This window comes from Chromobacterium piscinae (assembly GCF_021129175.1).
GTDB lineage: Bacteria > Pseudomonadota > Gammaproteobacteria > Burkholderiales > Chromobacteriaceae > Chromobacterium > Chromobacterium piscinae.
On sequence record NZ_JAJOHV010000058.1, the window covers coordinates 53721 to 109992 of the forward strand.

Sequence of the window (56272 nt, forward strand, 5' to 3'; positions counted from 1 at the left end):
GAGGTGTCCAAGGCCCAATCGGACAAGGTGCCGGACGACTATCGCCGCCGCCAGACGCTGAAGAACGCCGAGCGCTACATCACGCCGGAGCTGAAGGAATTCGAAGACAAGGCGCTGACCGCGCAAGACCGGGCGCTGGCGCTGGAAAAGCAGCTGTACGAGGCGCTGCTGGACGAGTTGGCGCCGCACATCGCCGAACTGAAGCTGATCTCCCAGGCCGTCGCAGCCCTGGACGTGCTGGCTGCGTTTGCCCAGCGTGCCGCCATCGGCAATTACGCCGAGCCGCAATTCGTGCCCGAGCCCCGGCTGGACATCGTCGCCGGCCGCCACCCGGTGGTGGAGGCCGAGGTGGAACGCTTCATCGCCAACGACACCAAGCTGTCCGCCGAACGCAAGCTGCTGTTGATCACCGGCCCGAACATGGGCGGTAAATCGACCTATATGCGGCAGAACGCGCTGATCACGCTCTTGGCTCATGTCGGCAGCTTCGTGCCGGCCGACAGCGCCGTGATCGGTCCGATCGACCGCATCTTCACCCGCATCGGCGCGTCGGATGACTTGGCGGGCGGCCGCTCCACCTTCATGGTGGAAATGACCGAGACCGCCAACATTCTCAACAACTCGAGCGAGCACTCGCTAGTGTTGATGGACGAGGTGGGCCGCGGGACATCCACTTTCGACGGCCTGGCGCTGGCCTGGGCCATCGCCCGCGCGCTGATCGAGAAAAACCGCGCCTACACGCTGTTCGCCACCCACTATTTCGAGCTGACCACGCTGGCCGGCGAATACCCGGCGGTGGCCAACGTGCACCTGTCCGCCGTGGAACACAAGGACCGCATCGTATTCCTGCACCACGTGGAAGACGGCCCGGCCAGCCAGAGCTACGGCCTGGCGGTGGCGCAGCTGGCCGGCGTGCCGGGCAAGGTGATCCGCGATGCCCGCCGCCATCTGGCCGACCTGGAAAACCAGTCCGCCGCCCGCGTGCAGCCGGATCTGTTCGCCGCGCCGGCGCCGGCTCCCGAGCCGGAACTTAATCCGGCAGTGGACCGTCTACACGAGATTGATCCCAATGAGTTGAGCCCGCGCCAGGCGCTGGATCTGCTGTTCGAACTCAAAAAACTGGCCAATTGACCAGCTCACTCGAGGAATCGTTTCCTATTATTACTAGATGGTAACGTTCAGAAGAGGAGCAAGTGATGTCGTTTGAAACCACCTCCGCCATTCCCAGCTTGAGCCAGCTGCTTGGCCACATCGGGGACGACGGGTCCATTGCCCTTTCCGATATCCGGGAAAAGGCCAACCTCGAACTGTCCAGCTTCGCGGAGCTGGCGCAAAAGGAATTGAGCCAGTTCGACATCAGCATGCCGCCGGCCATCAGCTTGATCAGCGGTGAAGGCTTCCAGCTCTCGCTGGAAAACCAGCACCCGCATTCGGACGAGATTCACAATTGGCTGGATGGAAATCTGATCTTGGCGCGCAAGTTCAAGGAAGTTGAAGTGCTGTTCGAATTCGTACGGGCTGCCGAAAGCGCCGGCGAGGTGTTCTCGGAAAGCTCGAACTTCCATATCGGCCTAACCAGCGCGGGTCCGATCGCTTATTTCGAGGATCATCATAACCACTAGCTGTTTGGTCCGTGACCCAATAGATCGGCGCGCGGCATCGGCGCCGCAACACCCCAGCGGGAAAGCGAAAGCTTTCCCGCTCCGCATTTCAGCCCGGCAAATACGGCAATCTCGGTCCGCGCCTCCCTGCGCCAATCGCCATTCCCGCCAAAACACCGCCCCGGCGGCTTAGGGTTTCTTGCCGCGCGCGAAACGGAAGGCAGGTTTTTTCCCCGTTTTGGCCGGACTCGGCGCCTGAGGCGCGTTGGTCCGCGGCTTGCCGACACGGCCGGCTGACTGCGCCCGCGGCAAATCCTGAAGCGAAACCTCGATCGCGCGCGCCTCTCCGGGCTGCAATCCATCCAGCTTCCAGGGACCGATCGCCACCCGTACTAGGCGCAGCGTCGGCAGGCCCGCCTTGGCCGTCATCCTTCTCACCTGGCGGTTCTTGCCTTCGCTGATGATGATTTCCAGCCAGCAGTCGGGCACCGTCTTGCGAAAACGCACCGGCGGATTGCGCGGCCACAGCTCCGGACTGTCGATGCGCCTCACCTGGGCCGGCTGCGTGACGAAATCGCCCAGGTCCACGCCCCGGCGCAGTATCTCCAGCTGCTCGTCCTTGGGCTCGCCCTCCACCTGCACCCAATAAGTCTTGGGCAGCTTCCAGCGCGGATCCGCGATGCGGTGCTGCAGCGCGCCATCCCCGGTCAACAGCAGCAAGCCCTCGCTGTCGGTATCGAGCCGGCCGGCCGGATAGACGCCGGACTGCGCCACGCAGGATTTCAGCGTGGAGTGAGTAGGATGTTCAGAGAACTGGCAAATCACGCCGTAAGGCTTGTTGAGCAGGATGAGCTGGGGCATGCGGACAACGCGAGGAAACATAAGGTAGGCGAATGATAGCAAGCCCGCGCTGCGCCGTGATCGATATCGTGCGCCGAACGCCGCCATTCGGCGGTTCGAACAAGCGTTTTATTCGCATCCGAACGTCCATCCGCCAGTTATCAGGCATAAAAGTTTCAGTTGCGCCGCCAACCAAGCCTGTGAGAAGAGGTATAATTCGCTTTTGAAAATTGCCCAAGAGCCGCCAGACGCCCGCGTCAGGCCGGCCGCCCGCTCCGATGTTCCCCGGGACGTCGTCCGAGCGTTGAACTCTTCGCGCAATCGTTCTGTCGTCACAAGATCAACATGGAGATAGAGTAATGCCAGCAGAACAATCGAAAATCATCTACACCCTCACCGACGAAGCGCCGGCGCTGGCCACCAGTTCTTTCCTGCCCATCGTCCAGGCCTTCGCGGGCTCGGCCGGCGTCCAGGTGGATACCGCCGACATCTCCGTGGCCGCGCGCGTGCTGGCCGAATTCCCCGATTATCTGACCGACGAACAGAAGGTTCCGAACACCCTGGCCGAACTGGGCAAGCTGACGCTGCAGCCGGAAGCCAACATCATCAAGCTGCCGAATATCAGCGCCTCGGTGGCCCAGCTGGCCGCCTGCGTCAAGGAGCTGCAATCCAAGGGCTACAAGCTGCCCGACTACCCGGAAAATCCGGCCAACGACGAAGAAAAGGCGATCAAGGACCGCTACGCCAAGTGTCTGGGCTCGGCAGTCAACCCAGTGCTGCGCGAAGGCAACTCCGACCGCCGCGCGCCGCTGGCGGTGAAGAACTATGCCAAGAAGCACCCGCACTCGATGGGCGAATGGAAGCAGTGGTCGCAGACCCACGTCTCCCACATGCACCACGGCGATTTCTACCACGGCGAAAAGTCCATCACACTGGACAAGGCGCGCGACGTCAAGATGGAGCTGGTGACCAAGAGCGGCCAGACCATCGTGCTGAAGCCCAAGGTGGCGCTGCAGAACGGCGAAATCATCGACTCGATGTTCATGAGCAAGAAAGCGCTGTGCGAATTCTACGAACGCGAGATGGAAGACTGCCGCGAGGCCGGCATCCTGTTCTCGCTGCACGTGAAGGCCACCATGATGAAGGTGTCCCACCCCATCGTGTTCGGCCACTGCGTCAAGATCTACTACAAGGACGCATTCGAGAAACACGGCAAGCTGTTCGACGAGCTGGGCGTCAACGTCAACAACGGCATGGCCACGCTGTACGAGAAGATCGAAACCCTGCCGGCCTCCAAGCGCGAAGAAATCATCCGCGACCTGCACGCCTGCCAGGAACACCGTCCGCGCCTGGCAATGGTTGACTCCGCCAAGGGCATCACCAACTTCCACTCGCCGAACGACGTGATCGTGGACGCTTCGATGCCGGCGATGATCCGCACCGGCGGCAAGATGTGGGGCGCCGACGGCAAGCCTTACGACTGCAAGGCAGTGATGCCGGAATCGACTTTCGCCCGCATCTACCAGGAGATGATCAACTTCTGCAAATGGCACGGCAATTTCGACCCGCGCACCATGGGCACCGTGCCCAACGTCGGCCTGATGGCGCAGAAAGCCGAAGAATACGGCTCGCACGACAAGACCTATGAAATCCAGGCCGACGGCGTCGCCAACATCGTCGACCTCGCCACCGGCGAAGTGCTGCTGAGCCAAAACGTGGAAGCCGGCGACATCTGGCGCATGTGCCAGGTCAAGGACGCGCCGATCCGCGACTGGGTCAAGCTGGCCGTGACCCGCGCCCGCAACTCCGGCATGCCGGCGGTGTTCTGGCTGGACCCGTATCGCCCGCACGAGAACGAACTGATCAAGAAGGTGCAAACCTACCTGAAGGATTACGACACCAACGGCCTGGACATCCACATCATGTCCCAGGTGCGCGCGATGCGCTTCACGCTGGAGCGCGTGGCGCGCGGCCTGGACACCATCTCGGTCACTGGCAACATCCTGCGCGACTACCTGACCGACCTGTTCCCGATCATGGAGCTGGGCACCTCGGCCAAGATGCTGTCCATCGTGCCGCTGATGGCTGGCGGCGGCATGTACGAAACCGGCGCCGGCGGCTCTGCGCCTAAGCACGTGCAACAGTTGCTGGAAGAGAACCACCTGCGCTGGGACTCGCTCGGCGAATTCCTGGCGCTGGCGGTGTCGCTGGAAGATCTGGGCATCAAGACCGGCAACGCCAAAGCCAAAGTACTGGCCAAGACGCTGGACCTGGCCACCGGCAAGCTGCTAGACGAGAACAAGTCCCCGTCCCGCCGCACCGGCGAGCTGGACAACCGCGGCAGCCAGTTCTACCTGTCGATGTACTGGGCCCAGGCGCTGGCCGCGCAGACTGACGACAAGGAGCTGCAAGCCCGCTTCGCGCCTGTCGCCAAGCAACTGGCCGACAACGAGCAGAAGATCCTGGCCGAACTGAAGGCCGTGCAGGGCAAAGCGGCCGATATCGGCGGCTACTACCTGCCGGACGCCGCCAAGTGCAGCGCGGTGATGCGCCCCAGCGCCACCTTCAACGCGGCGATCTCCTCCGTGCAGGCCTAAAACCTGGCCAGCAGACCACAAGCCCCCGGTTCCCGGGGGCTTTTTCATGCCCGCGCCCTCTCCGCGCGTGGCTCCGCCAATCAACGCCAATCGTCGGCCAGCGTCCGCGCCGCCTCCAGCATCATCGTCTTCGCCGCATCCGGCCGCTTGCCCCCGCGCCAAGCCATCATCAGCCGCCAACGGCCCAGCTCCGGCTCCTGCAACGGCAATTCCCGCAGCGCGCCCCACTCCAGCTCCTGCCGCACCGCCAAGCGCGGCACGAAGGCAACATAACCGTGCCAGAGGGCCAGATCGCGCGCGGCCGAGGCCGGTTGCGGCAGATGGATGGGCCTGCCTGGCGCGCGCAGCCGCCTCAGACGGCGAACCAATTCCTCGGCGCCGTCTCCCCAGTTCTGGGGCGCCAGCGGATATTCCGCCAATCGGCCGAGTGGCAGCTCCCGCCCATCGCCCGCCAGCGGATGAGAAGGAGCCGCCACCGCCACAATCGGCGAATCGCACAAGGCCTCCATTTCCAGTCCTGAGACAGCGGGCCTTTGCAACACAAAACCGATATCCAACTCGCCGCCCAGCAACTGCTGCAGTATTTGGGGCGAATGATCGGTATCGCAGCGGATTTCCAGCGGCGCCTCGGCCAGCTTCGCCAGCAAGGGACCAAACACCACGCCCGCCAAAGAAGGCAGGCAAGCCACCCGCACCCTCGGCAACCCCTCCGCCCCCGCCAAACGCTCCCGCCCCTCGGCCAGCGCGTCCAGTGCCGCTCGCGCCGCGGGCAAAAACGCCATGCAGGCCGCGGTAGGCTCCGCGCCCCGGCGGTGCCGGCTGAACAATTTCACCCCCAGCCGCGTCTCCAGCAGGGCGACGCGCTGGCTGGCCTGCGGCTGCGACCAGCCTCTTCGCGCCGCCGCCTGGCTGAAACTGCCCAATGCGGCCACGTCCAACAGCAACTCAAGATCATCCAGACTCACAGACATAATAAAAATCCATGGCAAATATTTCAGCCAACGCGTTACATCATAGCTCTTCGCCTCCGACAATGGACTCACTTCCAATCGACGGAAACAGATGAGAAACACATGCGGCATATCCAGACCGAACGCCTGCTGCTGCGCGCCATCAGCGCCGGCGATGCCGAAGCGCTGTACGCGATCTTCGGCGACCCCGAAACCAACCGTTACAATCCACACGGCCCCCATTCCTCCATCGAGCATGCCCGCATGGCGCTGGCTGGATGGACGGAGGAATGGAAACGCCATGGCTTCGGCCGCTGGTCAGTGGCCTGTCGGGAGGAGCCTGGCCGGATCATCGGTTTCGGCGGCCTCAGCTACGGCGACTACGGCGGCCAAGACAGGCTGAATTTGGGCTATCGCTTCGCGCCTTCGGCCTGGGGAAAGGGATTGGCCAGCGAAATGGCCCGGCAAGCGCTGCAATGCGCGTTCGAAGCCCTGGCCGCGCCTGCCGTGTTCGCCAAGGTCCGCCCAGCCAATCTGCCTTCGATCCGAGTGCTGCTTCGATCCGGCTTCAGCCATCACGGCAGCCTGCGCGACATCCCAGCCGCGCCGGCGTCATTGGTCTATATTTCGCGTGCACCGGCCAAGTAGGCCGCCATGAAAATGAAAAGCCCGCCTGAGGCGGGCTTTGAAATATGCCTTGCAGCCCACCACGCGGCGGGACTGAGTCCAGAACAGACTTACGCGTTCTGGATATTGGACGCTTGCTTACCTTTCGGGCCGGACACCACTTCAAAGCTTACACGCTGACCCTCTTTCAGGGTCTTGAAGCCTTGCATGTTGATGGCCGAGAAATGGGCGAACAGATCCTCGCCACCTTCGTCCGGGGTAATAAAGCCGAAGCCTTTTGCGTCATTGAACCACTTCACGGTACCAAATGCCATTTAACTTCCTTGCGAAAAAAAGGCTGGTGAAGCCGACCAACTTAGAGCTTAATAGAGTTTGACAAAATGCTGTGCCGCAAAATGCCAAACAGTTAAGCCAAGCACCAGCTGCATTTCTACGCAAGCGCGGCGACGGCGTCAAGTGATTGCGGTCTTGAGAGCCCCCTTGAAAAAAAGTCTGGGGGAACCAAAATTGAAGTGAGGCACCGTTTCAGTGAAAGTCGACATGTCCACCTCGGTCAAAGACGATGCCCAGCTTGAGGCGTCACGGGTTAGGGAAAACCCACCCCCGATGTATAAGGTGTTGTTATTGAACGATGATTTTACCCCAATGGACTTCGTGGTGCAGGTTCTCCAGCAGTTCTTCTACATGAACAGAGAGAAGGCCACCCAGATCATGCTGCAAGTCCACACGCAAGGTCACGGCGTGTGTGGCGTTTATACCAAAGACGTGGCTGCAACGAAGGTCGAGCAGGTGTTGCAATATGCGAAAGCGCATCAGCATCCGCTTCAGTGCGTAATGGAGGAAAACTGATGATTGCCCAGGAGCTTGAAGTAAGCCTGCACATGGCGTTCATGGACGCACGGCGCAAGCGCCACGAGTTCATCAGCGTGGAGCATCTGCTGCTCGCGATGACCGACAACCCGTCGGCCGCAGAAGTCTTGCGGGCCTGCGGCGCCAATATCGACCAACTCAAGAAGCAGCTGACCGACTTCATCGATGAGCACACTCCCACCGTGCCCGGCGAGGCGGAAGTCGAAACCCAGCCAACGCTTGGATTCCAACGCGTGATCCAGCGCGCGATCCTGCACGTGCAGTCGTCGGGCAAGAAGGAAGTGTCCGGCGCGAACATCCTGGTCGCCATCTTCGGCGAGAAGGATTCGCACGCGGTGTACTATCTGCACCAGCAAGGCATCTCGCGGCTGGACGTCGTCAACTTCATCTCGCACGGCATCACCAAGCAGCGGTCGCAGCAGCCGCCGCAGGAGCCGCGCGACAGCGGCAACAACGACGCGGACGGCGAAGAGCAGGCCACCGGACCGGGAGGGGCGCTGGAAAACTACACCCAGAACCTCAACCAGATGGCCCGCGACGGCAAAATCGACCCCTTGATCGGCCGCGAGCATGAGCTTGAGCGCACGGTGCAGATCCTGTGCCGCCGCCGCAAGAACAACCCGCTGCTGGTCGGCGAGGCTGGCGTCGGCAAGACCGCCATCGCCGAAGGCCTTGCTCGCCGCATCGTCGGCGGCGAGGTGCCGGAGATCCTGTCCAAGTCCACCGTCTACGCGCTGGACATGGGCGCCCTGCTGGCCGGCACCAAGTATCGCGGCGATTTCGAGCAGCGCTTGAAGGCGGTGATCAAACAGCTGACCGAGGACACCAACGCCATCCTGTTCATCGACGAAATCCACACGCTGATCGGCGCCGGCGCGGCCTCGGGCGGCACGCTGGACGCGTCCAACCTGCTCAAGCCGGCGCTGTCCAACGGCAGCCTGCGCTGCATAGGCGCGACGACGTACAACGAGTACCGCGGCATCTTCGAGAAGGACAACGCGCTGTCCCGCCGTTTCCAGAAGATAGACGTCACCGAGCCGACGGTGCAGCAAACGGTGGAAATCCTGAAGGGTCTGAAGTCTCGCTTCGAAGCCCACCACGGCGTCAAGTACACGCAATCGGCGCTGTCCACCGCGGCGGAGCTGTCGGCGCGCTACATCAACGACCGCCACCTTCCGGACAAGGCCATCGACGTGATCGACGAGGCCGGCGCCGCGCAAAAGATCCTGCCCAAGTCGCGGCAGAAGAAGGTGATCAACAAGTCGGAGATCGAAGAGATCGTCGCCAAGATCGCCCGCATTCCGCCGAAGACGGTCTCCAGCGACGACAAGAACGTGCTGAAGAACCTGGAGCGCGATCTGAAAAACGTGGTGTTCGGCCAGGAGAAGGCGATCGAAGGCCTAGCCAGCGCGATCAAGATGACCCGCTCCGGCCTGGGCAATCCGCAGAAGCCGATCGGATCGTTCCTGTTCTCCGGCCCCACCGGCGTCGGCAAGACCGAACTGGCGCGCCAGCTGGCCTACATCCTCGGCGTCGAGCTGATCCGCTTCGACATGTCCGAGTACATGGAGCGCCACGCGGTGTCGCGGCTGATCGGCGCGCCTCCCGGCTACGTCGGCTTCGAGCAGGGCGGCCAGCTGACCGAGGCCATCAACAAGCATCCGTACGCGGTGGTGCTGCTGGACGAGATCGAAAAAGCGCATCCGGACATCTACAACGTGCTGCTGCAGGTGATGGACCACGGAACGCTGACCGACAACAATGGCCGCAAGGCGGACTTCCGCAACGTGGTGCTGATCATGACCACCAACGCCGGCGCCGAATCGTTGTCCAAGCCTTCGCTGGGCTTCACCCAGACCAAGGCCGCCGGCGACGAGATGGGCGACATCAAGCGGATGTTCAGCCCCGAGTTCCGCAACCGCCTGGATGCCATCATCCCCTTCGGCATGCTGGACGAGCAGATCATTCTGCAAGTGGTGGACAAGTTCCTGATGCAGCTGGAACAGCAGTTGTCGGAGAAGCATGTCGACATCCACTTCACCGACGAGTTGCGCCGCTACCTGGCGAAGAACGGCTTCGACCCGCTAATGGGCGCCCGCCCGATGGCCCGTCTGATCCAGGACACGCTGCGCAAGGCGCTGGCCGACGAGCTGCTGTTCGGCCGGCTGGTCGCCGGCGGCGAAGTCACCGTCACGGTCGCCGACGACAAGGTGGAACTGTTGTTCGACCAGAGCGCGCTGGCGGCGGAACCCGTCTAACCTCGTAATGCTCAGCAAAAGACCCGGCCATGCCGGGTCTTTTTATTTTCAGCCTGCCCGGCTCCGCCTCAACCGCGTGGATGATGGCGGGCATGCAGCTGCTTCAGACGCTCGCGCGCCACATGGGTGTAGATCTGGGTGGTGGAGATGTCGGAATGGCCCAGCAGCAGCTGCACCACCCGCAAGTCGGCGCCGTGGTTGACCAGATGGGTGGCGAAGGCGTGGCGCAGCACATGCGGGCTGACCTTGGACAGGCCCTGGCGGCTGGCGTATTGCGAAATCAGGTGCCAAGCCATCTGCCGTGTCATCCCGGCCTTGCGCTGGGTGACGAAAACCGCGTCGCACGGCAGGCCGGCCAGCAGCAGCGGCCGCGCCTCCTTCAGGTAGCGCAGCAGCCAGTCCTGGGCGATTTCGCCGAGCGGCACCAGCCGCTCCTTGCTGCCCTTGCCTATCGTCTTCACCACGCCATCCAGCAGGTTCAGCTGGTTCAGCGTCATGCCCACCAGTTCCGACACCCGCAGGCCGCTGGCGTACAGCACCTCCAGCATGGCCCGATCCCGCAGGCCAAGCGGCGTCTCCACATCCGGCGCGGCCAGCAGCGCTTCGACGTCGACCTCGGACAGCGATTTGGGCAGACGCTGCCCGCGCTTGGGCGACGCCAGCCTGGCGCTGGGATCGTCGGAGCGGATGCCGCTGCGCAGCAGATACTGGCAATAGCGGCGCAGGGCCGAAATCAGTCGCGCGCGGGTGGCCGGCTTCTCACTGGCCACGCCGGCCAGCAGCGCTCGCTCCAGATCCGCCTGCCCGGCCGCTTCCAGCGTCGCCCCCTGCTCGGCCAGCCTGCCGGCCAGCTTGGACAAGTCGCGGCGGTAGGCGGCCAGCGTGTTCTGCGACAGTCCGTCCTCCAGCCACAGCTGATCGAGGAAGGCGTCGATGCTGTCCTTATCCGAGCTCATGCAGCAGCAGCCATTTCTTGATGTCCAGCGTCTCGTCGCCGGTAGACTGGTTGAAGCCGCCTAGGCCGGCGCTCGCCACCACCCGGTGGCAGGGCACGATGATGGGAATGGGGTTGCGGCCGCAAGCGCCGCCGACGGCGCGCGGCGACGACGCCAACTCCCGGGAAAGGTCCAGGTAGCGGCGAGTGTCGCCGCAGGGTATCGCCGCAATCCGCTCCCACACCCGCAGCTGGTACGGCGTGCCGGCCAGCCGCCGCGGCACGGTGAAGACATGGCGCGGATCGGCATAGTAGGCATCCAGCTGCCTCGCCACCTCGGCCTCCAGGCTGCACGGCTCGGGCGGCCGCAAGGCCGCGCCCGCCGGCAGGAAACGCAGCTCGCGCAACGCTCCGGCTTCGCAGCGCACGCCCAAGCGCCCGAACGGCGCGGCGATCACCACCTGATAGTCCATTCCCCTTCCCCCAATAAAAAAAGCGCAAGGCCAGGCCTTGCGCTTTGATGATAGCGGCTGTCGCCGGCAGGATTAACCCTGCTTGCGGGCCGGCAGCTTTTCTTTGATGCGTGCGGACTTGCCGGTACGACCACGCAGGTAGTACAGCTTGGCGCGACGCACGTCGCCGCGGCGCTTCACTTCAACGGAAGCCACCAGCGGGGAGTAGGTCTGGAAGGTACGCTCAACGCCTTCGCCGGCGGACATCTTGCGCACGGTGAACGCGCTGTTCAGGCCGCGGTTACGCTTGGCGATCACAACGCCTTCGTAAGCCTGCAGACGCTCGCGGTTGCCTTCCTTTACCTTGACTTGAACCACGACGGTATCGCCCGGGGCGAATGCCGGCAGGGTCTTGCCCAGGCGTGCGATTTCTTCTTGCTCGAGTTTCTGGATCAGATCCATGTTTTACTCCGGTTTTTTGCGGATATCTTGTTCCTGCTGGTACTCCGCCAGCAGCCGAGATTCCTGTTTTGTCAAAACGCGGTCTTGCAGCAGCTCGGGCCGACGCTTCCACGTCCGCCCCAGCGACTGCTTGAGCCGCCATTTGGCGATCAGGGCATGATTACCGGACAACAGCACGTCCGGCACCCGCATGCCTCGATACTCTTCGGGTCGGGTGTAATGCGGGCAGTCCAAGAGACCGTCCACAAATGAGTCTTCGTAAGCCGATTGAGCGTCGTTCAATACGCCCGGCAGCAACCGGACCACCGCGTCGGCCAGCACCATCGCCGGCAATTCGCCGCCCGACAGCACGTAATCGCCGATCGAGATTTCCTCATCGACCTGAGTGGCGATCAGACGTTCGTCTATGCCTTCGTAGCGGCCGCACAGCAGGATCAGGCCTTGCCGCTGCGACAGCTCCGCCGCCTTGGCGTGGCTGAGCCTGACGCCTTGCGGCGACAGGTAGACCACGTGGCTGGCCTCGACGCCGGCTTCGCGCTGGCGCGCGCGCGCGGCGTCTATCGCCTGCTCCAGCGGCTCGATCTGCATCACCATGCCGGGACCGCCGCCATAAGGCCGGTCGTCCACCCGACGATAGTTATCGTGGGTGAAATCGCGCGGATTCCAGGCTTTGAAATGCCAGAGACCCAAGTCAAGCGCCCGCTGGCTGACGCCAAAGCGGGCAATTGAATCGAACATCTCCGGGAACAGCGTCACCGCGTCGATCTGCATCAGTAATCCAGACCCCAGTCCACCAGGATGCGGCCTTCGGCCGGCACCACGTCCAGCACATACTGTTCCACGAACGGAATCAGCCGCTGCTGGCCATCGTCGCCCTTCACCACCAGCACGTCGTTGGCGCCGGTTTCGAGCAGATTATCCACCTTGCCAAGCGTTTCGCCCTGCTGATTGACCACGGTCAGACCCATCAGGTCGTTCCAGTAGTACTCGTCATCGGCGGGAGCCGGCAGTTCGCTGCGCGGAACCGCGATCTGCGAACCGCGCAACAACTCGGCTGCATCTCTGCCTTCGACGCCTTCCAGCTTGGCGGCGAGCGCCTTGGGCTGGACTGCGCCGTTCTCAAATGTATACGGCTTCCAGCTGCCGTTCTTGCCCAGCCACCAGACCGGGTAATCGAACAGGCCGTCAGCGTATTCGGTATCGGCGTGGATTTTCACCCAGCCTTTGATACCGAAGGCGCCGCGCACAAAGCCCATTACTACGAGATCTTCGTCGCGCATGCGCCCAATTCCGTCTTGATGTCGGATAGCCGGATTAAGCGGCTACGACTTTCTGCTCTTTCAGCAGCTTGGCAACGGAGTCGGACAGCTGTGCGCCAACGCCGACCCAGTAGTTCAGACGGTCCATGGTGAAACGGACGCGCTCTTGCTTCTCGTTGGCTACCGGGTTGTAGAAGCCAACGCGCTCGATGAAGCGACCGTCACGACGGTTGCGGGAATCGGTCACCACGATGTTGTAGAACGGACGGTTCTTGGCGCCGCCGCGGGCCAGACGAATCACTACCATTGTCGATTGTCCTTGAAAAAAACGGGATATAGAAAAGCCCACGATTTTATGGCAGATTTCCCTTATCTTGCAAGCGCTTAATGCAAGACCGTCCCGAAGCGTCCGCTTACAGCGTCTTCAGCACCAGCGTCAGCGCCCTGTCCTCTGGGTGCGGCTCGACGCTAAATCCCAGTTTATGCATCAGTTTCAGCATGCCCTTGTTGCCGGCCAGGACTTCGCCGCGCATCAGTTTCAACCCCTGCTCGCGCGCCGCGTCGAACAAGGCCTGCAACAGCAAGGTGCCGATGCCGCGCCCCTGCCAGTCGTCGGCCACCTCCAGCGCGAACTCGCAGGCCTCGTTGTCCGGATCGGTGATGAAGCGCGCCACCGCCAGCATCTCCTCGCCGCCATCGCCTTCGCGCGTCATCGCCAGCGCCATCTCGCGGTCGTAGTCGAGCTGGGTGAAGCGGACCAGCATGCTTTGCGACAGCTGCTTGATGCTGGAAAGGTAGCGGTTGTAGCGGCTCTCTTCGGACAGATTGCGGACGAAGGCCTGTTGCATGTCCGCGTCCTCGGGCCGGATCGGCCGGGTCATCACCGGCGTGCCGTCGCGCAGCTTGGCGCACACCACCATATGAGTGGGATAAGGCATGATGGCCATGTGGCCGTAGCGTTTCTGGTCCGCGCGCGCGGGGCCGACGAAGATGCGCGCGTCCAGCGCGATCACGCCCTGCTCGTCCGCCACCAGCGGATTGATGTCCATCTCCCGCAGCTGCGGCAGCTCGCACACCATCTCCGACACCTGCAGCAAGACGTGGCGCAACTCGTCCACATCCACCGGCGGCAGATTCTTGAATGGACCCAGCAATTGGCCGATGCGGGTCTGGCCTATCATGCTGTCCACCAGATAATCGTTCAGCGGCGGCAAAGACAGCGCCAGGTCGCGCATCACCTCCACCGCGATGCCGCCGGCGCCGAAGGCGATCACCGGGCCGAGGCCGGCGTCGCGCGCCACGCCCACCATCAGCTCGCGCGCAAAGCGGCGCTTGCGCATCGGCTGCACCGACACGCCGTCGACTCGCGCATCCGGCCGCGCCTGGCGGGTGCGGGCGATGATGGCGTCGAAGGCGGCGCGCAGCGTTTCCTCATTGCTGATGTTGAGCTCCACCCCGCCGACGTCTGACTTGTAGATGATGTCCGGCGAGTCGATCTTCAGCACCACTGGATAGCCGATCTTGGCCGCCTGCTTGACCGCCTGGTCGGCGGTGCGGGCCAGCGTGGTCGGATTGACCGGAATATGGAAGGCCGCCAGCACCTGCTTGGATTCGCGCTCCGACAGCACTGTGCGGCCTTCGGCCAGCGCCGCGTCCATCACCTTGCGCGCGGTGTTGACGTCCGGATCGTTGCGCAGCCCCTCCAGCGGCCCCGGCGTCTGCAACAACAGTTGCTGGTTGCGCTGGTAGTCGGCCAGATGGCGGAACACCTCGATGCCGTATTCCGGCGCCCGGAAGTGGGCGCACTTGGCCTTGGAGAACAGTTCGCGGCTTTCCGACACCTTGGCGTCGCCCAGCCAGGACAGGAATAGCGGCTTGGTGGTCTCGCGCTGCAGGCCTATCATCAGCTGCGCGGTGGTCAGATGGTCGGTGCCAGCCTGCGGGGTGAAGATCACCATCACGCCGTCCACGCCGGGATCGTCGACGCAGGCCTTGACCGCGGTGCGGAAGCGCATCGGACTGGCGTCGCCGATGATGTCCAGCGGATTGCCGTGCGACCAGTTGCGCGGCAGCACGCTGTCCAGCAGCTTGACCGTGCCCTCGCTCAGCTTGGCCAGCTCCACGCCGTAGTCGACGGCGCTGTCGGCGGCCAGCATGCCCGGACCGAAGCCGTTGGTGACGATGGCCAGCCGGCGGCCGCCGACGCGGTAATTGGCGGCCAGCACCTTGGCGGCGGTGAACAGCTGGGCGATGGACGACACCCGCAGCACGCCGGCGCGCGCCAGCGCGGCGTCGAAGGCGTCGCCGCTGGCCACCAGATTGCTGGCGTGGGTCAGGCCGCTGGCGTCGTTTTCGAAGCGGCCGGACTTGATCACCACCACCGGCTTGGTGCGGGCGGCGGCGCGCAGCGCCGACATGAAGCGGCGGGCGTCGTGGATGTGGTGAACATGCAACAGAATGCCCTGGGTGGCGTTGTCGGCCACCAGGTAATCGAGAATTTCGCCGAAGCCGACGTCCAGCGCCCCGCCCAGCGGCACCACGCTGGAGAAGCCGATCTCCTTGCTGTCGGCCCAGTCCAGCATCGCCGCGCACAGCGCTGACGACTCCGACACCAGCGCCAGATTGCCCGGCCGCACCTTGCCGTTGTAATTGCTGGCGTTGAAGCCTGCCACCGGGCGCATCAGGCCCAGCACGTTGGGGCCGAGGATGCGGATGCCGAAATGGCGGGCGATGGACTGGGCCTCGTTGATCAGCTCCTGCTCCAGCTGCTCGCTGTCGGAAAACTCCTTGGCCAGCAGCACCGCCTTCACGCCCTTCTTGCCGCAATCCTTGATCACGGCTGGCAGCGAGCGGATCGCCGTCACCACAACCGCCAGGTCCACCGGCTCCTCGATCTGCCGCACTGAGGCCACCGCCGGCATGCCGCCCACCACCTTGTGATTGAGATTGACCGGGAACAGCTTGCCCTGGAAGGAACTGGCCAGCAGATTGGCGAACACCGCTTGGCCGATCGAACCCGGCCGGTCGCTGGCGCCGACCACGGCCACGGTGCGCGGGGAAAACAGCGGGGTCAGGTAATGCGGCCTCATGAATGCTTGTCCTCGGAGATGATATCTATCGGTACCGGCTTGCCGGCGGGCGCGGACGCCGGCCATTCCGCCTGCAAGGTTACGTGATCTATGCAAAATTCGCGCGACAGCATCAGCTGGCAGGCGGCCAGGATGCGCGGCCAGTCCTGCGGCGCGGCGATGCGCACGTGGGCCGACAGCGCCGCCCGCTCGGCCGACATCGTCCACACGTGCAGATCATGGACCGAGCGGACGCCGGCGATGCCTGACAGCGCCTCGCCGACGCGGTTGTAGTCCAGATGCGCCGGCACGCCCTCCATCAGCACGATCACCGCCTGGCGGATCAATCGCCAGGCCGCCGCCAGCAGCAGCAGCGCCACCAGGATGGACAGCAGCGGGTCCGCCGGCGTCCAGCCGGTGAGGTAGATGATCGCACCGGACGCGATGGCGGCCACCGAGCCGAACAGGTCGCCCAGCACATGCAACAGCGCCGCCCTGCTGTTGAGCGAATGCGCGCCGCGGCTGAGCACCCAGGCCGCCAGCACATTGACCGCCAGGCCGATCGCGGCGATCAGCATCACACCCATTCCGTTCACCGCATGCGGCCGCAGCAGCCGCTCCGCCGCCTCCGCGACGATAAAGACCGACAGCCCGAACAGCAGCAGGCTGTTCAGCAGCGCGCCCAGCACCTCGGCCCGGCCATGGCCGAACGACAGCCGGTCTGTGGCCGGCCGGCTGCCGATGCGTGCCGCCCACAGCGCCAGCAGCAGCGACAGCGAATCGGTCAGCATGTGGCCGGCGTCGGACAGCAGCGCCAGCGAGCCGCTCCACCAGCCGCCCAGCGCCTCCACCAGCGCGAAACCGCAAGTCAACGCCAACACCTTGGCCAGCGCGCGGCTGCTCAGCCGCCTGCCGTCTCCGCCCTCCGGACCGCCGTGGCGGTGCAGATGCGAGTGGTTGGCGTCGTGATCGTCGTCGTGGGCGTGATCCACGCCGTCCTCATCATGCAGATGGAAACCAGGCGTCATTTTGACCTCCGACAAACCACTGACAGATGCATTTCAGCCACGGCGCCCGGTGAAATTAACCCGGTGCGATACCCAGCCAGTGGCGCAAGCTTTACAATATTGCTAACCTTTACAGTTTCGCAACAAACGTTTATTGCGCCGCAGCATTCAACCGGCCGGGTCCCTTCCCCGGTCTGGCAGGAGCCGAAACACCATGACGAAACGCGTCGTCACCCTCGCTCATTATTACACCCAGCCGGAAATCCAGCAGATGGCCGACAAGGTGGGAGACAGCCTGGAACTGTCCTTGTACGCCAAGGAGGCCCAGGCCGACATCATCGTGTTCGCCGGGGTGCGCTTCATGGCCGAGACCGCGAAGATCCTCAACCCGGACGCCACCGTGATCCTGCCCGACGCAGGCTCTACCTGCTCGCTGGTGACCCAGACCGACGTCGCCGAGCTGACCCTGTGGCGCAAGCGCTATCCTGACCACGTGCACGTGTCCTACATCAATTCCAGCGCCGAACACAAAGCGGTGTCGGACTGGATCGTCACCAGCCGCAACGTCGACGACATCATCGCCCACCTGTACGCCGAGGGTAAGCAGGTGATCTTCTCGCCTGACCGCAATATGGGCGGCTACCTCAACGACCAGTACGGCTACGACATGCCGCTGTGGTCGGCGGTGTGCGAGGTGCACGACAAGTTCAACGAGGCGGCGCTGAACGAGGCGTTCGAGGCAGTGCCCGGCGAGAAATACCTGATCGCCCACCCGGAAAGCCCGCTGCCGGTGCTGAAGAAAGCCGATTACGTCGGCTCCACCTCCGGCATGCTGAACTGGGTGAAGGCCTACCAGGGCGACGCCAAAGCGGTGATCTTCGTCGCTACCGAGGACGGCATCCTGTACAACATGGGCCTGGCCCGTCCCGATCTCGACCTGCGCCAGGCGCCGATCTACGCCGGCTGCCAGTGCAACTCCTGTCCTTACATGAAGATGAACACCATTGAGGCGGTGAAGCGCGCGCAACAGGGCGAAGGCTTGGCCATCGACTACCTGAGCCCAGAGCAGATGGACGCCGCGCGCGTGCCCATCGAACGGATGCTGGAATTCAGCAAACGCTACTACGCCTGAACAGGCTAGACAAACCCGCCCTCCGCGGGTTTTTTTACGGTCCCCGCGCCCACGCCGCGCTATCCGCCGTCATGCTGGCGGCGCTACAATCGGGCGATACACACGGAAAGACAGTATGAAGTTTCTGCTCAGCAACGACGACGGTTATTTCGCGCCTGGACTGGCCATGCTAGCCCAGACGCTGCAGCGCTACGGCGAAGTGGCGGTGGTGGCGCCTGAGCGCGACCGCAGCGGTGCCAGCAACTCGCTGACGCTGGACCGCCCGCTGACGGTGCGCAAGGCCGCCAACGGCTTCCATTATGTCAACGGCACCCCGACCGACTGCGTCCACCTAGCAGTCACCGGCTTCCTCGACTTCAAGCCGGACATGATCTTCACCGGCATCAACCACGGCCCGAACATGGGCGACGACACGCTGTATTCCGGCACCGTCGCCGCCGCCACCGAGGGCTTCATGCTGGGCATCCCCTCCATCGCCGTCTCGATGGCCGGCCACAGCGGCAAGCATTTCGTCAGCGCCGGCAAAGTGGTGGAGCAGTTGGTTGAGCGCTGCCAGGCAGATCCGTTCCAACAGCCGGTTCTGCTCAACGTCAACGTTCCCGACTTGCCGCCGGAGGAGCTGGGCTCCATCCAGGTCACCCGCCTGGGCCGCCGCCATGCCGCCCAGCCGGTCATCAAATCACAGAATCCCCGCGGCGAGACGATATACTGGGTAGGACCGGTCGGCGCGGTGCAGGATGCCGGCGCCGGCACCGACTTCGGCTGCGTCGCGTCCAAACAGGTGTCCGTCACGCCGCTGATGCTGGATCTGACCGCCTATGGGCAACTGGACAGGATTTCCACATGGCTGCACCGCTGACCCCGAACGCCCAGGCCTACGGCATGCTGTCCGAACGCACGCGCCGCCGCATGAGCGACCGCCTGCGCCAGCACGGCATCAACGATGAGCGGGTGTTGTCGGCGATGCACGAGGTGCCGCGCCATCTGTTCGTCGACCAGGCGCTGGCGACCCGCGCCTACGACGACGTGTCGCTGCCGATCGGCCACGGCCAGACCATCTCCCAGCCGCTGACCGTGGCGCGGATGACCGAGCTGCTGATCCAGGGCCGGCAGCCCGGCAAGATACTGGAGGTCGGCACCGGCTGCGGCTACCAGACAGCAGTACTGCTGAAGACGGGCGCCGAGGTCTATTCGATTGAACGACTGGGCGCGATTCTTGACCAAGCAAGACGCAATCTGCGCGCCGCCAAGCTGGTCCACGCCAGGCTGGTGCACGGCGACGGCAACGTCGGCCTGCCCGAAGCCGCGCCCTTCGACGGCATCATCATCACCGCGGCCGCGCGGGCGCTGCCGGCGCCGCTGGTGGACCAGCTGGCCGACGGCGGCCGCATGGTGCTGCCGCTGGGCGAGGCCGAGCAGCACCTGTGGCTGCTGGAGAAGACGGCTCAAGGCCTGCAAAAGACCCGGCTGGACCCGGTCAAATTCGTTCCGCTGCTGAACGGACGCAGTTAAGACTGCAAAAACGCAACACTTGATCTGTCAGACAATCAATCAAAACACTTATTCAACATTTGAACAAAAAAAACATGCTAAAAATGCATTGCAGGTATGCGCATATAGTAGTCGCCGCAATAGCGGCCGGTTTGGCCGGTTGCAGCAGCATGGTGCAACAGGCCGCTCCGGTGGAAAGCGCCGCGCCGGCGCGGGTCGCCCAGGCGGCTCCGGCCAAGGTCGACACGCCATCCGCCCCGCATGACGCCACCGTGGCCGCCCCCTATCGGGACCAGGGCAGTCTGAAAGTCCAGCCGGTGGCGGATGACGCGGCCGCTGAAAACGGCAACACTTACGTAGTGAAACCCGGCGACAACCTGTTCCGGATTTCCCTGAACCACGGGCTGAAGTACAAGGACGTGGCAGCCTGGAACAATCTGCCCGACAACAGCATCAAGGTCGGCCAGGTTCTGCGCTTGTCTCCTCCGGGCGGAGGCGCGGCAAACCCGGCAGCCCCCGCGGCGGACAAGCCATCAGCCGCACCGATCGTGGCGGCGGGCGAGACGGCGAAGAATGCCGGCGGCTCCAGCGTCAAGGCTTATCCGAAGGCGTTGAAGCTGCCATACAGCAGCGAAGCGGTGAAGAATCTGCCGGCCCAGAGCGAGGGACGCGCAGCCAACAACAACAACGCTCAAACATCCGCTCCCGCGGTTGTCACGCCGCCGGCGAAGAAGCCGGAAGCCAGCGCGGTCACGCAGGCCCCGGCCAAGGAAGCCAGCGCACCCAGCGCCAAGCAGGAAGAAGACGCGGTGCCCTGGGCATGGCCTACCGAAGGCAAGATGACCAAGGGATATTCGGATAGCAACAAAGGCATCGAGATTACTGGCCGGATGGGCCAGCCGGTGCTGGCGGCCGGCGACGGCAAAGTGGTGTACAGCGGCGCCGGACTGAGGGGTTACGGCAAGCTGATCATCATCAAACATAACAAGACCTTCCTGTCCGCATACGCGCACAACAGCCAGTTGCTGGTCAAGGAAGGACAGTCTGTCAAGAAAGGGCAGAAGATTGCCGAAATGGGCAATTCCGATGCCGACCAAGTCAAGCTGCATTTCGAGATCCGCCGCTTCGGCAAGCCGGTGGACCCGATGCAGTATCTTGAACACAAGTCCTGATCGGGCGTGGCCACCCACCCCCGTCGGGACAAGACAGCGACGGGGGTAGAGAGATGAGCAACGAAATAGACATCCTCGACGAGGATGACATTCTTGACGAAGACAATGGCGAAGAAAACGCAGCCGAAGCCGAGGCCGAGGAAAGCGCCGAAAGCCCAGCAGTCTTCGAGGACGTGGTCGCCGACGTCACCCAGATTTATCTGAACGACATCGGCAACAACGCGCTGCTGACGCCGCAGGAAGAACTGGCGCTGGCCAGGCGGGTGGTGGCTGGCGAGTTCGAAGCCCGGCAGAAGATGATCGAGCACAATCTTCGGCTGGTGGTGAACATCGCCAAGCACTACATCAACCGCGGGCTGGCCCTGCTCGACCTGATCGAGGAAGGCAATATCGGCCTGATGCACGCGCTGGAGAAGTTCGATCCCGAGCGCGGCTTCCGCTTCTCCACCTATGCCACCTGGTGGATACGCCAGAGCATAGAGCGGGCGATCATGAACCAGTCCCGCACCATCCGCCTGCCGGTGCACGTGATCAAGGAGCTGAACGTCTACCTGCGCGCCTCGCGCCACCTGGAAAGCCAGATCGGCCGCGAACCCAGCGTGGAGGAGATCGCCCACTTGGTAGGCAAGCCGGTGGAGGACGTGCGCAAGGTGCTGAACCTTAACGAGCGCATGGCCTCGCTGGACGCGCCGCTGGACATCGATCCGATGCTGTCGATCGGCGAATCCATCCCCGACGAGCAACACGAGGAGCCTGAGCTGCAGCTGCACAACAGCCAGCTGGAAATGTTCGTCCATGACTGGCTGAGCCAGCTGAACGAGAAGCAGCGGCTGGTGATCGAGCGCCGCTACGGCCTCAACGGCTACGAGATCTGCACGCTGGAGGAGCTGGCCGCCTCGCTGAACCTGACCCGCGAACGCGTGCGCCAGATCCAGATCGAGGGCTTGGAGCAGCTGCGCCGCATCTTGCGCCGCAAAGGCATCTCCCGCGACTTCCTGCTCTGAAGTCCGCCAGACGCAGCCATCGGCCCGGCCTCCCGCCGGGCTTTGTCATTTCCAGCGCCGCGCCCGCCTCAGCCACCGTTTTTCGCGCGCGCCGTCGGCAGCGGTTAGCCGATAACGCAGTTCGATGTATTCATCGACCAGCGCTTTCAGGCGGTTGAAATCGTCGCGCGGCAGCCCGCGCGCCGCCTTCAGCCGCTCCAGCGGCCCCTGCGCGCGCGGCGCCTCGACGCCCCTCTTCTCCAGCCGCCTGCGCAATGCCTCCCAACCTGCGGGCAGCGGCTCCTCCACCGGTCTCCCGCGCCACCACAGGGCCAGCGGCATCATCGCCAGCGCCATCCCGGCCGCCAGCGCGCGCAACACGCTGGCGGAATCCACCCGTTCGCCCAGTCCCAGCCATCGGAACAGCCCCTGCTGGCGTTCCGCGTCATAGCCGACCACCCACTGCTGCCAGACGAAGTTGGCCGCAAACCACTGCTGGCGGACCCGCCTCAGCCACTGGGACGGCAGTGCCGCCGCCATGCCGCTTTCCGTCCTCAGCGCGGGCAGCGTCTGCTCCGCGCCGAGCGCCAGCCGTCCCGGCGATACCGCTGCCGTCGGATCCACCCGCTGCCACGCGCCGTCCAGCCAGACCTCCACCCAGGCGTGCGCGTCCGATGAGCGCAGCTGCCAGAAACGGCCGACCGGGTTGTATTCCCCCCCCTGATAGCCGACCACCACCCGCGCAGGAAACCCCGCCGCACGGGCCAGAAAAGCGAACGAGGACGCGTAGTGCTCGCAGAAGCCCTGGCGGCTGGCGAACAGAAAATGATCCACCGCCTGATCGCCCAGCAGCGGTTGCTGCAGGGTGTAGCGGAAGCCGCCGCGCTTCAGGAAGTCCAGCGCCGCGCGCAGGAATCCGCGGCCATCCCCGCCCGCCGCTGCCAATTGGACGGCCAAGGCGCGGCTTTGTGAATTCCCCGGCGGCAGGCGCAGGTAGAAGGCCCGCCGGGCCGGACTCAGAACCACCCGGCGGCGCTCTCCCTGCCGGCTTTCCTGCGCATAGCCGAGCAGCTCGTCGCTGCGCGGCTCCTGGCGCAACAGTCCGCCACCTTCCAGGCGGCTGCCCGGTCCGGCTCCGAATGCCTGCTCCAGCGCCGGCAAGCGCCCGCGGTCAGCCCGCAGCGTCAGGCGATAGCGCAGAACGCGCCCCGCCGCCGGCTCATCCCGCTCATCCCGCTCGCCTCCCAATCCTTGCCAACGGCGGCCGTCGAAATCGTCCAACAGCGCCACCCGCCAGTACAATTGATCCTGCCTTGGCGCGGCGCCGTCGAACACCGCGGAAAACGCCGGCTCCCGGTTCAGGATCAGCCGGCTGATGCTGCCCGGCTCCATATCGTCGCCCAGGCCGCTGGAGGCGGTTTGCGGCGGCGTATTCAGGCTCCACAACGGCTGCGGCAGCCGCGGCATCGCCACGAACAGAGCCAGCATCAGCGGCAGCGACAGCGCCAAGGCCTGCCAGGCGTGGCGCCAGCTGCCGCGCGGCAACGCGCCGGCCAGCCTCGCGGCGGCCCAGGTCAGCAACAGCATGGCCAGCGCCAGCCAGGCCGCCATCAACGGCGACTGGTCGAACAGCAGCGGCGTCGCCGCCAGGAAAAAGCCCAAGGCCGTCAGCACGCGCCAATCGCGCAGCGTGCGGGTCTCGAAGGCTTTGAAAGCGATCAGCATGGTCAACAAGGCGACGCCGCCCTCCCGCCCCACCAGCGTGCCCAGGCTCATCCATAGCGCCGCGGCCGCCATCGGCAGCGCCGGCAGCAGCAGCCAGCGCGGCGGCAACGCCGGCCGCCAGCCGCACCACAGCAGGGCCAGCGCGCAGCCTGCCGGCAGCCAGAACGGCAGATGCCAGGCCAGCGGCGACACGATCCACAGCAAGGCCAACAGCACCGGCCAGCGGTTCGGCTCCGAAACGACCGCCGCCGTCACCGCGCGCTCCCGAACAGCGCCAGCGCGCCCAGCGCCAACTCCCGCTGGCGCGGCTGCGGACCGATCTCGCCATCAGGCAGGCACAGCCGGTAGCGCTGGCGGCGGCGCTCGCACTGTTCCACCCGCCAGGCTAGGCGGGACAACCGGCGCTCCGGATCGGACTCGCCGACGTAGTCGTCCCAGCCCAAGCGCTGCAGCCCGGCGCCGGCCTCGGCGGAAAAACGCTTGCTGGCCAGCAGATCGCGCCGCGCCATCACCTTCCAGGCGATCTGCCGCGGCGTATCGCCATAGCGATAGGCGTCAAGATGGGAAAAATCCTCATCCCCGATGCCCTCGCCTCCCCCCTTGCCGGCTTCCGCCTCCCGGCGTCCCCTGGCCGCGTCCGGCAGCGGGGCCGGATAGGCCAGCACCCGCGCGCGCAGTCTCAGCACCGCCCACGCCCGCACCAGGCCGAACGGAGCGTCGCTTTCCACCACGCAGGCCGGCAAAGGCAGCCAGCCGCGCCTGGACGCGAGCAGCTCCAGCGCCATCCGGGCATCGGCCATGCCCTCCAGCTCGCACGCCTGCGGCTCGCCTCCCTCGGCGGATACGCGCAAACGTCTGGCGGCGGGCGTCCGGTTCTCCAGCAACAGGGAAAAACGCGCGGCCTCGCCGACGAACACGGCCGGGCCGCCGTCGGCGCTCAGCCTCAGCCCGGCCAGCTGACGGTAGGCCATCAACACCGCCACCAGCAGCAGGCCGGCGATCCAGAACGCCAGCGCGTAAGCCAGGCTGACCTGGTAATTGAGCGCGCCCAGCCAAACCGCCAGCGCTACCGTCATCAACAGCAGGCCGAAACGGGTGGGCAACAGATAGATGCGGCGCTGCGACAACTCGCAGCGGTCTTCCTGCGGCAGGCGCGACCACCACCAGCGCCGCAGACGCTCACGGAATAGCGACATGGGCGAGCAGCTTGTCCAGTTCCGGCTCCACCGGCGCGCCGGACGCCGACTGCAGCCGGTGAGCGGCCACCGGCGTGAAAATCGCCTTCACATCCTCAGGCAGCAAATGGTCCCGCCCCGCCAGCAGCGCCCAACCGCGTGCGGCGGCGGCCAGCGCTTGCCCGGCGCGCGGGCTCAGCCCGGTGGCGAACAAGCCCGGCCTGCGCGTCGCCTCCAGCAGCGCCAGCAGGTAATCGGCCAGCGCCGGCGACACTGTGACCGCGGCCGCCTTCTGCTGCAGCGCCAGCAGCTCGCCAGGCACCATCGTCGCCTGGAAACGCTCCAGCAGCGCGCGGCGGTCCTCGCCCATCAACAGCGCACGCTCGGCCTCGCGCGGCGGATAGCCGAGCGAGATCCGCATCAGAAAACGGTCCAGTTGAGATTCCGGCAAGGGGAAGGTGCCCATCTGCTCGCCGGGGTTCTGGGTGGCGATCACGAAGAATGGCGCCGGCAACGGGTGGGTGTCCCCGTCTATCGAGGCCTGGCGCTCCTCCATCGCCTCCAGCAGCGCCGACTGCACCTTGGGCGACGCGCGGTTGATCTCGTCGGCCAACAGCAGCTGGGTGAACACCGGCCCCTTGTGCAACTCGAAGCGGCCGCTGTCGCGCTGGTAGATGCTGACGCCCAGGATGTCCGCCGGCAGCAGGTCGCTGGTGAACTGCACCCGCCGGTATTCCAGCCCCAGCACGGCGGCCAGCCCGTGCGCCAGCGTGGTCTTGCCCACGCCGGGCACATCCTCAATCAATAGATGTCCCCGCGCGATCAGGCAGGCGAAAGCCAGCCGGATCGCCTGCGGCTTACCCAATATCAGCGTGTTCAGTTGCCGGTAGGCCTGGGAGAGTGATTGCATTTGACCCCGCTTGCGCGCAGTATTTATCAAATTCACATATCGCAATCCCATTGTAAGCACGCGGGGAGCATTCGTGTTCACTTGGCTGAAAAACCGCCTGCAGCGGAACGGGTTGACCGCCTACGTCACCCATCCCGACTGTCTGCAACACAATATGGGGGTGGGCCACCCAGAGTGCCCGGAACGATTGACCGCCATCCGCGACCAGCTGATGGCCTCGCAGATTTTCGACTCGCTGCAAGAGGTGGAAGCGCCCGAAGTCGGCTACGAGCAGTTGGCTCGCGTGCATCCGCCGCGCTACGTCGAATACCTGGAAGCCTGCGCGCCCAGCGTGGGCACCTTCCGCATGGACCCCGACACCGCGATGTCGCCCGGCACGCTGCAGGCGGCCCGCCGCGCGGCCGGCGCAGTGGTGAAGGCGGTGGAACTGGTGGCCGAGGACAAGGCGCCCAACGCCTTCTGCGCGATCCGTCCGCCCGGACATCACGCCGAAAGCGACAAGGCGATGGGTTTCTGCTTCTTCAACAACATCGCCGTCGGCGTCGCCCACGCGCTGGCCCACTACAAGTTCGAGCGGGTGGCGGTGGTGGATTTCGACGTCCACCACGGCAACGGCACCGAAGAAATCCTGCGAGACGATCCACGGGTATTGATGGTGTCCATCTTCCAGCATCCGTTCTATCCGTACAGCGGCGACGAGCCTATGGGGCCGAACATGCACAATGTGCCGCTGAAGGCAGGCAGCGGCGGACGCGAATTCCGCGAAGCGGTGGAAAACGTCTGGCTGCCGCTGCTGCATGAGTTCCAGCCGCAGATGCTGTTCATCTCGGCCGGCTTCGACGCCCACCGCGAGGACGACATGGGTTCGCTTGGATTGATCGAGTCAGACTACGAGTGGGTGACCCGCCATATGGTGGGAATCGCCGACCAATACTGCGCCGGCCGCATCGTATCGGTGCTGGAGGGCGGCTACGACCTGTCGGCGCTGGGCCGCAGCGTCGCCGCCCATATCCGCGTGTTGTCCGACGGCTGAGCGTTCCTGTCGCCGCCAAGTCCCAACCGAGCTCCTGCGCGGAAGCCCGCAGTTTTTGGCCTGTGCCGCCCTCGGCCGGGACATTATTTCAAACATCGACATGATTGGAAAAAAGCATGAGCCGTTGGCTGCGCAATAACCGCGGATTCCTGGTTTTCCTTTTGGTGTTTGGCCTGTTCCGCACCGCCATCGCGGACTGGAACCCCATTCCGTCAGGCTCGATGCGCCCCACAGTCCTGGAAGGAGACGTGGTGCTGGTCAACCGGCTGGCTTACGACCTGAAGCTGCCGCTGACCCACGTCATCCTGCATCGCACCGGCGAGCCCCTGCGCAGCGACATCGTCACCTTCTCGTCGCCCAAAGACGGCACGCGGCTGATCAAGCGCCTGATCGGCCTGCCGGGCGACACGGTGGAAATGCGCGATGAGCGGCTGATCCTCAATGGCCAAGCCGCACGCTACCAGCCGCTGGAGCGGCTGACCGAGGCCGTGGCGGACAATGTGGCGCTGCCCGCGCTGCGCCTGCGGGAAAGCGGCGCGCTGCCGCCTCACCGCGTGCAGTGGCTATCCGGCGTCAACGCCCGCAGCGACTTCGGCCCCATCGTCATTCCGGCCGGTCAGTACCTGATGCTGGGCGATAACCGGGACGACAGCGCCGACTCACGTTACTTCGGCCTGGTGCCGCGCGAGTTGCTGATCGGCCGCGCCGTCGGCGTGATCGCCTCCGCCGACATCACCGCCAACTGGATGCCGCGCTGGAGCCGTTTCGCCAGCGGCTTTCATTGACAGAGGCGCCGGACAAACAAAAAGCCGTCCAGAAGGACGGCTTTTTTCATTCCCGACGCGCGGCTCAACCGGCGTCGCCCTTATTGCCTATCTTGTCTTCCTTGCCGGTCATCAGCTTGATCAGGTTGGACTTGTGCCGATGAACCACCACGATGGCGATGATGATGCAAGTGCCGAAATACACGCTCTGCGGCCCCAGGATGAAAAAAGCGTACACCGGCACCAATACGCAGGCGATGATGGCCGACAGCGAAGAAATCTTCACCACAAAGGCCATGAACAGCCAGGTGGCCAACGCGGCCAGCGCCAGCCATGGATTGATGCCGAACAGGATGCCCACCGCGGTGGCCACACCCTTGCCGCCCTTGAAGCCGAAGAACACCGGCCACATGTGGCCGAACAGCACGGCCAGAGCGCATAAAGCGATGCCTTGCTCGCCCAGGCCGTAGCGCGGCCCCAGCCAGGAGGCCAGCGCCACCGCCACCCAGCCCTTGACGCCGTCGCCCAGCAGCGTCAGCGCGGCGGCGAGCTTCTTGCCGGTGCGCAGCACATTGGTGGCGCCGGGGTTGCCGGAGCCGTAGCTGCGCGGATCGGCCATGCCCATCGCCTTGCTGACGATCACGGCGAAAGACAGCGATCCGATCAAATAGGCCGCCAGAACAAAAGCGAATGCGGTCGTGGTCATGGTGGAGCGGTATCCGTTGCATTAGAATAGAGAGCTTCGGATTTTACGGTATCGGGCGCCAAAGCCCAACCACCTGACTGACAGATGGACATCATATTCCTGCGCGAAGTGCGCGCCGACACCGTGATCGGCGTGTACGACTGGGAGCGCACAGCCGCCCAGACCATTGAAATCGACCTGGAAATCGGCATTCCCAGCGACACGCCCTGCCATAGCGACGACATCGGCGACACCATACACTACGGCGTGGTGGTGGAGCGGCTGCGCCAGTCTCTGGAGGAGCAGCACTTCCTGCTGCTTGAGGCGTTGGCCGAGCATATCGCGAAGATGGTGCGCGAGGAGTTCGGCGCGCCGTGGGTGAGAGTGGCGGTCACCAAGCTGGGGATATTGCCCGGCGTGAAACGCGTGGGCGTGCAGATCGAGCGCGGCCATCGGCCAAGCTGAGCCCGGCGTCTAATCGGTATTGAATTTCAGCCTCAGACCAACGTCTTTGTGATGCATGCGCACCGACAGGTGGGTGCGCTTTCCCATATCCAGCGCCGGCGTCAGCCTGAGGCTCTGGCTGCCGGGCTCGCGCTCCAGCCTCAAGGGCCCCAGTTGCAAGCCCTGCTCGGCCAGCTCCGGCCGCTTCACCTCCGGATCGCGCGGCGACGCGCACATCATGGCCTGCGGCAAACACCCGGCCAGAGCGGATTCGCCGCCCAATCCGATGACAAGCAGCAGCAGAAGGCGGCCCATGTCCAGACTCCAGGTGTGGATACTCTAATCATGGACAAAGCGATTACAACTTCAAGCGCCTCTTTCAAGCGCAGCCAAAGACTGCTGGATGCATCGTCTGAAACGCCAGCCATTTCAGCCAGCGCGTGCTCAACTCAACGGTTGCGCATGAAATCCGCGGTGTTGTAAAACGCCTCCAGCAGCTTGTCCTTCAACCAATCCTCCGCCACCAGCTCGCCCACCGCCTTGCGCATGCAGAACATCCACTGGTCGCGCGCGGCCTCGTCCACAGCGAACGGCATGTGGCGCATGCGCAACCGAGGGTGGCCGAAGGCTTCCATATACAGCGAAGGGCCGCCCAGCCAGCCGGACAGAAACATGAACAGTTTCTGGCTCGAGCCGGCGAGATCGGCCGGATGCATGTCGCGCAGCGGCTTCACCGAAGGCTCGCTATCCATGATGTCGTAGAACCGGTCGCACAGCCAGCGGACCACTCCCTCGCCGCCCAATAGCTGGTACGGCGTCATTTCCTGCACTTCGCTCATTCACGCTCCAAGCGCCGGCGCAAAACGCGCCGGCCAAAACCATTCATCAATCGCTTCGCGGCCTCAGTGCCCGCAAAACGCGAAATCCAGCTGCGGCGTCCTGCCGCTGATGATCTCCGCCAGCGCCTTCCCCGAACCCGCGCCCTCGGTCCAGCCCAAGGTGCCGTGGCCGGTGTTCAGGAACAGCCTGCCGATTCGGCTCCTGCCTATCAAGGGCACATTGCCCGGCGTCGCCGGCCGCAACCCGCTCCAGAAGCGAGCGGCCTCCCAGTCGCAGGCCAAGGGAAACAGCGTCCTGGCCCGCCGCAGCAAGGCCTCGCAGCGCAGCGGATCGAGGCTGGACGAATAACCGGACAGTTCAGCGGTGCCGGCGATGCGCAGCTCATCGCCCAAGCGGCTGAACACCAGTTTATGGGATTCGTCGGTCAGGCTGACCATGGGCGCGGCGATCAGGCTCTTCACCGGCGCCGTCGCCGAATAACCTTTGGCCGGATAAACCGGCAGCCGCAAGCCCAGCGGCGCGGCCAGCAGCGGCGAGTGGCTGCCCAGCGCCAGCACGTAGGCGTCCGCCGTCACCCGCTGGTAGCCGCCGTCCGGTCCCGTCACCGATACTGCCGACACGCCGCCGTCCGCCGTTTCCAGCGCGTTGATCCGGGTATTGTAACGAAACTCCACTCCCAGGCCCGCGGCGGCCTCGGCCAGTCCACGGGTGAACAGATGCACGTCGCCGGACTCGTCGTCCGGGCACCAGCTGGCGCCGGTCAAGCCAGGCAACGTCGGCTCCAGCGCCGGTTCCAGCGCCAGCGCCTGCATCGGGCTGAGCACCCGCTTGTCCACCCCCAGCGCCTGCAGCCGCTCGGCCGAACGCCGGGCATGGCGCAGCTGACAGGCATCATAATGCAGGCTGAGAATGCCGCGCGACAGGCGGCGGTAGGAAATGCCGGTTTCCTCGCGCAGCTGGCGCATCGCGTCGCGGCTGTACAGCCCCAGCGCCACCATCTGCCGCATATTGCGCTGATGGCGGCCTGGCAGGCACTCAGCCAGGAATCCGGCTATCCAGCGCCATTGCGACGGGTCCATCCTCGGCCGGAACAGCAGCGGCGCATCATCGCGCCACAGCCAGCGCAGCACCTGCCACGGCGCGCCCGGGCTCGCCCAGGGCTCGGACTGGCTGACCGACAGCTGGCCGCCATTGGCGAAACTGGTCTCCCTAGCCGCGCCGCAGGCGCGCTCCAGCACCACCACCTCATGTCCCATCCTGGCCAGGAACCAGGCAGTGGACACGCCCACCACCCCGGCCCCGAGAACCGCCACTCGCATACCGCCTCCCCGCGCAAAGACAACGGGCAAGACTCGCTTGCCCGTTAGAGACGAAATGGTAATGGCAATCGCGCGGCGCGGCGACTGTTTTGTCGGACAAATGCCTACTTTTTCGCGTGCTCGTACACGGTCTTGCCGCGCAGATGGAAGTAATCGGACGCGAAATAGAAGTTTTCCGAGTGGCCGACAAACAGCAATCCATCCGGCTTCAGCAATGGCGCGAAGCGCTTGAGCACGGCGAACTGGGTGTCGCGGTCGAAGTAGATCATCACGTTGCGGCAGAAGATCGCGTCGTACTGCTTGCGCACGCTCCAGTTGCTTTCGACCAGGTTCAAGCGCTGGAAAGTGATCATATTGCGCAGCGCCTGCTTGGCCTGGTAGCTGCCGTCGGGCTGCTTGTCGAAATACTTGACCGCATGGCCGGCCGGCAGGCGGGCGATCTTGTCAGCCGGATAAATGCCCTTGCGGCCGGTCTCCAGCACGCTGGTGTCCAGATCGGTGGCGAGCACCGAAATATTCGGCCGCGACGCGCCCGGGAAGGATTCCAGCGCCGTAATCGCCAGCGAGTAAGGCTCTTCGCCAGTGGACGCCGCCGCGCACCAGATCGCCAGCTCTCCGCTGGCCGCCGCCTTCTTCTTCAGATGCTCCGACAGAATGGGAAAGTGGTGCTCCTCGCGGAAGAAGAAAGTCAGATTGGTGGTCAACGCGTTGACGAACTGCTCGAATTCGCGTTTGCCGCCAATCGACTCCAGGAAATCGACATAGGCGGCGAAGCCGGGTAGCTTGAGCTCGCGGATGCGCCGCACCAGCCGGCCGTATACCATGTCCTTCTTGGACGGATTCAGGGAAATCCCCGCCTCCTTGTAGATCAGCTTGCGGATGCGCTCGAAGTCGGCATCCGTGAAAGAGAATTCACGATTGAATTCGATCTTGGGCAATACCACCGGCGGCAGCTTGTTCATGTTCTGGATTCCACAGCAAAAAGGCCCGGGGCAAGGGCCCGGGCCTGGTTCTTACCTGCGTTCAGTATCACACCGAGAACGAAGAACCACAACCGCAAGTGGTGGTGGCGTTCGGATTGCGGATCACGAACTGCGAGCCTTCCAGGCTTTCCTGGTAATCGATCTCGGCGCCGACCAGGTACTGGTAGCTCATCGGATCCACCAGGAAGGTCACACCCTGGCGCTCGATCGCGGTATCGTCCTCGTTGGCGATTTCATCGAACGTGAAACCGTACTGGAAGCCGGAACAGCCGCCGCCGGTGACGAACACGCGCAGCTTCAGGTCGGGATTGCCCTCTTCAGCGATCAGATCCTGCACCTTGGCGCAGGCGCTTTCGGTGAAGTTGATCGGGCACGGCATTTCGGTAGCAGCTTCTGTCATGTGTAACCTCGCAATTCAATCGGGCCGGTCGCGGCCATTCACCCACTATTTTAGTCGGATATCGGGGCGAATGGCGAGCGTTCAAGCCCCAGCCCCGCGATCACGGCAACAGCGGCACCACATCGAGACCATCCGTCTCCGGCAGGCCGAACATCAGGTTCATGTTCTGCACCGCCTGGCCCGCCGCGCCCTTGACCAGGTTGTCTATCACCGACAGCACCACCACCGTGTCGCCGCCCTGCGGCCTGTGCACCGCGATGCGGCACAGATTGGCGCCGCGCACCGAGCGCGTTTCGGGATGGCTGCCCGCCGGCAGCACATCGACGAAGGCCTCCCCGGCATAACGGGCCTCGAACAGCTGCTGCAGATCGACATCCTTGGACAGCCTAGCGTACAGCGTCGCGTGGATGCCCCGGATCATCGGCGTCAGGTGCGGAACGAAAGTCAGCCCCACCGGCTTGCCGCTGGCGCGCGCCAAACCCTGACGGATTTCCGGCAAGTGGCGATGGCCAGCCACGCCGTAAGCCTTGAACGAGTCGCCGGCCTCGGCCAGCAGCGCGCCGATCTCGCCCTTGCGGCCGGCGCCGGACACGCCGGACTTGCAGTCGGCGATCAGGCTGGAGGCGTCGATCGCGCCCGACTCGATCAACGGCAGGAAGCCCAGTTGCACGGCGGTCGGATAACAACCCGGATTGGCCACCAGCCGGGCGCCGCGAATGGCCTCGCGACTCACCTCGGGCAGGCCGTAAACCGCGTCGGCCACCAGCTGCGGCGCGGCGTGCGGCATGCCGTACCACTTCTCCCACTCGAACACGTCCTTGATGCGGAAGTCCGCCGCCAGGTCCACCACCCGCACGCCGGCGTCCAGCAGCGCGGCGGCCTCCTGCATCGCAATGCCGTTGGGCGTGGCGAAGAACACCACGTCGCAGTCCTGCAGCTTGGCTTCGTCGGGCGTGCTGAACGCCAGATCGATGCGGCCGCGCAAGCTGGGAAACATCTCGTCGACGCGGATGCCGGCATCCTTGCGCGAAGTCACCGCCGTCACGCGCGCCTGCGGATGCTTGGCCAGCAAACGCAACAACTCGACTCCGGTGTAACCGGTGCCCCCGACGATCCCAACCTTGATCATGTGGACTGCCCTTTATGTAAAAAAATGTCGCAAAAGCGACAGTTTAGGCAGTAGACGCTGTGGCGGCAAGTGCACAGCAAAAGAAAAAACCGCCGGGCCGAAGCCGGGCGGTTTTTCGAGCAGCAATCCGCGATTAACGCTTGGAGAACTGCTTGGCGCGGCGAGCTTTGCGCAGGCCGACCTTCTTACGTTCAACTTCGCGAGCGTCGCGAGTCACGTAGCCAGCTGCCGACAGAGCGGACTTCAGAGCAGCGTCGAAGTCGATCAGGGCGCGGGTGATGCCGTGGCGGATCGCGCCGGCTTGGCCGGTTTCGCCGCCGCCGACAACGTTCACCTTGATGTCGAAGGATTCGACGTTTTCGGTCAGAACCAGCGGCTGGCGGATAACCATGCGACCGGTTTCACGGGCGAAATACTCGTCAACAGGCTTGCCGTTAACGATGATCTGGCCGGAACCCTTCTGCATGAACACGCGAGCGACGGAGCTCTTGCGACGGCCAGTGCCGTAGTAGTATTTACCGTTCATTGTTAAGCCTTAAAATCAGATTTCCAGCACTTTGGGCTGTTGGGCGACGTGCGGGTGCTCAGCGCCGGCGTATACCTTGAGCTTCTTGATCATGGCGTAGCCCAGCGGACCCTTCGGCAGCATGCCTTTCACGGCCTTTTCCAGAACGCGCTCCGGGAACTGGTTTTGCAGTTCGGTGAAGGTGCGTTCGTAGATGCCGCCCGGGTAACCAGAGTGACGGTAGTACTTCTTGTCTTGTGCCTTGGTACCGGTCACGCGCAGCTTGTCGACGTTCACTACGACGATGAAATCGCCAGTGTCAACGTGCGGGGTGAATTCCGGCTTGTGTTTGCCACGCAGACGGCGGGCGATTTCGGCAGCCAGGCGACCCAGCACCTTATCGGCGGCGTCGACCACGTACCATTCGCGCTTTACCTCATGCGCCTTGGCAGAAAAGGTCTTCATGGAACTCTTCCATCGTAATTCTTGAAAGTTACGGATTCTAGTGCAGTGGCCGGGTAGCTGTCAAACCCTTGTGACACAACAGATTTCCAGCAGGCGGGAAACGGTGGAATCCGGGCGAAAAACGGCGGCAAAAAAAAAGCGCAACGCTCAAGCGTGTTGCGCCAAGTTCCACCTAAAGAAGGAGGATGGAGGAGACAACACCAGGAACGCCACAGTGCGCAACGCCCTGATGCAATACCGATTATCGGTATCCCATCTGGATTAGGCAAGCATTTTTTGTGCACTGCACGATAAACGATGTGCGCGCATGCCACACTCCGTTCCGCAATGCGAAAACGGACGCCATCCGGCGCCCGTTTAATCATGGATATCAGTGGCTTACAGCTTGATCGCTGCGTCCAGCGCCACTTCCATCATGTCGCGGAACGAGGTCTGGCGCTCTTCGGCGCTGGTGGCCTCGCCGGTCGGGATAATGTCGGACACGGTCAGGATACCGACAGCGCGCGCGCCGTACTGCGCGGCCACGCTGTAGATGCCTGCCAGCTCCATCTCGATCACGTTGACCTGCATCTTGGACAGCACGTCCAGCATGTTCGGCTGCACGCCGTAGAACAGATCGGCGGAGAACACGTTGCCGACGGTGATCGACTTGCCCTGCTCGGCGGCGGTGTCCACCACGGTGCGCAGCAGCGTGTAATCGGCGATGGCGGCGTAATCATGGTCGTTGAAGCGCATGCGGTTGACCTTGCTGTCGGTGGACGCGCCCATGGCGACGAACAGCTCGCGCAGCTTGATGTCAGGCGTCACCGCGCCGCAGGAGCCGATGCGGATGATGTTCTTGACGCCGTAGTCCTTGACCAGCTCGGTGGTGTAGATGCTGGCGGACGGAATGCCCATGCCGTGGGCCATCACCGACAGGCGCTTGCCCTTGTAGGTGCCAGTGTAGCCGAGCACGTTGCGCACGTTGGTGACCAGCTCCGCGCCTTCCAGGAAGGTCTCGGCGATCAGCTGGGCGCGCAGCGGGTCGCCAGGCATCAGTACGGTTTCGGCGAAGGCGCCGTCTTTGGCGTTGATATGCGGGGTTGCCATTCAAGGTCTCCTCTAAATGATTCTGCTCCCGTCGCGCTTGCGCGGATGGGGAAAAATGGCGCCGGGCCGCGCGCGGCGGCCCGGGTGGCGGCGTCAGTCCAGGAAGGACGTGCCGTAATCCATATCGGGCAGGCCCAGATGGCTGGCCACGCTCTGGCCGATGTCGGCAAAAGTGGCGCGCTCGCCTATCGGACCGGCCTTCACCTTCTTGCCATAGCACAGCACCGGGATGTGCTCACGGGTGTGGTCTGTGCCGGGCCAGGTGGGGTCGCAGCCGTGATCGGCGGACAGGATCAGGATGTCGTCGTCGCCCATCGCGGCCATCACCTCGGGCAGACGCGCGTCAAACTCCTCCAGCGCCGCGGCGTAGCCGGCGGTGTTGCGGCGATGGCCGTAGCTAGAGTCGAAATCGACGAAGTTGGCCATGATGATGGCCGGCTTGTCCTGATGCTGGTCCATCGCCGTCAGCGTGGCGTCCCACAATTGGTCGAAGCCGGTGGCCTTGTGCTTGTGGGTGATGCCGACGTGGGCGTAGATGTCGGCAATCTTGCCGATCGACACCACGTCGCCGCCGGCGTCGGCCAGTTTCTTCAGCACGGTGGCCGCCGGCGGCTCCACCGCCAGGTCCTTGCGGTTGCCGGTGCGGGCGAACTTGCCCTTGCCTTCGCCCACGAAAGGCCGGGCGATCACGCGGCCGATATTGTACGGCTCCAGCAGCTCGCGGGTGATCTTGCACAGCTCGTACAGCTTGTCGAGGCCATAGGTCTCTTCATGGCAGGCGATCTGGAACACCGAGTCGGCCGAAGTATAGAAGATCGGCTTGCCGGTCTTCATGTGCTCCTCGCCCAGACGGTCCAGAATCTCGGTGCCGGAAGCATGGCAGTTGCCCAGGAAGCCCGGCAGGCCGGCCTTCTCGACGATGGCGTCCAGCAGCTCCTGCGGGAAGCTGTTGTCGTGGTCGCTGAAATAGCCCCAGTCGAACAGCACCGGCACGCCGGCGATCTCCCAGTGGCCGGACGGGGTGTCCTTGCCGCTGGAGATTTCGCGGGCGTAGCCGTAGGCGGCTACCGGATCGGCCGGGTCCATGCCTTCCGGGAAATAGCCGGACGACAGCCGGCAGGCGTGGCCCAGGCCCATCTTGGACAGATTGGGCAGCTTAAGCGGGCCGCTGCGGCCGACGTTGGCGCGGCCGGCGGCCGCCTCCATCGCGATGTGGCCCAGCGTGTTGCTGCCGGCGTCGCCGAACGCCGGCGCATCGGCCGCCGCGCCGATGCCCAGCGAGTCCAGTATCAGAATGATTGCGCGTTTCATGATGCCTCCCCGGCCTTATTCGCCGCGGATGATCTGATAAACCAGCGGCAGCTCGGACGGCGCGGCTTCGTCAACGCGGATGGCGGCCTTGACGCGGCGCGCCGCGTCTTCGAAGCTCGCCTCGTCGGCGGCGTGGATCATCATCAGCGGTGTGTCTTTGCCGATATTCTGGCCCAGTTCGACGAACTGCGACAGTCCTACGCGGAAATCCAGCACGTCGGTGGCCAGACGGCGTCCGCCGCCCAACGCGCACACCGCCATGCCGATGCCGCGGGTGTCCATCGCGCCGACGTAGCCTGAGCGGTCGGCGTACACCGGGCGCACGATGGGCGCCGGCACCAGATGGCGGTCGTAGTTTTCCATGAAGTCGGCCGGACCGCCCAGCGCGGTCACCATGCGCCCGAAAATCTCTGCGGCGCGGCCGGAATCCAGACCTGCCTGCAGCTTGGCGCGGGCGTCGGCCTCGTCGCTGGCCAGCTTGCCGCCGATCAGCATCTGCGCGCATAGCGCCATCGTCACTTCGTGCAGGCGCGGATTGCGCTCGTCGCCCTTCAGGTAGCGCACCGCCTCGCGGGTTTCGATGCTGTTGCCGGCGGTGGAGGCCAGCGGCTGGCTCATTTCTGTGATCAGCGCGGTGGTGGCCACGCCGGCGCCGTTGCCCACCTTGACGATGCGCTCAGCCAACTCGATGGACTTCTGCATCGTCGGCATGAAGGCGCCGCTGCCGGCCTTCACGTCCATCACCAGCACGTCGAGCCCCGCCGCCAGCTTCTTGGACAAGATGGACGCGGTGATCAATGCGATCGACTCAACCGTGGCGGTGACGTCGCGGGTGGCGTAGAAGCGGCGGTCGGCCGGCGCCAGGTCGGACGTCTGGCCGATGATGGCCACGCCGACGTCCTTCACCACCTTGCGGAACAGCTCCGGCTCCGGAAACGGGTTATAGCCGGGCACCGCGGACAGCTTGTCCAGCGTGCCGCCGGTGTGGCCCAGGCCACGGCCGGAAATCATCGGCACGAAGCCGCCGCAAGCGGCGACCATCGGCCCGAGCATCAGCGACACCACGTCGCCGACGCCGCCGGTGGAATGCTTGTCCACGATGGGGCCCGGCAGGTTCAGATCTTTCCAGTGCATGCGGCGGCCGGAATCGCGCATCGCCAGCGCCAGGTGGACGTTCTCGTCCAGCTCCATGCCGTTGAAGTAGATGGCCATCGCCAAGGCGGCGATCTGGCTGTCGGCGACGCTGTTGTCGGTGATGCCGGCGACGAATTGCTGGATGTCCTGTTGCGACAAAGTCAGGTTGTCGCGTTTCTTGCGGATGATTTCCTGCGGCAAAAACATGGCATTCTCCTGCCTGAAACCCATTGCGCTGAAACACGGAACGGCAATGGGCGGTGCGGCCGGGAAATCGCCCGGCCAGAGTGCGGTAACCCCGCGAATTCTTGAATGGATCAGTAGCCGGAAGTCGGCTTGGCGACGCCGCCGGCGATCTCGATCTGCAGATTGGCCAACAGGCTAGACGCGCCGAAGCGGAAATGGCGGGCGCTTACCCAGCCCTCGCCCAGCAGGCGCGCGGCCAGAGCCAGATATTCGGCTGCCTCGGTGGCGCTCTTCACGCCGCCGGCGGCCTTGAAGCCGCATTCGCCGCCCAGCTCCTTGATCACGGCCAGCATGGTTTCGGCCGCCGCCAGCGTGGCGTTGACCGGCACCTTGCCGGTGGAGGTCTTGATGAAGTCCGCCCCGGCGCGGATGGAAATCTCGCTGGCGGCGCGGATCAGCGCCGCATCCCTCAGCTCGCCGCTCTCGATGATCACCTTCAGCAGCTTGCCGCCGCAGGCTTCCTTGCAGGCCTTGACCAGCTCGAAGCCGATGTCGCGGTTGCCGGCCATCAGCGCGCGGTACGGGAACACAACGTCCACTTCGTCGGCGCCGTAGGCGATGGCGGCGCGGGTTTCAGCCACCGCGATCGAGATGTCGTCATTGCCGTGAGGGAAGTTGGTGACGGTGGCCACCTGCACTTCCGGACAACCCGCTTCGCGCAGCGTCTTCTTGGCGATGGGCACGAAGCGCGGGTACACGCATACCGCCGCCACGGTGCCGTCCGGGCTCTTGGCCTTGCGGCACAGCGCGGCCACCTTCTCGTCGGTGTCGTCATCGTTGAGGGTGGTCAGGTCCATCAAGGACAGCGCGCGGCGCGCGGCTTCAATCAGTGCAGACATATCGATCTCTCTCGTATGCGTCCAAAAGGCGCAAACCGCATGACGGCGGTTTACCCAGGGCAATGCCCACGATTATGAAAATTTCTTCACATGAAAGCAAATTGCGAATCGATGCGACTTGCTTAAACGCAAACCGTCCGGCGCCGGCCACGCGCCCGCGCCAAAAGCGAAACCGGCCGCAACGCCCGTCCCGCGGGCATTCCAGCCGGCTTCTCCGTTACCGCTCAGACCCGGCGCGCCTCCTGCACGCCGGACAGTTCCATCAGGCGCGACAGCACGCGGCTGATGTCCTGCACCTGGCGCACTTCCACCGTCAGCCGCAAGCGGCTCTTCAGGTCGCGCGACAGGGTATTGACGCCGATCAGGTTCAGCTTCTCGCGCGACAGCACGTCGGAGATGTCGCGCAGCAGGCCCGGCCGGTCCTGCGACATCACCTCGATGTCGATCGGGAACACGCTGTTCTTCTGTTCGCCCCACTCGGCGGCGATCAGCCGTTCCGGCACTTCCTGCGACAGTTTTTTCAAGGTCAGGCAGCTGCTGCGGTGGATGGAGATGCCGCGGCCCTTGGTAACGAAGCCCATCACCTGGTCGGGCGGCGCCGGCTTGCAGCACTTGGCCAGCACCGTCATCAGATTGTCCACGCCCTCGATCAGCACGCCGCCGGCGTCATGGCCGCCCTTGCTGGCGCGGATCAGGCTTTCCGGCTGCACCTCCACCGCCGGCGGCGGCGCGAAGCTGGTGATCGCGTTGCTGACCGCGCGTATCGTCAGCTCGCCGTGCCCCAGCGCGCCGTAGACTTCGTCCAGCTTGTCGTAGCCCAGCTTTTCCGCCAGTTGCTGCAGATTGGGCTGGATATGCGGCCGCCGCGCCAGCTCGCGCTCGAACAGCGCCTTGCCGGTCTCGCGCACGGTGTCGGCGTTCTGCAGCCGGATGTACTGGCGGATCTTGGAGATGGCGCGGTGGCTCTTCACCCAGCCGTCGTGCAGCCAGTTGACCGACGGGCCACCTTCCTTGGCCACCAGCACTTCCACTCGCTGGCCGTTCTGCAGCGGCGTGGACAGCGGCACGATCTGCCCCTCCACCTTGGCGCCGCGGCAACGGTTGCCCAGCCCGGAGTGGATGGCGTAGGCGAAATCGATCGGCGTCGCGCCCTGCGGCAGCGCCAACACCTTGCCCTGCGGCGTCAGCACGTAGATGGTGTCGGCGAACAGCTCGGTCTTGAACGCCTCGGCCAGGCCTTCGCGGTCGGACATTTCCTCGCGCCAATCCAGCAGCTGGCGCAGCCAGGAAATCTTTTCCTCGTAAGCCGCGTCGCCCTTGCCGCCTTCCTTGTAGCGCCAGTGAGCGGCGACGCCGAACTCAGCGTGCTCGTGCATCTCGAAGGTGCGGATCTGCACCTCCAGCGCCTTGTCCTCCGGACCGACCACCGCGGTGTGCAGGCTGCGGTAATTGTTGGCCTTGGGATGGGAGATGTAGTCGTCGAACTCGCCGCGGATCGGCTGCCACATGCCGTGGATGATGCCGAGCGCGGTGTAGCAATCCGGCAGTTTGTCCACCAGGATGCGTACCGCGCGGATGTCGTAAAGCTCGGTGAAATCGAGCTTTTTCTTTTTCATCTTCTTCCAGATGGAATAGATGTGCTTGGGCCGGCCGGCCACCTCGGCCCGGACCCCGGCCTTCTTCAACTCCTCGCGCAGGACGTCCAGCACCCGCTCGATGTAGTCGATGCGCTCCAGCCGGCGCTCGTCCAGCAGCTTGGCGATCTTCTTGTAGGTGTCCGGCTCGGTGTGCCTGAGGCCCAGATCCTCCAGCTCCCACTTGATCTGCCAGACGCCCAGGCGATTGGCCAGCGGCGCGAACAGCTCCAGCGTCTCGCCGGCGATGCGGCGGCGCACCGCCTCGTCCGGCACGTTGGCCAGGTAGTGCATGGTCTGGGTGCGCCAGGCCAGCTTGATCAGCACCACGCGGATGTCCGCCACCATCGCCAGCAGCATCTTGCGCATGGTCTCGGCCTGGCGCGCGCAGTCTTCCGGCGTGGCCATCCTGTCGATGCGGGCGAACTCGGTGATGCGACGCACGCCGCCGACGCCGTCCACCAGCATCGCCACAGTCGGGTTGAAGGCCTCGGCCAGCCAGGCCTGCCATTCCGGCTGGTAGTCCGGCGCCGAGAACAACAGCGTGGCGACGATGGCGTCGGGCAGCAGATTCAGATCGGCGACGACCGCGGCGGCGGCCACCGCGTGGGTGAACAAGTCTTCCCCGGTGGAAGGGACGGTCTTGCCGGCGTACAGCTCCCGCGCGGCGTGGAAGGCGCGCGCCAGCAGCGCGCCTTCCTCATGGGGAAAGACGGCGGACATGCGCTCCAGCCAGCGCGCCGGGTCGGCGGCGTCGGCCAGGGTATCGGCAACGGTGCGGACTACGGAAACCATATCAGTTCTATCTGGACGGACTCGCCGTCTCAAAACCGCGGCCGGGCGCGCCCAGCCAGCGGATTGGCCACGCGGACAGGGCTAGCCTGCCCTCTTTCAATCATGCGCCGCCAGCCTCAGCAGCAATCGGCGCACCGGCGCCGGCACGCCGGCGTCCACCGCCTGATCGATCTCCAGCCACTGGCCATCGGCCTCGGCGACTCCCGCCGCGGCCAGGCGGTCGATCCGGACCGGCTGCGGCGTGATGATCAGGCGAAAATGGGTGAATACATGCTCCAGCTCCGGCCAGGCGGGCAGCATGTCGCCATCGCCCCGGCCGTTCAGCCAGCCTTCCATATCGAGCGTGGTGCCGAACTCCGGCAGCGACAACAGCCCGCCCCAGATGCCGGTCGGCGGCCGGCGCTCAAGCCATACCTTGTTTTCGTGCCGCGCCAGCAGCATCGCCGTGTGGCGCGTCGGCACCGCCCTCTTCGGCCGCGGCGTAGGCAGCTCCCCAGTGCGGCCCTCGCGCGCCGCCGCGCAGCCGTCCGCCATAGGACAGGCGGCGCAGCCGGGCTTGCCGCGGCTGCATACCGTCGCGCCCAAGTCCATCAGGCCCTGCACATAGGGGCCGATGTCGGCGGCGTCGGCCGGCAGGATCTGCTCGGCCAGCGCCCACATCCGTTTCTCAATGGCCTTGTCGCCGGGAAAACCGTCTATGCCGAAGCAGCGCGCCAGCACGCGTTTGACATTGCCGTCCAGGATGGTTTCGCGCCTGCCGAAGGCGAAAGCCGAAATCGCCGCGGCGGTGGATCGTCCAACGCCCGGCAAGCGCTCCAATTGCTCGCGCTCGGCCGGAAACGCGCCGCCGAACTCGTCCATCACCATCCGCGCCGCCTTGTGCAGATTGCGCGCGCGGCTGTAGTAGCCCAGGCCGCTCCACTGCGCCAGCACATCGTCCGCCGGCGCGGCGGCCAATGCCGCCACGTCCGGGAAACGGGCCAGGAAGCGCGGATAATAATCGAGCACGCTCTTCACTTGAGTCTGCTGCAGCATGATCTCCGACAGCCATACCCGGTATGGGTCCTTCACTTGCCAGGGCAGGTCGTGGCGGCCGTGCCGCCGTTGCCAGGCCACCAGCCGGGAGGCGAAACTGCTGTGCAACATCGCAATCCAATATCCAATCGAACCGGTTATGGTAGCGGAAAGCCGCAGCGTCACCAAGCAGGCGGCGGCCAAATACGTTAAAATTAAAGGATTACTTATTTTAGCTTGTCCATTCGAGGTCGTTTCATGTCCAGTTTCCGCTCCCGCCAACGCGCCAGCCAGCGCCGCGATCAAACCAGCCGCGAACGCGCGGCCAACTCGCCGGCAGGCGGAAACCCGAGCGCCCCCGATCGGCAGCCTCAGGATGGCAAACCGCGCGCGCCCTACTCCGGCCAGCGTCCCGGCCCGGGCAAACCGGACTGGAAGCCCGGCCAGGAACAACGCCGTTTCGACAAGCGCCCTGACGACCGCGGCGAAGGCCAGCAAAAACGCTTCAACCGCGACGGCGACAAGCCGGCCTGGCAGCCCCGCCAGGACGACCGCCGCTTCGACAAGCGCCCTGACGGCCGCGGCGAAGGCCAGCAAAAGCGCTTCAACCGCGACGGCGACAAGCCCGCCTGGCAGCCGCGTCAGGACGACCGCCGTTTCGACAAGCGTTCGGACGAGCGCGGCGAAGGCCAGCAGAAACGTTTCAACCGCGACGGCGACAAGCCGGCCTGGCAGCCGCGCCAGGATGATCGCCGTTTCGACAAGCGCCAGCCGGAAGCCGGCCATGAGCGCCGCTACGACCGCGACCGCGGTCCGTCCAGCCGCAAGCCGCTGCCGGAAGGCGTGGAACGCGCTTCCGAATTCCGCCGCGACGGCGCGCCGCAGGACAAGCGCTACAGCCGCGACCGCGGCCCGTCCGGCCGCAAGCCGTTGCATACCGAAGACGCCCCGCCGCGCGAATTCAAGCCGCGCGCAGAAGGCGACTTCCGCCGCGATGACAAGCCGCAGTGGCAAGCCCGCGAGGACCGCGCGCCCTATGGCGACAACGGTCCGCGCAAGGTGTTCGCCAAGCGCGAGGACGACGAGCGCGACAACCGCTTCCGCCGCGACGACAAGCCGCAATGGCAACCGCGCGAAGACCGCGGCCCGCGTCAGGACGGCGACGCGCCGCGCAAGCTGTTCTCCAAGCGCGAGGACGGCGAGCGCGACAACCGCTTCCGCCGCGACGACAAGCCGCAGTGGCAGCCGCGCGAAGACCGCGCCCCGCGCCAGGACGGCGACGCGCCGCGCAAACTGTTCTCCAAGCGCGAGGATGGCGAGCGCGACAACCGCTTCCGCCGCGACGACAAGCCGCAGTGGCAGCCGCGCGAAGACCGCGCCCCGCGCCAGGACGGCGACGCGCCGCGCAAGCTGTTCTCCAAGCGCGAGGACGGCGAGCGCGACAACCGCTCCCGCCGCGACGACAAGCCGCAGTGGCAGCCGCGCGAAGACCGCAACCCGCGCGGCGACAGGAACGAGCATCGTCCGCGCGGCTTTCAGACCTTCGGCGACACCCATCGCGTCGACCAGCCACGCCGCGCTTTCGAACAACGCCCGCATGACGGCGGCCACGGCCACGCTCCGGCCCCCCGCGCCGAAAACGTGATCACCAATCGCCTGGATAGCCGGCTGTCGCTGTTCGCCCCCTGCCCGCGCGGCCTGGAGCAGATCCTGGCCGACGAATTGCTGGCGCTGGGCGCCGGCGACATCGCGCCGACTGACGGCGGCGTGGCATTCGCCGGCGACGCGCGGCTGATGATGGCCGTCAACCTGCACAGCCGCACCGCCAGCCGCGTGCTGCTGCGCCTGGCCCATGGCGGCTACCACGCTGACCAGGACATCTACCGGCTGGCGATGAGCGTGGACTGGCCGCGCTGGTTCGACGTGTCGCGCACCATCAAGCTGAAGGCCGACGGCATCGCCGCTCGGGTCAAGAGCCTGGACTACATCGGCCTGACGGTGAAGGACGCTATCTGCGACCGCTTCCGCCAGACCCATCAGGGCCGCCCCAGTGTCGATACCCGCCACCCGGACGTCCGCGTCAACGTGTTCCTGACCGCCGACGAAGCGACCATCTATCTGGACACCAGCGGCGAGCCGCTGTTCAAGCGCGGCTGGCGCGAGGAAACCGGCGAGGCGCCGCTGCGCGAAAACCTGGCCGCCGGCATCCTGCTGCTGGCCGGCTATGACGGCAGCCAGCCGCTGCTGGACCCGATGTGCGGCAGCGGCACCTTCCTGGTGGAAGCCGCCGACATCGCGCTGAACCGCGCGCCGGGCCGCGCCCGCGGCTTCGGTTTCGAAGCGCTGTCCAGCTTCGATTCCGCCGCCTGGGAAAAGCTGCAGCTGGACGCGCGCAAGGCCGAGCAGCCTGCCGCTTCGCTGGCCATCCGCGGCTCCGACCGCTCTCAGGCCATGATCAACATCGCCCGCGCCAACCTGGAGCGCGCCGGTCTGGCCGACCTGATCGAAGTCGCGGCCGCCGACGTGGCCGACACCCGTCCGCACGCCGAGCACGGCCTGATCGTCAGCAACCCGCCCTACGGCGTGCGGCTGGAAGAGCAGGACCAGCTGGCGGCCTGGTACCCGGAGCTGGGCGACTGGCTGAAGGCCCACTTCGCCGGCTGGACCGCCTGCCTGTTCAGCGGCGACCTGCGCCTGGGCAAGCTGATCCATCTGGCGCCGAAGCGCCGCACGCCGCTGTTCAACGGCTCGCTGCAATGCCGCCTGTTCGTCATCAATATGGTGGAAGGCAGCGCGCGCAAGCAGAAAGACACCGGCGACAGCGAAATCGAATCCGAAGGCGGCGAGCAATAAGCGCCAACACTCCGGCAACATGCCGCCCCGCCTATGGCCGGGCGGCATTTTTACGGACGTTCGCCGCAAAAAAGCGCGAAAACGATTAATTTCCAGTCGCATCCCCGCTCGCCGCCATTCGGCCGGCATGAGATAATTGCGGCCGAACCCACCCAAGCCTCAAACCATGCAAACCTCGTTTCTGTCCGCCACCATCCTGCTGATCCTGATCACCGACCCGCTGGGCAATATCCCGTTGTTCATCTCCGCGCTGAAGCAAGTCAAGCCCGAGCGCCGCAAGCGCGTGGTCTACCGCGAATGCCTGATCGCCTTCCTGGTGCTGACCATCTTCATGCTGTTCGGCCGCAATTTCCTCGAACTGATGCACCTGACCGACGAATCGATGCGCATCGCCGGCGGCGTGATCCTGTTCCTGATCGCGATCAAGATGATCTTCCCCGGCGAAGGCAGCGTGTTCGGCGGCGACAAGCTACATGGCGAGCCTTTCATCGTGCCGATCGCCATTCCGCTGATCGCCGGCCCGTCGGCGATGGCCACCGTGCTCCTGCTGTCCACCCGTGAGCCGGGCCGGATGCTGGAATGGATGGGCGCGCTGACCATCTGCATGCTGGTCACCACCGTGGTGTTCCTGTTTTCCGGCAAGCTGCAGAAGCTGCTGGGAGAGCAGGCCATCACCGCGCTGGAGCGGCTGATGGGTCTGGTGCTGACCGCCATCTCGGTGGAGATGCTGCTCAGCGGCTTCGCGTCCTATCTGAAGCAGCTGCACTGAATATTCAAATCAGATACGGCATCAGGGTTATCCCCGATAGGGATATCGACAATGCTCCCGGCTGATGGCTGTTGTTAGCATCGGATGCAAATGGACCATCCAAGAGTCCGCGTCCGAAGCAACCAACGCCAGTCGGGAGAACCATGCAAACCAAGACCCCCTTCTTTTCGCGCCTGTACGTCCAGGTGCTGATCGCCATCGCGCTGGGCGTCACGCTCGGCGCCCTCGCGCCTGACCTCGGCGCCAAGATGAAACCGCTGGGCGACGCCTTCATCAAGTTGATCAAGATGATGATCGCCCCCATCATTTTCGCCACCGTCGTGGTCGGCATCGCCAAGATGGGCGACATGAAGGAAGTAGGCCGCGTCGGCGTCAAGGCGCTGTTCTACTTCGAAGCCGTCACCACGCTGGCGCTGGTGATCGGCCTGGTCGTGGTCAACCTGCTGCAACCGGGCGCAGGCCTCAACATCGACCCGCACACGCTGCACGCCAAGGACATCGCCAAATACACCGCCGGCGCCAAGGAAATGAACACCGTCGATTTCCTGCTGCACATCATCCCGGACACCGTCGTCGGCGCTTTCGCCAGCGGCGAGATCCTGCAAGTGCTGACCTTCTCTGTGCTGCTGGGCCTGGCGCTGACCAAGATGGGCGACAACGGCAAGAACATCGTCCACATCCTGGACGAGTTCTCCCACGCGCTGTTCGGCGTGATCAATATGCTGATGAAGCTGGCCCCGATCGGCGCCTTCGGCGCGATGGCCTTCACCATCGGCAAGTACGGCATCGGCTCGCTGAAGCAGCTGGGCTTTTTGATGGCCTGCGTGTATCTCACCTGCTTCGCCTTCGTTTTCATCGTGCTGGGCACCATCGCCCGCTTCTCCGGCTTCAGCCTGTGGCGTTTCCTGGTCTACATCAAGGAAGAGATCCTGCTGGTGCTGGGCACGTCTTCGTCCGAATCGGCGCTGCCGGGCATCATGAAGAAGCTGGAGAATCTGGGTTGCTCCAAACCGGTGGTGGGCATGGTGGTGCCCACCGGCTACTCGTTCAACCTGGACGGCACCTCCATCTACCTGACCATGGCGGCGATCTTCATCGCCCAGGCCACCAATGTGAACCTGACGCTGGGCGAGGAGCTGGCCATCATCGGCGTGCTGCTCTTGACCTCCAAGGGCGCGGCGGCAGTGACCGGCGGCGGCTTCATCACGCTGGCGGCCACGCTGGCGACGCTGGGCGGCAAGCTGCCGGTGGAAGGCCTGGCGCTGTTGATCGGCATCGATCGCTTCATGTCCGAAGCGCGCGCCATCACCAACCTGATCGGCAACGGCGTCGCCACCGTGGTGATCGCCAAGTGGGAAAAGGCTCTGGACGTGGAAAAGATGCGCCAGGTGCTGGAGGGCGCCGAGCCGCCGGCCCCGCCCAGAAACCGGCAGGAAGCCGCGCCGGAACCGGCGCTGCAGACTTCCTGAGGCGCCCGCGTCCGTTGCCGCCAACCCGCCGCCAGGCGGGTTTTTCGTTTCATTTAGGACGAAATTCTTGATTTCGCTGTCCGCTCGTCCACGATGAAAATGCTAGGAGGAGTGGAAATGGAAGACTTTTGGGTGCAATACGGCGATGAAATGCTGCCCGTCATCGGCGATTTCCCACGCCAAGGCAGCTATTTGCCCAGCTTCATGCTGGTGGACGACCAGAAGCGCGACGCGCCGCTGGAGGGCTTTTCCCACACGCCGAAGCTGATCGTCACCCTGTTGTCGGTCGACGAGGACGAGCACGCCGGCCTGCTGCTGTTGCGGGAAACCCGGCGCTTTCTGGACAGTTGGCCCCATCTGAAGCTGATCGTGATCACCGTCGACTCGCCGTCGTCGCTGGCGCGCGCGCGGCACGAGCACGGCCTGCCCAATATCGCGCTGCTGTCCACGCTGCGCGGCCGCGATTTCCACAAGCGTTACGGCGTGCTGATCACCGAATACCCATTGAGCGGCTACACCTCGCCGTCCATCATCCTGGCCGACGCCGCCAACGTGGTCCATTACTCGGAACGGCTGGCGAATACCCGCGACTTCTTCAATTTCGACGCCATCGATGCGCTGCTGCAGGAAGGCGAGCAGCAAGCGATGGCTGCCGAGCGCGAGGCCGCGGAAGCGCGGCAGGAGCAGGATGCGGAGCGGGAAAAAGGCACCGAGCGGCTGCTGGAAAAGGCCAAGCTGATCCAGGATCAGCTAAATCGGAACGGCGGCGCCGGACGCTGAGCCCCGCCGGCCGCAGATAAAGAAAAACCGCCCGTTTCCGGGCGGTTTCTCATTCACCGATGGATGACTGGCAGCCTTAGCTGTTCAGTTCTTTGGCCAGGTACAGCCAGGTTTCCACCACGGTGTCCGGGTTCAGCGACACGGTCTCGATGCCCTCTTCCACCAGCCACTTGGCGAAATCCGGATGGTCGGACGGGCCCTGGCCGCAGATGCCCACGTACTTGCCCAGCTTGCGGCAAGCCTGGATCGACATGTGCAGCATCGCCTTCACCGCCTCGTTGCGCTCGTCGAAGGTGGAAGCGATCGGGCCGCCGGAATCGCGGTCCACGCCCAGCGTCAGCTGGGTCATGTCGTTGGAGCCGATCGAGAAGCCGTCGAAGTGCTGCAGGAATTTCTCCGCCAGCACCGCGTTGGTCGGCAGTTCGCACATCATGATCAGGCGCAGGCCGTTTTCGCCGCGCTTCAGGCCGTTTTCAGCCAGGATCTCAACCACCTTCTCGGCTTCGGCCAGCGTGCGGACGAAGGGGATCATCACTTCCACGTTGGTCAGGCCCATCACGTCGCGCACCTTCTTGATGGCGCGGCATTCCAGCTCGAAGCAATCGCGGAACGATTCGGCCACGTAGCGGGCGGCACCGCGGAAGCCGATCATCGGGTTTTCTTCGTGCGGCTCGTACAGCTGGCCGCCGATCAAGTTGGCGTACTCGTTGGACTTGAAGTCCGACATGCGCACGATGACCTTCTTCGGATAGAAAGCCGCGGCCAGCGTGGACACGCCTTCAGCGATCTTGTCGACGTAGAAGTCCACCGGGCTTGCGTAGCCGGCGATGCGGTCGGAAATGGTTTCCTTCAGCTCCGGGCTCAGCTTGTCGAATTCCAGCAGCGCCTTCGGGTGGATGCCGATCTGGCGGTTGATGACGAATTCCATCCGCGCCAGGCCCACGCCTTCGTTCGGCAGCTGGGCGAAGTCGAAAGCCAGTTCCGGGTTGCCGACGTTCATCATGATCTTGACCGGCGCCTTGGGCATCTTGTCCAGTTCCAGATCGATGATTTCCACATCCAGCAGGCCGTCGTAGATGTTGCCGGTGTCGCCCTCCGCGCAGGACACGGTGACCTGCATGCCGGCTTTCAGCACGCGGGTGGCGTCGCCGCAGCCGACCACGGCCGGGATGCCCAATTCGCGCGCGATGATGGCCGCGTGGCAGGTGCGGCCGCCGCGGTTAGTGACGATGGCGGCTGCGCGCTTCATCACCGGTTCCCAATCCGGGTCGGTCATGTCGGTCACCAGCACGTCGCCGGGTTTGACCTGATCCATCTCGGACGCGTCGCGGATGGTGCGCACGGTGCCCTGGCCGATCTTCTGGCCGATGGCGCGGCCTTCGCACAGGATTTCGGACTTGCTGTTCAGGCGGTAGCGACGCAGGGTGTCCTTGCGGTCTTCCTGCGACTTAACGGTTTCCGGACGCGCCTGCAGGATGTACAGCTTGCCGTCCACGCCGTCGCGGCCCCACTCGATGTCCATCGGGCGGCCGTAATGCTTTTCGATGATCAGCGCGTACTCGGCCAGTTCGGCCACTTCCGCGTCGTTGATCGAGAATTCTTTGCGCAGCGCCGGCTCCACATCCACGGTCTTGACCGAGCGGCCCGCTTGCGAGGCGTCGGTGAACTCCATCTTGATCAGCTTGGAGCCCATGGTCTTGCGCAGCACTGCCGGGCGGCCGGCTTTCAGCGTCGGCTTGTGCACGTAGAACTCGTCCGGGTTCACGGCGCCCTGCACCACGGTTTCGCCCAGGCCGTAGGAGGCGGTGATGAACACCACGTCTTCAAAACCGGATTCGGTGTCGATGGTGAACATCACGCCGGCCGCGCCCATATCGGAACGCACCATGCGCTGCACGCCGGCGGACAAGGCCACCACATCGTGGGCGAAGCCCTTGTGCACGCGGTAGGAGATGGCGCGGTCGTTGTAGAGGGAGGCGAAAACGTGCTTCATCGCATCCTTGACATTGTCAAGGCCGCGGATATTCAGGAAGGTTTCTTGCTGGCCTGCGAACGAGGCATCGGGAAGGTCTTCGGCGGTGGCGGAAGAGCGGACCGCTACGGAGATGTCGGCGCCGCCGGCGTCGGCCACCATCTTGTCCCAGGCTTCCTTGATGTCTGCATCCAGTTTGGCCGGGAACGGGGTGTCGATGATCCACTGGCGGATTTCCTTGCCCACCCGGGCCAGTTCGCTGACGTCGTCGATATCGAGTTTGGCGAGCGCGGCGCTGATCTTGTCGGCCAGGCCATTATGCTGCAGGAAATCCCGGTACGCCTGGGCGGTGGTGGCAAAGCCGCCGGGAACACGAACGCCGGAACCCGCCAGCTGACTGATCATTTCACCGAGGGAGGCGTTCTTGCCGCCTACCTCTTCCACGTCGGTCATACGCAGCTTCTCGAACCAGATGACGTAGTTGTCTGCCATCACTTCACTTCCTGTGTTGGGATTGGGACGATGGGCCGCATTCTAGCCGAATTACGTGCGAATTGCGTAGCATCTTTTGCGCTGCACAAGACTTTTTGCGACAGGATGGTCGACAAAATCAATACAATCAAACAGTTGTTTTGAAAATGACTGTTCGTAATAGTTATTTGTCATGTAATTTTATGATTACATGAAGAAAACGAACTGGCTCACGCCATATCGCCGCCGCCCGCGCCGGTATACACTTTGCAGCAGGCAAATCCACCATCCGCAGGGTCATCCATGTCGCACCACCGTTCAGCCTTCTTCATTTCAGACCGCACCGGCATCACCGCAGAATCGCTGGGCCACACGCTGCTGACCCAGTTCGACGCGCTGGACTTCCAGCGCGAGACCGTGCCTTTCGTCGACACCGTGGAAAAGGCGCGCGCGCTGGCCGAGCGGATCAGCGAAATCGCCGAACGCGACCACCTGCGCCCGCTGGTCTTCACCAGCATCGTCAACCCGGAGGTGCGCGAGGCGCTGCGGCTGGAAAACGTGGTGTTGATCGACTTCTTCGAGACCTTCATCGGCCGCTTGGAGGATGAGATCGGGCAAAAGGCGACGCTGACGGTGGGCAAGGCCCACGGCATGGTCAACGAGGAGAAATACGATCACCGGATCGAGGCGGTGAACTTCTCGCTGAACCACGACGACGGCGTCAAGCTGAAAGACCTGGACGAAGCCGATGTGATCCTGGTGGGCGTGTCCCGCTCCGGCAAAACGCCGACCTGCCTCTACCTGGCGCTGCAATACGGCATCCGCGCCGCCAACTACCCGCTGACGCCGGAAGACCTGGGCAGCCCGACCCTGCCCAAGATCCTGCTGCCGTTCAAGGACAAGATGTTCGGCCTCACCATCGATCCCAACCGGCTGCACCACATTCGCTCGGAGCGCCGGCCGGATTCCAAGTACGCCAGCATGGACAACTGCCGCCGCGAGGTGAACGAGGCGGAATCGATGTTCCGCCATCACGGCGTGCCCTTCATCAGTACCACCCACAAGTCGATTGAGGAAATCGCTTCCACCATCATGCACAAGGCTTCGCTGGGCCGGAAGTTCTGATCCCGGCGCGGGCGGCGCCTAACCGCCCGCGCGCTTGGCCTTGAAGCCCAGCCTGGCCAGCTCGGAAATCACGATCTCCACGTGCTCGCCCTGGATCTCCAGCGTCCAGTCCTTGACCGTGCCGCCGCTGCCGCAGCGCGCGCGCAGCTGCTTCCCCACCTTGGCCAGTTCGTCGGCCGTCAACTGCAGCCCCTTCACCACTGTCACCGCCTTGCCGCCGCGTCCCTTGGTTTCCCTGAACACTCGGATAATGCCATCGCCGGCTGGCGCGGCCGGCGCCTTGCAGCGGCATTGGGCCTCGGGCTGCCCGCATTCCGGACACATCCGGCCATGCTCGGTGGAATACACCAATCCGCCCGTTCTCTCTCTCGCCATCGTCATCTCGCTCCCGGCATGAACACCCATGCCATCCAGGCAAGGCGTCGACAGACGCTATGCCATTGTTTATTTGTAAATTTCCTGAAAAAAGCAGAACAATAGCAACTATTCGCTCTCCAATATTGTGAATATTGCCAAAGAGAGCGCCATGAATCTGCCCGATCCCAATCTATCGCCCATCGCGGCATTGCGGCAGCCCGCTCCGCGGCGGGTCGACGGCGTCGCCGCCGCGAACCAGGGACAAACGCCTGCCCAGCGCGAACTGGCTGAAATGCTGTTCCGCCGGCTGCTGAACAGCCAGCAGGCCGCGCCCAGTCCTGCGCAATCCCGCTCAGCCCCGTTGGACTCAAGTGCGGGCCTGAGCACGCTGGAATTCGCCCGGCGCCATACCCAGATGGCGACGGAACGCCGCGCCAAACGCGCTCAGGGACTGATACCCTACCTGTAACGCGGTCTCCCCCACCGCCGCGCCGCCGCTGAGCAGGCGCACAGCCTCCAGCAGCCTGGCCTGTCCCAGCCAATTGCCGAACGACACCCCGGTTTCCCTGGCGAACGCCCGCGTCAGGCTGGCGCGGGAAAACCCATGCGCGGCCGCCAGCTCGTCCAGCAGCCACCCCCGGCTCAGATCCGCCAACACCCGCCGGCACAACGCGCGCAAGCGGCGCTCGGCCGGCAATGGCAGTTGCTGCGGCAAGGGAGCCAATTGCAGCAGCTCGTCGACGATCACTCCGGCCAGCCGTTGCCGGCGGCCGGTCCACGGCTCCGCCTCGTAGCTCAACTGCCTCTCCAGCAGCAGGCCCATCATGCCGCCGGCCGGCACCACTCTCGCCTCGGCGGGGAGATCCGGGTAGGCGGCGCGGTCGGCATAGGCCGTCACGCCATCCAGCTCCGCCAGCGGTTCGGCGCTATGCGCCATGCCGGCGGGAATCCAGCCGACCTGCCCCGCGGCCATCAGCCAGCGCATGGTCTCGCTCTGGCACAGCATCGCGCCGCGGCGCAGATAAATCAGTTGGCCGACCTCATGGACATGGCTGGCGACCCCGCCGCGCGACACCCCTTGCACCGCCAGACAGCGAAACGGCAGATTGACCGTATCCATGATTGATCCGATTGAGACAATACTTGATACTTTGCCGCTAACGCATCAAACCGTAAAGCTCCTACAGTGTCGTCATCCACCATCGGCGCGGCGCGCCACCTCAGGAGACTGCACCATGAGCTCTTCCCTCCAAGCCCCCGACAACCTCGCCATCGTCCGCGGCATGTTCGCCGAGCTGATCGAAGCCGGCCGCGTCGACGACGACAGCATCGCCCGCTACATGGCGCCCGGCTACCGCCAGCGCGTCGACGGCCGCGAGCTGGATCTGGCCGGCTTCAAGAGCCACCTGCGCATGCAGCGCGAAGTCGTGGAAAAAATGGCGGTGCATTTCCTGGCCGTCGCCCAGGACGACGACTGCGTGCTGACCCACCATCAGGTGCATGTCGCCAAAAAAGACGGCAGCGCCGCCCGCTTCCAGGTGCAGGCCCATATTACGCTGCGCGACGGCAAAATCGTCGCCTGCGACGAGCTGACCCGCCAACTGGAAGGCCCGGCCGCCGACCATGACCTCGGCTCGCGCCACTGAAGCGCAAGGGGCTTGACGCGGCGCGCGGCCCCGTGTTTTGATGAAGGAATGAAAACCGCACCCGCATTCGCAATCCGATTTTGGTGGTGGCGCCTCTCCTAGGCGGCGCCGGCGAACGCATATGCAATAAAAACCCGGAGGCTGCCGACAAGGCGCACCGGGTTTGTTTTTAGCCTCACCTCCCCCCAGTCCGCCCTGCCGGTCTCCTCATTCCAACAGTGGAGATCGAAATGAATCTGGACAACATCAGCTCGCAAGACATCATCCTCACCGGCGACCGCACCACCGGCCAGCTGCATCTGGGCCATTACGTGGGTTCGCTGCGCAACCGCGTGATCCTGCAGAACCGCTGCGTACAATTCCTGCTGCTGGCCGACGCCCAGGCGCTGACCGACAATATGGGCAACTACCTGAAGGTGCGCGACAACGTGCTGCAGGTGGCGCTGGACTATCTGGCCGTCGGCATCGATCCGGCCAAGAGCACCATCTTCATCCAGAGCCTGGTGCCGGAACTGACCGAGCTGGCGTCCTACTATCTCAATCTGGTGACGGTGGCGCGGCTGGAGCGCAACCCGACCATCAAAGACGAGATCAAGCAGCGCGGCTACGAGCGCGACATCCCGGCCGGCTTCCTCACCTACCCGGCCGCCCAGGCCGCCGACATCACCGCCTTCAAGGCCACCATCGTGCCGGTCGGCGAAGACCAGATCCCGATGATCGAACAGACCAACGAAATCGTCCGCCGCTTCAACGCCAGCGTCGAGCGGCCGGTGCTGGTGGAAACCCGGGCCGTGGTGCCGGAGGTGGGCTCCCGCCTGCCCGGCATAGACGGCAAGGCCAAGATGTCCAAATCACTGGGCAACACCATCACGCTGTCGGCCACGCCGGACGACATCCGCCAGGCTGTGAAGATGATGTACACCGACCCGAACCACTTGCGGGTGGCCGACCCCGGCCAGGTGGAAGGCAATGTGGTGTTCACCTATCTGGACGCCTTCCATCCGGACCAGGCGCTGGTGGCGGAATTGAAAGCCCAATACCAACGCGGCGGCCTGGGCGACACCGTGATCAAGAAGCACCTGGAAGACTGCCTGCAGGAGATGCTGGCGCCGATCCGCGAACGCCGCGAACGCTACGCCCAGGACCCCGCAGCCGTGCTGGAAATGCTGAAGACCGGCACCCGCCGCGCCCGCGACGTGGCCGCCCGCACGCTGGCCGAGGTGAAGGCCGCGATGGGCCTCAACTACTACTGACGCGCCACGGGCTGGCGGGCTTCAGGGCTTCGCCAGCCGCTCATGCGCAAGCGCCGATGCCGCGCTTTCAAGGAGACCATGTATGGACAGCGTTTTTCAATGCCAGGACCTAGCTGAAGTCAGGGAACAGATAGACCGCGTCGACCGCTCGCTGGTGGCGCTGATCGCCGAGCGCGGCATTTACGTGCGCCAGGCGGCGGCGTTCAAACACAGCCGCGAAGAAGTGGAAGGCGGCAAGCGGGTGGACCAGGTGATGCGCCGCGTCGAGCGGCTGGCCGGCGAACTGGGCGCGGACCCCGCGCTGACCGCGGCGGTCTACCGCACGATGATAGAGTACTTCGTCGCCGACGAGATGGCGGCTTTCCGCGAACGGGCCGCCGGAGATTGAGGCGGCGAACGGCTTTGCCTACAATCGTCCCGTCCTGTGACCCTGTCCGGCCGCTCCAGGCGGCCGGCCCACGCCGGAGAAAACCGATGAAACAAGCCGCCCTGCTGCTGCTCGCCTGCCTGTCCCTGCCGGCCCTGGCCGAAGAGGTGGGCGAAGTGTCCACCACCTTCAAGCTGCTCAGTCCCAACGACAAGGTGGTGGTGGAAGCCTTTGACGATCCCTCGGTGCAAGGCGTCGCCTGCTACGTGTCGCGCGCCAAGACCGGGGGCTACAAGGGCGCGATGGGATTGGCCAAGGATCCGTCCCGCTTCTCCGTCGCCTGCCGCCAGGTGGGCGCGATCCGCTTCAGCAAGCCGATTCCGCCGCAAGAGCAAGTTTTCAAGGAGGGCGCGTCCTTCGTGTTCAAGCACGTGCGCGTGGTGCGCATCGTCGACGCCAAGCGCAATGTGCTGACCTACCTCACCTACTCGGACAAGCTGGTGGACGGCAGCCCGGACAATGCGATCACCGCGGTGGCGGTGCTGGACCAGAAGATCCCGCTCAAAAAATAAATATCACAAGCCATTGAAAAAAATCATGTTTTTTAACATGACAACCATCATTTCATGGCCACTTCGGCGCGCCAGCCATCGAAACCGACCTCCACGCCGGGCGGGCAGCGCTCGCTGAGATCGAGGTATTCAAGCTTGTGGGTCATGTGGATCAGCACCGTGCGGCGCGCGGCGATGCGTCCCGCCCATTCGAAAGCCTGGTCCACGCACAGGTGGGATGGGTAGGGATCCTGGTTCAGACAATCGAGGAACAGCAGCTCCAGCCCTTCCAGCAATGGCAGGCTGCTGTCGGGAATGTGGGACAGGTCGGTCAGCCAAGCCACGTCGCCGATGCGCCAGCCCAGACAGGGCCAGCTGCCGTGCAGCAAGGGAATGGGCGTCAGCGCCACGCCCTGGTGTTGGAACGGGCCGCTGACTACTTCCGGCAACAGCACCGGCTTGTCCCACATTTTGGACGGCGGCAGCAGCGCGTAGCCGAAGCGCTCGCGGATGTTGG

General features: G+C 64.5%; 56 protein-coding genes (2 of these 56 only partly in view). 23 read left to right on the top strand and 33 right to left on the bottom strand.

Annotation, left to right across the window (positions count from 1 at the left end; genetic code table 11):
• Together mutS and LQR33_RS15065 are read left to right on the top strand one after the other, a co-directional pair.
• Positions 1–1131: the 3' portion of a DNA mismatch repair protein MutS gene (mutS, locus tag LQR33_RS15060; RefSeq protein WP_221663603.1), read on the top strand. The gene continues 1410 nt to the left of window position 1, outside the view; the window shows 1131 of its 2541 coding nt (coding positions 1411–2541); its start codon lies off the left edge, out of view; its stop codon occupies positions 1129–1131.
• 65 nt (positions 1132–1196) lie between these two features.
• Positions 1197–1622, top strand: coding sequence for a hypothetical protein (locus tag LQR33_RS15065; protein ID WP_021476688.1), 426 nt, complete (start codon positions 1197–1199; stop codon positions 1620–1622).
• Positions 1623–1790: 168 nt separating this feature from the next.
• On the opposite strand, the gene LQR33_RS15070 is transcribed toward LQR33_RS15065, so the two are convergent.
• Entirely contained in the window at positions 1791–2462 is a 672-nt protein-coding gene (locus LQR33_RS15070) for a pseudouridine synthase (protein WP_231177254.1), read from the bottom strand.
• A gap of 338 nt (positions 2463–2800) precedes the next feature.
• Between LQR33_RS15070 and LQR33_RS15075 the strand changes: the two genes are divergently transcribed.
• Positions 2801–5038, top strand: a complete 2238-nt coding sequence (locus LQR33_RS15075) for an NADP-dependent isocitrate dehydrogenase (protein WP_166440167.1) — start codon at positions 2801–2803, stop codon at positions 5036–5038.
• 80 nt (positions 5039–5118) lie between these two features.
• Here LQR33_RS15075 and LQR33_RS15080 read toward each other — a convergent pair whose 3' ends face one another.
• Positions 5119–6009: a LysR family transcriptional regulator gene (locus LQR33_RS15080; protein ID WP_166440168.1), complete on the bottom strand. Its 891-nt coding sequence runs from the start codon at positions 6007–6009 to the stop codon at positions 5119–5121.
• Between the two features lie 102 nt (positions 6010–6111).
• On the opposite strand from LQR33_RS15080, the gene LQR33_RS15085 reads away from it, so the two are divergent.
• Positions 6112–6636, top strand: a complete 525-nt coding sequence (locus LQR33_RS15085; RefSeq protein WP_166440169.1) for a GNAT family N-acetyltransferase — start codon at positions 6112–6114, stop codon at positions 6634–6636.
• 89 nt (positions 6637–6725) lie between these two features.
• Here the strand turns inward: LQR33_RS15085 and LQR33_RS15090 are convergent, their stop codons facing one another.
• A complete protein-coding gene (locus tag LQR33_RS15090; RefSeq protein WP_011137214.1) occupies positions 6726–6929 on the bottom strand; it encodes a cold-shock protein in 204 nt (67 codons plus the stop codon).
• A 226-nt stretch (positions 6930–7155) separates the two neighbouring features.
• Between LQR33_RS15090 and clpS the strand changes: the two genes are divergently transcribed.
• Positions 7156–7464, top strand: a complete 309-nt coding sequence (gene clpS / locus LQR33_RS15095) for an ATP-dependent Clp protease adapter ClpS (RefSeq protein WP_021476693.1) — start codon at positions 7156–7158, stop codon at positions 7462–7464.
• Positions 7464–9743, top strand: coding sequence for an ATP-dependent Clp protease ATP-binding subunit ClpA (gene clpA, locus LQR33_RS15100; RefSeq protein WP_166440170.1), 2280 nt, complete (start codon positions 7464–7466; stop codon positions 9741–9743). The genes clpS and clpA overlap by 1 nt, the downstream gene beginning before the upstream one ends.
• A 68-nt stretch (positions 9744–9811) precedes the next feature.
• Here the strand turns inward: clpA and xerD are convergent, their stop codons facing one another.
• The 8 genes from xerD to LQR33_RS15140 all read right to left on the bottom strand — a co-directional run bounded on the left by xerD (position 9812) and on the right by LQR33_RS15140 (position 16946).
• On the bottom strand, positions 9812–10699 hold the full coding sequence (gene xerD, locus LQR33_RS15105) for a site-specific tyrosine recombinase XerD (protein WP_166440171.1): 888 nt from the start codon (positions 10697–10699) through the stop codon (positions 9812–9814).
• Positions 10686–11150, bottom strand: a complete 465-nt coding sequence (locus LQR33_RS15110; RefSeq protein WP_166440172.1) for a methylated-DNA--[protein]-cysteine S-methyltransferase — start codon at positions 11148–11150, stop codon at positions 10686–10688. Before LQR33_RS15110 ends, xerD begins: the two co-directional genes overlap by 14 nt.
• A gap of 72 nt (positions 11151–11222) precedes the next feature.
• Positions 11223–11591: a 50S ribosomal protein L19 gene (gene rplS / locus LQR33_RS15115; RefSeq protein WP_021476697.1), complete on the bottom strand. Its 369-nt coding sequence runs from the start codon at positions 11589–11591 to the stop codon at positions 11223–11225.
• A 3-nt stretch (positions 11592–11594) separates the two neighbouring features.
• Positions 11595–12362 carry a tRNA (guanosine(37)-N1)-methyltransferase TrmD gene (gene trmD / locus LQR33_RS15120; protein ID WP_046155480.1) on the bottom strand — a complete coding sequence of 256 codons (768 nt, stop codon included), beginning with the start codon at positions 12360–12362 and terminating at the stop codon, positions 11595–11597.
• Positions 12362–12871 (bottom strand): ribosome maturation factor RimM, encoded by a 510-nt coding sequence (gene rimM, locus LQR33_RS15125; protein ID WP_103902154.1) that lies wholly within the window; start codon positions 12869–12871, stop codon positions 12362–12364. Before rimM ends, trmD begins: the two co-directional genes overlap by 1 nt.
• Positions 12872–12905: 34 nt before the next feature.
• Positions 12906–13157 carry a 30S ribosomal protein S16 gene (gene rpsP / locus LQR33_RS15130; protein WP_011137222.1) on the bottom strand — a complete coding sequence of 84 codons (252 nt, stop codon included), beginning with the start codon at positions 13155–13157 and terminating at the stop codon, positions 12906–12908.
• A 106-nt stretch (positions 13158–13263) separates the two neighbouring features.
• Positions 13264–15939, bottom strand: a complete 2676-nt coding sequence (locus LQR33_RS15135; protein WP_231469575.1) for a bifunctional acetate--CoA ligase family protein/GNAT family N-acetyltransferase — start codon at positions 15937–15939, stop codon at positions 13264–13266.
• Positions 15936–16946 carry a cation diffusion facilitator family transporter gene (locus tag LQR33_RS15140; protein WP_166440173.1) on the bottom strand — a complete coding sequence of 337 codons (1011 nt, stop codon included), beginning with the start codon at positions 16944–16946 and terminating at the stop codon, positions 15936–15938. Before LQR33_RS15140 ends, LQR33_RS15135 begins: the two co-directional genes overlap by 4 nt.
• Positions 16947–17139: 193 nt before the next feature.
• Here LQR33_RS15140 and nadA point away from each other — a divergent pair, with 193 nt between their 5' ends.
• The 5 genes from nadA to rpoS all read left to right on the top strand — a co-directional run bounded on the left by nadA (position 17140) and on the right by rpoS (position 21724).
• Entirely contained in the window at positions 17140–18057 is a 918-nt protein-coding gene (nadA, locus tag LQR33_RS15145) for a quinolinate synthase NadA (RefSeq protein ID WP_221668827.1), read from the top strand.
• Between the two features lie 115 nt (positions 18058–18172).
• On the top strand, positions 18173–18916 hold the full coding sequence (gene surE / locus LQR33_RS15150) for a 5'/3'-nucleotidase SurE (RefSeq protein WP_231177259.1): 744 nt from the start codon (positions 18173–18175) through the stop codon (positions 18914–18916).
• A complete protein-coding gene (locus tag LQR33_RS15155) occupies positions 18901–19569 on the top strand; it encodes a protein-L-isoaspartate(D-aspartate) O-methyltransferase (RefSeq protein WP_221668829.1) in 669 nt (222 codons plus the stop codon). The genes surE and LQR33_RS15155 overlap by 16 nt, the downstream gene beginning before the upstream one ends.
• 149 nt (positions 19570–19718) lie before the next feature.
• Positions 19719–20720 (top strand): peptidoglycan DD-metalloendopeptidase family protein, encoded by a 1002-nt coding sequence (locus tag LQR33_RS15160; RefSeq protein WP_231469577.1) that lies wholly within the window; start codon positions 19719–19721, stop codon positions 20718–20720.
• Positions 20721–20773: 53 nt separating this feature from the next.
• The gene (rpoS, locus tag LQR33_RS15165; RefSeq protein WP_021475108.1) at positions 20774–21724 is read left to right on the top strand and encodes an RNA polymerase sigma factor RpoS; all 951 of its coding nucleotides are present in this window, start codon (positions 20774–20776) and stop codon (positions 21722–21724) included.
• 45 nt (positions 21725–21769) lie between these two features.
• Here rpoS and LQR33_RS15170 read toward each other — a convergent pair whose 3' ends face one another.
• Genes LQR33_RS15170 through LQR33_RS15180 form a run of 3 tightly spaced genes read right to left on the bottom strand, consistent with a single transcriptional unit; the run spans position 21770 to position 25513 of the window.
• A complete protein-coding gene (locus LQR33_RS15170) occupies positions 21770–23683 on the bottom strand; it encodes a transglutaminase TgpA family protein (protein ID WP_231469579.1) in 1914 nt (637 codons plus the stop codon).
• Complete coding sequence (locus tag LQR33_RS15175; protein WP_166439649.1) at positions 23680–24624, bottom strand: DUF58 domain-containing protein; 945 nt, start codon at positions 24622–24624, stop codon at positions 23680–23682. The genes LQR33_RS15170 and LQR33_RS15175 overlap by 4 nt, the downstream gene beginning before the upstream one ends.
• Positions 24608–25513, bottom strand: coding sequence for an AAA family ATPase (locus LQR33_RS15180; RefSeq protein WP_166439650.1), 906 nt, complete (start codon positions 25511–25513; stop codon positions 24608–24610). The genes LQR33_RS15175 and LQR33_RS15180 overlap by 17 nt, the downstream gene beginning before the upstream one ends.
• Positions 25514–25586: 73 nt before the next feature.
• Here LQR33_RS15180 and LQR33_RS15185 point away from each other — a divergent pair, with 73 nt between their 5' ends.
• Entirely contained in the window at positions 25587–26546 is a 960-nt protein-coding gene (locus LQR33_RS15185; RefSeq protein WP_166439651.1) for a histone deacetylase family protein, read from the top strand.
• 116 nt (positions 26547–26662) lie between these two features.
• Positions 26663–27331, top strand: a complete 669-nt coding sequence (gene lepB, locus LQR33_RS15190; RefSeq protein WP_231469581.1) for a signal peptidase I — start codon at positions 26663–26665, stop codon at positions 27329–27331.
• Positions 27332–27395: 64 nt separating this feature from the next.
• On the opposite strand, the gene plsY is transcribed toward lepB, so the two are convergent.
• On the bottom strand, positions 27396–28016 hold the full coding sequence (gene plsY / locus LQR33_RS15195; RefSeq protein ID WP_046155492.1) for a glycerol-3-phosphate 1-O-acyltransferase PlsY: 621 nt from the start codon (positions 28014–28016) through the stop codon (positions 27396–27398).
• An 84-nt stretch (positions 28017–28100) separates the two neighbouring features.
• Between plsY and LQR33_RS15200 the strand changes: the two genes are divergently transcribed.
• Positions 28101–28460 (top strand): dihydroneopterin aldolase, encoded by a 360-nt coding sequence (locus LQR33_RS15200; RefSeq protein ID WP_021475188.1) that lies wholly within the window; start codon positions 28101–28103, stop codon positions 28458–28460.
• Between the two features lie 9 nt (positions 28461–28469).
• Here the strand turns inward: LQR33_RS15200 and LQR33_RS15205 are convergent, their stop codons facing one another.
• From LQR33_RS15205 to mutY, 14 genes are all read right to left on the bottom strand, one after another.
• Positions 28470–28754, bottom strand: coding sequence for a hypothetical protein (locus LQR33_RS15205; RefSeq protein WP_166439654.1), 285 nt, complete (start codon positions 28752–28754; stop codon positions 28470–28472).
• A gap of 134 nt (positions 28755–28888) precedes the next feature.
• Entirely contained in the window at positions 28889–29278 is a 390-nt protein-coding gene (locus LQR33_RS15210) for a group II truncated hemoglobin (protein ID WP_200896557.1), read from the bottom strand.
• 63 nt (positions 29279–29341) lie between these two features.
• Positions 29342–30598 (bottom strand): D-amino acid dehydrogenase, encoded by a 1257-nt coding sequence (locus LQR33_RS15215; protein ID WP_231177289.1) that lies wholly within the window; start codon positions 30596–30598, stop codon positions 29342–29344.
• Positions 30599–30702: 104 nt separating this feature from the next.
• On the bottom strand, positions 30703–31560 hold the full coding sequence (locus LQR33_RS15220; protein WP_166439656.1) for a CheR family methyltransferase: 858 nt from the start codon (positions 31558–31560) through the stop codon (positions 30703–30705).
• Between the two features lie 67 nt (positions 31561–31627).
• Positions 31628–31960: an iron-sulfur cluster insertion protein ErpA gene (gene erpA / locus LQR33_RS15225; protein WP_369826569.1), complete on the bottom strand. Its 333-nt coding sequence runs from the start codon at positions 31958–31960 to the stop codon at positions 31628–31630.
• A gap of 121 nt (positions 31961–32081) precedes the next feature.
• Positions 32082–33110, bottom strand: a complete 1029-nt coding sequence (gene argC / locus LQR33_RS15230; RefSeq protein ID WP_231469583.1) for an N-acetyl-gamma-glutamyl-phosphate reductase — start codon at positions 33108–33110, stop codon at positions 32082–32084.
• Positions 33111–33243: 133 nt separating this feature from the next.
• Entirely contained in the window at positions 33244–33636 is a 393-nt protein-coding gene (rpsI, locus tag LQR33_RS15235) for a 30S ribosomal protein S9 (protein ID WP_021475776.1), read from the bottom strand.
• 15 nt (positions 33637–33651) lie between these two features.
• On the bottom strand, positions 33652–34080 hold the full coding sequence (gene rplM, locus LQR33_RS15240; protein WP_021475775.1) for a 50S ribosomal protein L13: 429 nt from the start codon (positions 34078–34080) through the stop codon (positions 33652–33654).
• Positions 34081–34458: 378 nt separating this feature from the next.
• Positions 34459–35169: a purine-nucleoside phosphorylase gene (gene deoD / locus LQR33_RS15245; protein WP_166439658.1), complete on the bottom strand. Its 711-nt coding sequence runs from the start codon at positions 35167–35169 to the stop codon at positions 34459–34461.
• A 93-nt stretch (positions 35170–35262) separates the two neighbouring features.
• A complete protein-coding gene (locus LQR33_RS15250; protein ID WP_221668366.1) occupies positions 35263–36480 on the bottom strand; it encodes a phosphopentomutase in 1218 nt (405 codons plus the stop codon).
• A gap of 15 nt (positions 36481–36495) precedes the next feature.
• Entirely contained in the window at positions 36496–37821 is a 1326-nt protein-coding gene (gene deoA / locus LQR33_RS15255; RefSeq protein ID WP_231469585.1) for a thymidine phosphorylase, read from the bottom strand.
• Between the two features lie 110 nt (positions 37822–37931).
• Positions 37932–38699 carry a deoxyribose-phosphate aldolase gene (gene deoC, locus LQR33_RS15260; protein ID WP_231177294.1) on the bottom strand — a complete coding sequence of 256 codons (768 nt, stop codon included), beginning with the start codon at positions 38697–38699 and terminating at the stop codon, positions 37932–37934.
• 224 nt (positions 38700–38923) lie between these two features.
• Positions 38924–41128, bottom strand: a complete 2205-nt coding sequence (locus tag LQR33_RS15265) for a RelA/SpoT family protein (protein WP_231177296.1) — start codon at positions 41126–41128, stop codon at positions 38924–38926.
• 96 nt (positions 41129–41224) lie between these two features.
• The gene (gene mutY, locus LQR33_RS15270; RefSeq protein WP_231469642.1) at positions 41225–42271 is read right to left on the bottom strand and encodes an A/G-specific adenine glycosylase; all 1047 of its coding nucleotides are present in this window, start codon (positions 42269–42271) and stop codon (positions 41225–41227) included.
• A gap of 129 nt (positions 42272–42400) precedes the next feature.
• On the opposite strand from mutY, the gene LQR33_RS24335 reads away from it, so the two are divergent.
• The 4 genes from LQR33_RS24335 (at position 42401) to LQR33_RS15290 (ending at position 48013) form a co-directional block, all read left to right on the top strand.
• Positions 42401–44995: a THUMP domain-containing protein gene (locus tag LQR33_RS24335; RefSeq protein WP_331282867.1), complete on the top strand. Its 2595-nt coding sequence runs from the start codon at positions 42401–42403 to the stop codon at positions 44993–44995.
• A 166-nt stretch (positions 44996–45161) separates the two neighbouring features.
• The gene (locus LQR33_RS15280; protein WP_021478811.1) at positions 45162–45764 is read left to right on the top strand and encodes a MarC family protein; all 603 of its coding nucleotides are present in this window, start codon (positions 45162–45164) and stop codon (positions 45762–45764) included.
• A 143-nt stretch (positions 45765–45907) separates the two neighbouring features.
• Positions 45908–47233, top strand: coding sequence for a dicarboxylate/amino acid:cation symporter (locus LQR33_RS15285; protein ID WP_221665398.1), 1326 nt, complete (start codon positions 45908–45910; stop codon positions 47231–47233).
• Positions 47234–47350: 117 nt separating this feature from the next.
• Positions 47351–48013, top strand: coding sequence for a redoxin family protein (locus LQR33_RS15290; protein ID WP_166439665.1), 663 nt, complete (start codon positions 47351–47353; stop codon positions 48011–48013).
• A gap of 76 nt (positions 48014–48089) precedes the next feature.
• Here the strand turns inward: LQR33_RS15290 and ppsA are convergent, their stop codons facing one another.
• Positions 48090–50477 (bottom strand): phosphoenolpyruvate synthase, encoded by a 2388-nt coding sequence (ppsA, locus tag LQR33_RS15295; protein ID WP_070979606.1) that lies wholly within the window; start codon positions 50475–50477, stop codon positions 48090–48092.
• A 282-nt stretch (positions 50478–50759) separates the two neighbouring features.
• On the opposite strand from ppsA, the gene ppsR reads away from it, so the two are divergent.
• Positions 50760–51581 (top strand): posphoenolpyruvate synthetase regulatory kinase/phosphorylase PpsR, encoded by an 822-nt coding sequence (gene ppsR, locus LQR33_RS15300; protein ID WP_021478807.1) that lies wholly within the window; start codon positions 50760–50762, stop codon positions 51579–51581.
• Between the two features lie 18 nt (positions 51582–51599).
• Here ppsR and LQR33_RS15305 read toward each other — a convergent pair whose 3' ends face one another.
• Both LQR33_RS15305 and LQR33_RS15310 read right to left on the bottom strand, forming a co-directional pair.
• A complete protein-coding gene (locus LQR33_RS15305; RefSeq protein ID WP_166439666.1) occupies positions 51600–51956 on the bottom strand; it encodes a translation initiation factor Sui1 in 357 nt (118 codons plus the stop codon).
• 349 nt (positions 51957–52305) lie between these two features.
• Positions 52306–53058: an AraC family transcriptional regulator gene (locus LQR33_RS15310; RefSeq protein ID WP_231469588.1), complete on the bottom strand. Its 753-nt coding sequence runs from the start codon at positions 53056–53058 to the stop codon at positions 52306–52308.
• Positions 53059–53173: 115 nt separating this feature from the next.
• Here LQR33_RS15310 and LQR33_RS15315 point away from each other — a divergent pair, with 115 nt between their 5' ends.
• From LQR33_RS15315 to LQR33_RS15330, 4 genes are all read left to right on the top strand, one after another.
• A complete protein-coding gene (locus LQR33_RS15315) occupies positions 53174–53584 on the top strand; it encodes a nuclear transport factor 2 family protein (protein WP_221668370.1) in 411 nt (136 codons plus the stop codon).
• 230 nt (positions 53585–53814) lie between these two features.
• Positions 53815–54837 (top strand): tryptophan--tRNA ligase, encoded by a 1023-nt coding sequence (gene trpS, locus LQR33_RS15320; protein WP_166439669.1) that lies wholly within the window; start codon positions 53815–53817, stop codon positions 54835–54837.
• Positions 54838–54919: 82 nt separating this feature from the next.
• Positions 54920–55225, top strand: a complete 306-nt coding sequence (locus tag LQR33_RS15325; RefSeq protein WP_104945226.1) for a chorismate mutase — start codon at positions 54920–54922, stop codon at positions 55223–55225.
• Positions 55226–55311: 86 nt separating this feature from the next.
• Entirely contained in the window at positions 55312–55776 is a 465-nt protein-coding gene (locus LQR33_RS15330) for a CreA family protein (protein ID WP_166439670.1), read from the top strand.
• Positions 55777–55823: 47 nt separating this feature from the next.
• On the opposite strand, the gene LQR33_RS15335 is transcribed toward LQR33_RS15330, so the two are convergent.
• Positions 55824–56272, bottom strand: the 3' portion of a protein-coding gene (locus tag LQR33_RS15335; RefSeq protein ID WP_221665400.1) for an MBL fold metallo-hydrolase. The gene runs 328 nt beyond the window's last position; the window shows 449 of its 777 coding nt (coding positions 329–777); the start codon falls outside the window, past its right edge; the stop codon is at positions 55824–55826.

Coding starts and splice junctions, on each gene's coding strand:
- LQR33_RS15065 (WP_021476688.1), top strand. CDS start 1,197: ATGTCGTTTGAAACCACCTCCGCCATTCCCAGCTTGAGCCAGCTGCTT.
- LQR33_RS15070 (WP_231177254.1), bottom strand. CDS start 2,462: ATGCCCCAGCTCATCCTGCTCAACAAGCCTTACGGCGTGATTTGCCAG.
- LQR33_RS15075 (WP_166440167.1), top strand. CDS start 2,801: ATGCCAGCAGAACAATCGAAAATCATCTACACCCTCACCGACGAAGCG.
- LQR33_RS15080 (WP_166440168.1), bottom strand. CDS start 6,009: ATGTCTGTGAGTCTGGATGATCTTGAGTTGCTGTTGGACGTGGCCGCA.
- LQR33_RS15085 (WP_166440169.1), top strand. CDS start 6,112: ATGCGGCATATCCAGACCGAACGCCTGCTGCTGCGCGCCATCAGCGCC.
- LQR33_RS15090 (WP_011137214.1), bottom strand. CDS start 6,929: ATGGCATTTGGTACCGTGAAGTGGTTCAATGACGCAAAAGGCTTCGGC.
- clpS (WP_021476693.1), top strand. CDS start 7,156: ATGTCCACCTCGGTCAAAGACGATGCCCAGCTTGAGGCGTCACGGGTT.
- clpA (WP_166440170.1), top strand. CDS start 7,464: ATGATTGCCCAGGAGCTTGAAGTAAGCCTGCACATGGCGTTCATGGAC.
- xerD (WP_166440171.1), bottom strand. CDS start 10,699: ATGAGCTCGGATAAGGACAGCATCGACGCCTTCCTCGATCAGCTGTGG.
- LQR33_RS15110 (WP_166440172.1), bottom strand. CDS start 11,150: ATGGACTATCAGGTGGTGATCGCCGCGCCGTTCGGGCGCTTGGGCGTG.
- rplS (WP_021476697.1), bottom strand. CDS start 11,591: ATGGATCTGATCCAGAAACTCGAGCAAGAAGAAATCGCACGCCTGGGC.
- trmD (WP_046155480.1), bottom strand. CDS start 12,362: ATGCAGATCGACGCGGTGACGCTGTTCCCGGAGATGTTCGATTCAATT.
- rimM (WP_103902154.1), bottom strand. CDS start 12,871: ATGCGCGACGAAGATCTCGTAGTAATGGGCTTTGTGCGCGGCGCCTTC.
- rpsP (WP_011137222.1), bottom strand. CDS start 13,157: ATGGTAGTGATTCGTCTGGCCCGCGGCGGCGCCAAGAACCGTCCGTTC.
- LQR33_RS15135 (WP_231469575.1), bottom strand. CDS start 15,939: ATGAGGCCGCATTACCTGACCCCGCTGTTTTCCCCGCGCACCGTGGCC.
- LQR33_RS15140 (WP_166440173.1), bottom strand. CDS start 16,946: ATGACGCCTGGTTTCCATCTGCATGATGAGGACGGCGTGGATCACGCC.
- nadA (WP_221668827.1), top strand. CDS start 17,140: ATGACGAAACGCGTCGTCACCCTCGCTCATTATTACACCCAGCCGGAA.
- surE (WP_231177259.1), top strand. CDS start 18,173: ATGAAGTTTCTGCTCAGCAACGACGACGGTTATTTCGCGCCTGGACTG.
- LQR33_RS15155 (WP_221668829.1), top strand. CDS start 18,901: ATGGCTGCACCGCTGACCCCGAACGCCCAGGCCTACGGCATGCTGTCC.
- LQR33_RS15160 (WP_231469577.1), top strand. CDS start 19,719: ATGGTGCAACAGGCCGCTCCGGTGGAAAGCGCCGCGCCGGCGCGGGTC.
- rpoS (WP_021475108.1), top strand. CDS start 20,774: ATGAGCAACGAAATAGACATCCTCGACGAGGATGACATTCTTGACGAA.
- LQR33_RS15175 (WP_166439649.1), bottom strand. CDS start 24,624: ATGTCGCTATTCCGTGAGCGTCTGCGGCGCTGGTGGTGGTCGCGCCTG.
- LQR33_RS15180 (WP_166439650.1), bottom strand. CDS start 25,513: ATGCAATCACTCTCCCAGGCCTACCGGCAACTGAACACGCTGATATTG.
- lepB (WP_231469581.1), top strand. CDS start 26,663: ATGAGCCGTTGGCTGCGCAATAACCGCGGATTCCTGGTTTTCCTTTTG.
- plsY (WP_046155492.1), bottom strand. CDS start 28,016: ATGACCACGACCGCATTCGCTTTTGTTCTGGCGGCCTATTTGATCGGA.
- LQR33_RS15200 (WP_021475188.1), top strand. CDS start 28,101: ATGGACATCATATTCCTGCGCGAAGTGCGCGCCGACACCGTGATCGGC.
- LQR33_RS15205 (WP_166439654.1), bottom strand. CDS start 28,754: ATGGGCCGCCTTCTGCTGCTGCTTGTCATCGGATTGGGCGGCGAATCC.
- LQR33_RS15210 (WP_200896557.1), bottom strand. CDS start 29,278: ATGAGCGAAGTGCAGGAAATGACGCCGTACCAGCTATTGGGCGGCGAG.
- LQR33_RS15215 (WP_231177289.1), bottom strand. CDS start 30,598: ATGCGAGTGGCGGTTCTCGGGGCCGGGGTGGTGGGCGTGTCCACTGCC.
- LQR33_RS15220 (WP_166439656.1), bottom strand. CDS start 31,560: ATGAACAAGCTGCCGCCGGTGGTATTGCCCAAGATCGAATTCAATCGT.
- erpA (WP_369826569.1), bottom strand. CDS start 31,960: ATGCCGTGCCCGATCAACTTCACCGAAAGCGCCTGCGCCAAGGTGCAG.
- argC (WP_231469583.1), bottom strand. CDS start 33,110: ATGATCAAGGTTGGGATCGTCGGGGGCACCGGTTACACCGGAGTCGAG.
- rpsI (WP_021475776.1), bottom strand. CDS start 33,636: ATGAACGGTAAATACTACTACGGCACTGGCCGTCGCAAGAGCTCCGTC.
- rplM (WP_021475775.1), bottom strand. CDS start 34,080: ATGAAGACCTTTTCTGCCAAGGCGCATGAGGTAAAGCGCGAATGGTAC.
- deoD (WP_166439658.1), bottom strand. CDS start 35,169: ATGGCAACCCCGCATATCAACGCCAAAGACGGCGCCTTCGCCGAAACC.
- LQR33_RS15250 (WP_221668366.1), bottom strand. CDS start 36,480: ATGAAACGCGCAATCATTCTGATACTGGACTCGCTGGGCATCGGCGCG.
- deoA (WP_231469585.1), bottom strand. CDS start 37,821: ATGTTTTTGCCGCAGGAAATCATCCGCAAGAAACGCGACAACCTGACT.
- deoC (WP_231177294.1), bottom strand. CDS start 38,699: ATGTCTGCACTGATTGAAGCCGCGCGCCGCGCGCTGTCCTTGATGGAC.
- LQR33_RS15265 (WP_231177296.1), bottom strand. CDS start 41,128: ATGGTTTCCGTAGTCCGCACCGTTGCCGATACCCTGGCCGACGCCGCC.
- LQR33_RS24335 (WP_331282867.1), top strand. CDS start 42,401: ATGTCCAGTTTCCGCTCCCGCCAACGCGCCAGCCAGCGCCGCGATCAA.
- LQR33_RS15280 (WP_021478811.1), top strand. CDS start 45,162: ATGCAAACCTCGTTTCTGTCCGCCACCATCCTGCTGATCCTGATCACC.
- LQR33_RS15285 (WP_221665398.1), top strand. CDS start 45,908: ATGCAAACCAAGACCCCCTTCTTTTCGCGCCTGTACGTCCAGGTGCTG.
- LQR33_RS15290 (WP_166439665.1), top strand. CDS start 47,351: ATGGAAGACTTTTGGGTGCAATACGGCGATGAAATGCTGCCCGTCATC.
- ppsA (WP_070979606.1), bottom strand. CDS start 50,477: ATGGCAGACAACTACGTCATCTGGTTCGAGAAGCTGCGTATGACCGAC.
- ppsR (WP_021478807.1), top strand. CDS start 50,760: ATGTCGCACCACCGTTCAGCCTTCTTCATTTCAGACCGCACCGGCATC.
- LQR33_RS15305 (WP_166439666.1), bottom strand. CDS start 51,956: ATGGCGAGAGAGAGAACGGGCGGATTGGTGTATTCCACCGAGCATGGC.
- LQR33_RS15310 (WP_231469588.1), bottom strand. CDS start 53,058: ATGGATACGGTCAATCTGCCGTTTCGCTGTCTGGCGGTGCAAGGGGTG.
- LQR33_RS15315 (WP_221668370.1), top strand. CDS start 53,174: ATGAGCTCTTCCCTCCAAGCCCCCGACAACCTCGCCATCGTCCGCGGC.
- trpS (WP_166439669.1), top strand. CDS start 53,815: ATGAATCTGGACAACATCAGCTCGCAAGACATCATCCTCACCGGCGAC.
- LQR33_RS15325 (WP_104945226.1), top strand. CDS start 54,920: ATGGACAGCGTTTTTCAATGCCAGGACCTAGCTGAAGTCAGGGAACAG.
- LQR33_RS15330 (WP_166439670.1), top strand. CDS start 55,312: ATGAAACAAGCCGCCCTGCTGCTGCTCGCCTGCCTGTCCCTGCCGGCC.